52 protein-coding genes and 1 other RNA gene (2 of these 53 cut by a window edge) are annotated in these 57,671 nt (G+C 43.4%); 11 read left to right on the top strand and 42 right to left on the bottom strand.

Features of this window, described 5'->3' with window-relative positions; genetic code table 11:
- From G633_RS0100520 to pheS, 6 genes are all read right to left on the bottom strand, one after another.
- On the bottom strand, nt 1–140 hold the 5' end (the start) of the coding sequence (locus tag G633_RS0100520; protein ID WP_026518772.1) for a nucleotide sugar dehydrogenase. It extends 1,045 nt beyond the left edge of the window; only the first 140 of its 1,185 coding nucleotides appear in the window; it begins with the start codon at nt 138–140; its stop codon lies beyond the left edge, outside the window.
- Nucleotides 137–493 carry a PilZ domain-containing protein gene (locus tag G633_RS16880; protein ID WP_022767339.1) on the bottom strand — a complete coding sequence of 119 codons (357 nt, stop codon included), beginning with the start codon at nt 491–493 and terminating at the stop codon, nt 137–139. Before G633_RS16880 ends, G633_RS0100520 begins: the two co-directional genes overlap by 4 nt.
- Before the next feature lie 67 nt (nt 494–560).
- The gene (gene queA / locus G633_RS0100510; protein ID WP_196804206.1) at nt 561–1,622 is read right to left on the bottom strand and encodes a tRNA preQ1(34) S-adenosylmethionine ribosyltransferase-isomerase QueA; all 1,062 of its coding nucleotides are present in this window, start codon (nt 1,620–1,622) and stop codon (nt 561–563) included.
- Between the two features lie 11 nt (nt 1,623–1,633).
- Entirely contained in the window at nt 1,634–3,133 is a 1,500-nt protein-coding gene (locus G633_RS0100505) for an aminopeptidase (RefSeq protein WP_022767341.1), read from the bottom strand.
- Nucleotides 3,134–3,213: 80 nt separating this feature from the next.
- Nucleotides 3,214–5,634 (bottom strand): phenylalanine--tRNA ligase subunit beta, encoded by a 2,421-nt coding sequence (gene pheT / locus G633_RS0100500; protein ID WP_026518770.1) that lies wholly within the window; start codon nt 5,632–5,634, stop codon nt 3,214–3,216.
- A gap of 18 nt (nt 5,635–5,652) precedes the next feature.
- Entirely contained in the window at nt 5,653–6,699 is a 1,047-nt protein-coding gene (gene pheS, locus G633_RS0100495) for a phenylalanine--tRNA ligase subunit alpha (protein WP_026518769.1), read from the bottom strand.
- A 389-nt stretch (nt 6,700–7,088) separates the two neighbouring features.
- Between pheS and G633_RS0100490 the strand changes: the two genes are divergently transcribed.
- Nucleotides 7,089–7,973 (top strand): DegV family protein, encoded by an 885-nt coding sequence (locus G633_RS0100490; RefSeq protein ID WP_022767344.1) that lies wholly within the window; start codon nt 7,089–7,091, stop codon nt 7,971–7,973.
- A gap of 49 nt (nt 7,974–8,022) precedes the next feature.
- Here G633_RS0100490 and G633_RS0100485 read toward each other — a convergent pair whose 3' ends face one another.
- The 9 genes from G633_RS0100485 to G633_RS0100450 all read right to left on the bottom strand — a co-directional run bounded on the left by G633_RS0100485 (nt 8,023) and on the right by G633_RS0100450 (nt 17,182).
- Nucleotides 8,023–9,684 (bottom strand): putative bifunctional diguanylate cyclase/phosphodiesterase, encoded by a 1,662-nt coding sequence (locus G633_RS0100485; protein WP_022767345.1) that lies wholly within the window; start codon nt 9,682–9,684, stop codon nt 8,023–8,025.
- A 93-nt stretch (nt 9,685–9,777) separates the two neighbouring features.
- Nucleotides 9,778–10,056 carry an HU family DNA-binding protein gene (locus tag G633_RS0100480; RefSeq protein ID WP_013280467.1) on the bottom strand — a complete coding sequence of 93 codons (279 nt, stop codon included), beginning with the start codon at nt 10,054–10,056 and terminating at the stop codon, nt 9,778–9,780.
- A 111-nt stretch (nt 10,057–10,167) separates the two neighbouring features.
- Complete coding sequence (locus G633_RS0100475; protein ID WP_022767346.1) at nt 10,168–11,427, bottom strand: 6-phosphofructokinase; 1,260 nt, start codon at nt 11,425–11,427, stop codon at nt 10,168–10,170.
- An 84-nt stretch (nt 11,428–11,511) separates the two neighbouring features.
- Nucleotides 11,512–12,594: an endonuclease/exonuclease/phosphatase family protein gene (locus G633_RS0100470; RefSeq protein WP_242826699.1), complete on the bottom strand. Its 1,083-nt coding sequence runs from the start codon at nt 12,592–12,594 to the stop codon at nt 11,512–11,514.
- Nucleotides 12,595–12,654: 60 nt separating this feature from the next.
- On the bottom strand, nt 12,655–12,873 hold the full coding sequence (locus tag G633_RS0100465) for a hypothetical protein (RefSeq protein WP_022767348.1): 219 nt from the start codon (nt 12,871–12,873) through the stop codon (nt 12,655–12,657).
- A gap of 49 nt (nt 12,874–12,922) precedes the next feature.
- Nucleotides 12,923–14,065, bottom strand: a complete 1,143-nt coding sequence (locus tag G633_RS0100460; protein WP_026518768.1) for an AI-2E family transporter — start codon at nt 14,063–14,065, stop codon at nt 12,923–12,925.
- 16 nt (nt 14,066–14,081) lie between these two features.
- Complete coding sequence (locus tag G633_RS0100455) at nt 14,082–14,999, bottom strand: YihY/virulence factor BrkB family protein (protein WP_022767350.1); 918 nt, start codon at nt 14,997–14,999, stop codon at nt 14,082–14,084.
- Between the two features lie 68 nt (nt 15,000–15,067).
- A non-coding RNA gene (ssrS, locus tag G633_RS19635) (6S RNA) lies at nt 15,068–15,276 on the bottom strand.
- Between the two features lie 82 nt (nt 15,277–15,358).
- Nucleotides 15,359–17,182, bottom strand: coding sequence for an aminopeptidase P family protein (locus G633_RS0100450; protein WP_035770352.1), 1,824 nt, complete (start codon nt 17,180–17,182; stop codon nt 15,359–15,361).
- Nucleotides 17,183–17,283: 101 nt separating this feature from the next.
- Between G633_RS0100450 and deoC the strand changes: the two genes are divergently transcribed.
- A complete protein-coding gene (gene deoC / locus G633_RS0100445) occupies nt 17,284–17,943 on the top strand; it encodes a deoxyribose-phosphate aldolase (protein ID WP_022767352.1) in 660 nt (219 codons plus the stop codon).
- Nucleotides 17,944–18,008: 65 nt separating this feature from the next.
- Here the strand turns inward: deoC and G633_RS0100440 are convergent, their stop codons facing one another.
- Together G633_RS0100440 and thrC are read right to left on the bottom strand one after the other, a co-directional pair.
- The gene (locus G633_RS0100440; RefSeq protein ID WP_022767353.1) at nt 18,009–19,379 is read right to left on the bottom strand and encodes a citrate/2-methylcitrate synthase; all 1,371 of its coding nucleotides are present in this window, start codon (nt 19,377–19,379) and stop codon (nt 18,009–18,011) included.
- A gap of 23 nt (nt 19,380–19,402) precedes the next feature.
- Nucleotides 19,403–20,896 (bottom strand): threonine synthase, encoded by a 1,494-nt coding sequence (thrC, locus tag G633_RS0100435; RefSeq protein WP_026518766.1) that lies wholly within the window; start codon nt 20,894–20,896, stop codon nt 19,403–19,405.
- 107 nt (nt 20,897–21,003) lie between these two features.
- On the opposite strand from thrC, the gene G633_RS0100430 reads away from it, so the two are divergent.
- On the top strand, nt 21,004–21,801 hold the full coding sequence (locus G633_RS0100430; protein ID WP_022767355.1) for a hypothetical protein: 798 nt from the start codon (nt 21,004–21,006) through the stop codon (nt 21,799–21,801).
- Between the two features lie 26 nt (nt 21,802–21,827).
- Nucleotides 21,828–22,712, top strand: a complete 885-nt coding sequence (locus G633_RS0100425; protein WP_026518765.1) for a YitT family protein — start codon at nt 21,828–21,830, stop codon at nt 22,710–22,712.
- 46 nt (nt 22,713–22,758) lie between these two features.
- Here the strand turns inward: G633_RS0100425 and G633_RS0100420 are convergent, their stop codons facing one another.
- The 4 genes from G633_RS0100420 to glyA form a co-directional block, all read right to left on the bottom strand.
- Nucleotides 22,759–25,512, bottom strand: coding sequence for a hypothetical protein (locus G633_RS0100420; RefSeq protein WP_026518764.1), 2,754 nt, complete (start codon nt 25,510–25,512; stop codon nt 22,759–22,761).
- A 28-nt stretch (nt 25,513–25,540) separates the two neighbouring features.
- Nucleotides 25,541–25,867 carry a hypothetical protein gene (locus G633_RS0100415; RefSeq protein WP_022767358.1) on the bottom strand — a complete coding sequence of 109 codons (327 nt, stop codon included), beginning with the start codon at nt 25,865–25,867 and terminating at the stop codon, nt 25,541–25,543.
- An 87-nt stretch (nt 25,868–25,954) separates the two neighbouring features.
- Nucleotides 25,955–27,241: a glycoside hydrolase family 3 N-terminal domain-containing protein gene (locus tag G633_RS16875; RefSeq protein WP_051199830.1), complete on the bottom strand. Its 1,287-nt coding sequence runs from the start codon at nt 27,239–27,241 to the stop codon at nt 25,955–25,957.
- Nucleotides 27,242–27,971: 730 nt separating this feature from the next.
- A complete protein-coding gene (gene glyA, locus G633_RS0100405) occupies nt 27,972–29,210 on the bottom strand; it encodes a serine hydroxymethyltransferase (protein WP_022767360.1) in 1,239 nt (412 codons plus the stop codon).
- Between the two features lie 155 nt (nt 29,211–29,365).
- Between glyA and G633_RS0100400 the strand changes: the two genes are divergently transcribed.
- Nucleotides 29,366–30,343, top strand: a complete 978-nt coding sequence (locus G633_RS0100400) for a diacylglycerol/lipid kinase family protein (RefSeq protein WP_026518763.1) — start codon at nt 29,366–29,368, stop codon at nt 30,341–30,343.
- 41 nt (nt 30,344–30,384) lie between these two features.
- On the opposite strand, the gene G633_RS0100395 is transcribed toward G633_RS0100400, so the two are convergent.
- The 4 genes from G633_RS0100395 to holA all read right to left on the bottom strand — a co-directional run bounded on the left by G633_RS0100395 (nt 30,385) and on the right by holA (nt 33,976).
- The gene (locus tag G633_RS0100395) at nt 30,385–31,101 is read right to left on the bottom strand and encodes a serine/threonine protein phosphatase (protein ID WP_026518762.1); all 717 of its coding nucleotides are present in this window, start codon (nt 31,099–31,101) and stop codon (nt 30,385–30,387) included.
- A 130-nt stretch (nt 31,102–31,231) separates the two neighbouring features.
- Complete coding sequence (locus G633_RS0100390; protein ID WP_026518761.1) at nt 31,232–32,257, bottom strand: glycosyltransferase family 2 protein; 1,026 nt, start codon at nt 32,255–32,257, stop codon at nt 31,232–31,234.
- A gap of 3 nt (nt 32,258–32,260) precedes the next feature.
- A complete protein-coding gene (locus G633_RS0100385; RefSeq protein WP_026518760.1) occupies nt 32,261–32,875 on the bottom strand; it encodes a DUF1653 domain-containing protein in 615 nt (204 codons plus the stop codon).
- A 75-nt stretch (nt 32,876–32,950) separates the two neighbouring features.
- Nucleotides 32,951–33,976 carry a DNA polymerase III subunit delta gene (gene holA, locus G633_RS0100380; protein WP_051199829.1) on the bottom strand — a complete coding sequence of 342 codons (1,026 nt, stop codon included), beginning with the start codon at nt 33,974–33,976 and terminating at the stop codon, nt 32,951–32,953.
- Nucleotides 33,977–34,075: 99 nt separating this feature from the next.
- Here holA and G633_RS0100375 point away from each other — a divergent pair, with 99 nt between their 5' ends.
- Together G633_RS0100375 and G633_RS0100370 are read left to right on the top strand one after the other, a co-directional pair.
- Nucleotides 34,076–34,765 carry an anaerobic ribonucleoside-triphosphate reductase activating protein gene (locus tag G633_RS0100375; protein ID WP_026518758.1) on the top strand — a complete coding sequence of 230 codons (690 nt, stop codon included), beginning with the start codon at nt 34,076–34,078 and terminating at the stop codon, nt 34,763–34,765.
- 165 nt (nt 34,766–34,930) lie between these two features.
- Nucleotides 34,931–37,339, top strand: coding sequence for a ribonucleoside triphosphate reductase (locus G633_RS0100370; protein ID WP_026518757.1), 2,409 nt, complete (start codon nt 34,931–34,933; stop codon nt 37,337–37,339).
- Between the two features lie 71 nt (nt 37,340–37,410).
- Here the strand turns inward: G633_RS0100370 and surE are convergent, their stop codons facing one another.
- From surE to argC, 13 genes are all read right to left on the bottom strand, one after another.
- Nucleotides 37,411–38,133, bottom strand: a complete 723-nt coding sequence (gene surE, locus G633_RS0100365; RefSeq protein WP_026518756.1) for a 5'/3'-nucleotidase SurE — start codon at nt 38,131–38,133, stop codon at nt 37,411–37,413.
- Nucleotides 38,134–38,165: 32 nt separating this feature from the next.
- Complete coding sequence (locus G633_RS0100360; RefSeq protein WP_051154846.1) at nt 38,166–39,554, bottom strand: sodium-dependent transporter; 1,389 nt, start codon at nt 39,552–39,554, stop codon at nt 38,166–38,168.
- Between the two features lie 41 nt (nt 39,555–39,595).
- Nucleotides 39,596–41,881, bottom strand: coding sequence for a DNA internalization-related competence protein ComEC/Rec2 (locus G633_RS0100355; RefSeq protein ID WP_081664645.1), 2,286 nt, complete (start codon nt 41,879–41,881; stop codon nt 39,596–39,598).
- Nucleotides 41,882–41,907: 26 nt separating this feature from the next.
- On the bottom strand, nt 41,908–42,786 hold the full coding sequence (locus G633_RS0100350; protein WP_196804205.1) for a GerMN domain-containing protein: 879 nt from the start codon (nt 42,784–42,786) through the stop codon (nt 41,908–41,910).
- Nucleotides 42,787–42,858: 72 nt separating this feature from the next.
- The gene (locus G633_RS0100345) at nt 42,859–44,358 is read right to left on the bottom strand and encodes a sensor histidine kinase (RefSeq protein WP_022767372.1); all 1,500 of its coding nucleotides are present in this window, start codon (nt 44,356–44,358) and stop codon (nt 42,859–42,861) included.
- 3 nt (nt 44,359–44,361) lie between these two features.
- Nucleotides 44,362–45,042 (bottom strand): response regulator transcription factor, encoded by a 681-nt coding sequence (locus G633_RS0100340; RefSeq protein ID WP_026518754.1) that lies wholly within the window; start codon nt 45,040–45,042, stop codon nt 44,362–44,364.
- A 20-nt stretch (nt 45,043–45,062) separates the two neighbouring features.
- Nucleotides 45,063–45,713, bottom strand: a complete 651-nt coding sequence (locus G633_RS0100335) for a helix-hairpin-helix domain-containing protein (protein WP_026512332.1) — start codon at nt 45,711–45,713, stop codon at nt 45,063–45,065.
- 63 nt (nt 45,714–45,776) lie between these two features.
- Nucleotides 45,777–47,288: a sugar ABC transporter substrate-binding protein gene (locus tag G633_RS0100330; RefSeq protein ID WP_026518753.1), complete on the bottom strand. Its 1,512-nt coding sequence runs from the start codon at nt 47,286–47,288 to the stop codon at nt 45,777–45,779.
- Entirely contained in the window at nt 47,285–48,484 is a 1,200-nt protein-coding gene (locus tag G633_RS0100325; protein ID WP_330363311.1) for an aspartate aminotransferase family protein, read from the bottom strand. The genes G633_RS0100330 and G633_RS0100325 overlap by 4 nt, the downstream gene beginning before the upstream one ends.
- Before the next feature lie 17 nt (nt 48,485–48,501).
- Entirely contained in the window at nt 48,502–49,398 is an 897-nt protein-coding gene (argB, locus tag G633_RS0100320; protein WP_022767377.1) for an acetylglutamate kinase, read from the bottom strand.
- Between the two features lie 11 nt (nt 49,399–49,409).
- Complete coding sequence (argJ, locus tag G633_RS0100315; protein WP_026518751.1) at nt 49,410–50,633, bottom strand: bifunctional glutamate N-acetyltransferase/amino-acid acetyltransferase ArgJ; 1,224 nt, start codon at nt 50,631–50,633, stop codon at nt 49,410–49,412.
- A gap of 9 nt (nt 50,634–50,642) precedes the next feature.
- On the bottom strand, nt 50,643–51,086 hold the full coding sequence (locus G633_RS0100310) for a GNAT family N-acetyltransferase (RefSeq protein ID WP_026518750.1): 444 nt from the start codon (nt 51,084–51,086) through the stop codon (nt 50,643–50,645).
- 29 nt (nt 51,087–51,115) lie between these two features.
- A complete protein-coding gene (gene argC, locus G633_RS0100305) occupies nt 51,116–52,168 on the bottom strand; it encodes an N-acetyl-gamma-glutamyl-phosphate reductase (protein ID WP_026518749.1) in 1,053 nt (350 codons plus the stop codon).
- 212 nt (nt 52,169–52,380) lie between these two features.
- Between argC and G633_RS0100300 the strand changes: the two genes are divergently transcribed.
- From G633_RS0100300 to G633_RS0100285, 4 genes are read left to right on the top strand one after another with little or no spacing between them, the layout of a single operon-like run.
- Complete coding sequence (locus G633_RS0100300; RefSeq protein ID WP_026518748.1) at nt 52,381–53,604, top strand: argininosuccinate synthase; 1,224 nt, start codon at nt 52,381–52,383, stop codon at nt 53,602–53,604.
- 3 nt (nt 53,605–53,607) lie between these two features.
- The gene (locus tag G633_RS0100295) at nt 53,608–53,901 is read left to right on the top strand and encodes a DUF1294 domain-containing protein (RefSeq protein ID WP_022767382.1); all 294 of its coding nucleotides are present in this window, start codon (nt 53,608–53,610) and stop codon (nt 53,899–53,901) included.
- A gap of 12 nt (nt 53,902–53,913) precedes the next feature.
- Complete coding sequence (locus G633_RS0100290) at nt 53,914–54,654, top strand: LytR/AlgR family response regulator transcription factor (protein WP_026518747.1); 741 nt, start codon at nt 53,914–53,916, stop codon at nt 54,652–54,654.
- Between the two features lie 24 nt (nt 54,655–54,678).
- Complete coding sequence (locus G633_RS0100285; RefSeq protein ID WP_026518746.1) at nt 54,679–55,176, top strand: DUF5721 family protein; 498 nt, start codon at nt 54,679–54,681, stop codon at nt 55,174–55,176.
- Between the two features lie 10 nt (nt 55,177–55,186).
- Here G633_RS0100285 and G633_RS16870 read toward each other — a convergent pair whose 3' ends face one another.
- The 4 genes from G633_RS16870 to G633_RS0100265 all read right to left on the bottom strand — a co-directional run.
- Nucleotides 55,187–55,546 carry an Hpt domain-containing protein gene (locus G633_RS16870; protein WP_022767385.1) on the bottom strand — a complete coding sequence of 120 codons (360 nt, stop codon included), beginning with the start codon at nt 55,544–55,546 and terminating at the stop codon, nt 55,187–55,189.
- Between the two features lie 110 nt (nt 55,547–55,656).
- The gene (gene prfA, locus G633_RS0100275) at nt 55,657–56,727 is read right to left on the bottom strand and encodes a peptide chain release factor 1 (protein WP_026518745.1); all 1,071 of its coding nucleotides are present in this window, start codon (nt 56,725–56,727) and stop codon (nt 55,657–55,659) included.
- A 51-nt stretch (nt 56,728–56,778) separates the two neighbouring features.
- Entirely contained in the window at nt 56,779–57,618 is an 840-nt protein-coding gene (prmC, locus tag G633_RS0100270; protein WP_026518744.1) for a peptide chain release factor N(5)-glutamine methyltransferase, read from the bottom strand.
- Nucleotides 57,619–57,624: 6 nt separating this feature from the next.
- Nucleotides 57,625–57,671, bottom strand: partial view of a DUF1385 domain-containing protein gene (locus G633_RS0100265; protein WP_026518743.1) — the 3' portion only. 961 nt of this gene lie beyond the right edge of the window; 47 of the gene's 1,008 nt are visible here — the last part of the coding sequence; its start codon lies beyond the right edge, outside the window — the gene reads right to left on this strand; its stop codon occupies nt 57,625–57,627.

Below are 57,671 nucleotides of genomic sequence, written 5' to 3'. Positions count from 1 at the left end.
TCTACGATCGGAGAAATCCTTTTGTTGATCATGTCGACCTTCTCAGGTATGACATCTACTGCAGTTACATCATTAAACTGCGATAAAAGAACTGAATTGGACATTCCTACATATCCGGTTCCCACTACTGCTATTTTCATGAATTATTTTCCTGTTCCTTTAACTGGTCTTCTACGGTCTCATAGACCTCAATTCTCATCTTGTCTGAGTCAGGCATTCCGATAAATATTCCGCCGTACTGGAAAACGTCGTCAACCTTGGCAGCTCTGACAATCTGGACAAACACATGAAGAACTTCCTTAGTCCAAAGAGTAAGGTTAGCCTCATAGTTATTGCCAATAGTAAGCTGGGCATCAGTCGAAAATCCCAGACCGTCTCTCGAACAGTCATGGATCTCAATCTGCGCTGTCTGTGCCTCGTCGTTACCTCCGAGTTTTTTTAGAATGATCTCACCTGTAAGCTGACGTCTTCTGTGTTTTCTCTTTTCTTCCATTGTGCACCCCCGTGGTTTGAAGAATTGATAGTAACCTAGCTTCTTTTATTTTATCACAATTATGGCTCTAATGCTCTTTATCATAGAAAAAGCAAGCGTCACCAAAGGAAAAGAATCTGTATCTCTCCTTTATTGCTTCCTCATATGCTGAAAGTACGTGCTCTCTGCCTGCCAGTGCTGAAACCAGCATAACAAGCGTAGACTCGGGAAGATGGAAATTGGTGATAAGGCAGTCTGTAACCTTAAACTTATATCCGGGGTAGATAAAGATTGAGGTATCATCGGACTTTTCTGTAAGTTTTCCGTTTTCATCCGCAGCACTCTCAATGGTTCTGCAGCTGGTGGTGCCAACACAGATAACTCTGTGGCCGGACTCTTTTGCCCTGTTGATCTTCTCTGCTGCCTCAGCTGTAACCTGATACCACTCTGAATGCATTATGTGTTCTTTGACGTTGGTAACCTTAACGGGTCTGAAGGTACCAAGACCAACGTGAAGGGTTACAAAAGCAAGGTCAATGCCCTTATCTTCTATCTTCTTAAGGAGCTCATTGGTAAAGTGAAGTCCTGCTGTAGGAGCTGCTGCCGAGCCGTCATACTTGGCATAGACAGTCTGGTACATGTTCTTGTCCTGAAGCTTGTGTGTGATATATGGAGGAAGTGGCATCTCGCCAAGTTTATCCAAGACCTCTTCCCATATTCCTTCGTAAAAGAACTTTACCAGTCTGTTACCGTCTTCCACAACCTCAGTTATCTCAGCTGTGAGGATACCGTCACCAAAAGAAACTCTTGCTCCCGGGCGGAGCTTCTTACCAGGCTTAACAAGGCACTCCCAGAGATCTGCTCCCCTTCTCTTAAGAAGCAGTATCTCCACTGCAGCACCTGTCTCTTCCTTTACACCAAGGAGCCTTGCAGGGATAACCTTGGTGTTATTAAGTACAAGGCAGTCCCCGGGCTCTAAATAGTTTATTATCTCACTGAACACATGGTGCTCTACTTCTCCGGTCTTTTTGTCCACTGTAAGAAGCCTGCACTCATCTCTTCTTAAAAGAGGATCCTGTGCTATAAGCTCCTGTGGAAGGTCGAAGTAGTAGTCCGCTGTGCTCAGTCCAATTTCTTTGTTTTCACTCATTATTTTCTATATTACTCGTTTCTAAAATCAATGTTCTGAAGGAATGATACATATCCTCTGTATGCTTCGTAAAGGTCAGCCTTGCTGATAGCCTCCCATGGTGCGTGCATATTAAGAACTGCAACACCGGCATCAATAACGTTCATGCCATAGAGAGCAAGGATGTAAGCGATGGTTCCGCCGCCGCCGACATCAACCTTACCAAGCTCAGCTGTCTGATAAACAATCTTATCCTTCTCGTAAGCCTTTCTGATCTCTGCGATGAACTCAGCGTTTGCATCGTTAGAACCTGACTTGCCGCGGGATCCTGTGAACTTGCTAAATACCAGTCCGCCTCCGAGGTAAGAAGCATTCTTTTTCTCAAAGCATGATGCGTAGCTTGGGTCAAAGCCTGCGTTAACATCAGATGAAAGCATGCATGAGTTTGCAAGACATCTTCTGAGTGCAAGGTCATTGTAACCTTCTTTTGTAAGGTTCATAAGCTCAGCAACAGCGTTCTCAAAGAATCTTGATCTCATACCTGTTGCGCCGACAGATCCGATCTCCTCCTTGTCAACAAGGATACAGCAGGATGTTCTCTTTACATTCTTTACATCAAGGATGGCTCTCATTGAAGGATAAGCACATACTCTGTCATCATGGCCATAGCCAAGGATCATTGATCTGTCAAATCCCGCATCTCTAGCCTTTCCTGCAGGAACGATCTCGAGCTCTGCTGAGATGAAATCATCCTCTGTGATTCCGTAAAGGTCATTGAGGATTGCTACGATTCCGCGCTTAACTGCACCTGAAACCTTACCGCTCTCTTCTTTTTCAGCCTTCTCTGCATCGATCGCATACTGCTCGCCTGCTGAGAGCTTGGTGTTCTTCTTGGCTGCCTTTTCCTTCTCGTCCTTCTCGATAACAAATGGTCTGTTACCTACGATAAGGTCAAGAGCTTCTCCCTCGATAACATTGGAAGCCTTCTTAGCCATCTGATCCTGTGCAAGGTGAATAAGAAGATCTGAAACGAAAAATACAGGATCATCCTCATCCTCACCGACATTAAGCTGAACAGTTGTACCGTCAGTCTTAACGATAACGCCGTGGATTGCGAGAGGCATTGCAACATACTGATATTTCTTGATGCCACCATAGTAGTGTGTATCAAGGTAAGCAATACTGCTGTCCTCATAAAGAGGATTCTGTTTAACATCAAGTCTTGGTGAATCGATGTGAGCGCCAAGAATGTTCATACCTGCTTCCATTGGATCTGATCCGATCTGGAACATGGCGATTGACTTGTTCATCCATACGGAGTAAACCTTATCGCCTTTCTTAAGTTTGGTCTTTCCACCGATGAGAGTATTCAGTTCTCTGTAGCCTGCTGCCTCGATCTCGTTAACGATAGTATCGATAGCTTCTCTCTCAGTCTTGGAATTATCAAGGAATACCTTGTACTGGTCGGCAAACTTATCAACAGCCTTGAGCTGAGTAGCATTGTAAGTTGTCCATGCGTTTATTCTATTCATAAAAACTCCTTTCGAATTAAAAATAGTCATTGCTAACTAGAGCAATGACTATTTTAACACCTGTTTTAGTTTCAATCAAATCAGGTACGGATTTCAATTCCCATGGTGAATGAAAGCTTTCTGAGCATCTTATCAACATAGCCGTTAATAGCCTCATCTGTAAGCTCTTCATCCTTAGGAGTGAAGGTAATTGTGAAGGCCATACTCTTCTTGGTAGGAGGAATTGGAAGTCCCTCATATACATCGAAGAGCTTAACGTCTGTCACATACTTGCATGAGCCGTAGATAGCATCCTCGACCTCTCCGCAGGTAACTGTCTTATCCATGATAAGAGCAAGGTCACGCTTAACGGTAGCAAACTTTGAAAGTGGCTCAAATACAGGAGTCTTGCCATAATACTTATCAAGGAGTGAAAGATCAATCTCACAGATATAAGCAGGAATTCTCATATCAGTCTCATCCTGGATCTCGTAAGTAATCTGTCCAAGGTATCCAACCTCTTCTCCTTCGCAAAGGATCCTGGCAGTTCTGTATGGGTGAAGGAATGTCTTTGTAGCCTGCTCATACTTAAAGCTAATGTGAAGAGTATCAGCAACATTCTCAGCAAGGCCCTTTAATGTGAAGATATCCTCTCCCTCACCGAAAATGCCAATGCAAAGTGTGGCCTTCTCATCAGGATATTCTGTAAGTGGAAGTGACTTTGGAACAAATTTGTTACCAAGCTCAAACAGTCTTCCTTCAAGAGTACCCTTCTTCTGGTTTCTTGCAATAGCGTGGATCATCTGAGCTGCAAGAGTTGTTCTCATGATTGAGAGATCTTCATTTATAGGATTAAGGATCCTGATGGCATTTCTCTCAGGTGCATTCTCTTCGAATCCAAGAAGATCAAGGTCGCTTGGTGAGAAGAATGAGTAGTGCATGCATTCATATGCACCCTGAGCGCAAAGAGCTCTCTTGATCCTGAGCTCAGTCTTCTGTCTTAAGTTTCTGCCACCTACTGTAACGTTACAATCCTTAAGGAATGTAGCCTTAACGTGGTCATATCCATACATACGGATAAGCTCTTCTGCGATATCAGGATAATCTTCCATATCCTCACGATATGCAGGAATCTTGATGGTGAGCTCGTCTCCGTTAATAACAGGCTCAAAGCTTAAGTTTGTAAGGATTCTCTTGATCTCATCTGTAGGAACTTCAATACCAAGAACTCCGTTTACTTTTGCTATGGAAGCCTTCATCTCTTTCTTCTCAAGGCTGTTTCCGGTATTGATATCAACATGAGTCTTGGATACCTTACCTGCGCCAAGCTGTTCAATAAGATGAAGAGCTCTCTTCATGGCGATAACAGTTGTATATTCGTAAACACCCTTTGCGAAAGCAGCTGATGAGTCAGAAGACTGTCCCAGTGCTCTTGAGCTCTTACGGATATTGTCACGCATGAACTTGGCAGCTTCGAAAGTAACTGTAGTTGTTGTATCACGGATCTCTGAGTTAAGGCCTCCCATGATACCTGCAAGAGCTACAGGTTTAACGCCGTCGCAGATCACAAGATTGTCAGTTGTGAGCTCAAACTCGTTCTCATCAAGAGTTACAATCTTCTCACCCTGCTTAGCACGTCTTACAACGATCTTATTTCCCTCAAGGAAGTTACCGTCAAAAGCATGCATAGGCTGTCCAAGCTCTCTCATAATATAGTTTGTGATATCAACGATATTATTGATTGCGTTATTGCCTACCATAGCAAGTCTTCTCTTCATCCAAAGAGGGCTCTCGCCAAGTTTTACATCATATACATAGTGTCCGATATATCTTGGGCAAAGATCGGGATCTTCTACTGTTACACTAAATCCCTCATTTTCAACGTCTGTCTCTGTGTATGATAAGTCAATCTCTTTTAATGGCTTATCAAGTGCAGCAGCAACTTCTCTTGCAAGACCGTAGATACTCTGACAGTCAGGTCTGTTTGCTGTGATTGAAACATCAAAGATCCAGTCATCAAGGCCGAGGATAGGCTTAACATCAGCGCCAACCTCTGTGTCCTCAGGGAAAACAAGAAGTCCGTTGTAGCCGGCTCCGGGATACATATCCTCGTTAACACCGAGCTCAACGCCCGAGCAGAGCATACCCTCTGAATCGTAACCGCGAAGTTTACCCTTCTTGATTGTAGCAACACCGATTACTGTCACATGGTCTCTCTCGGTCTCAATAACTGTAGCTCCAACAAGAGCCAGAGGATACTTTCCTCCTGCCTGAACGTTGTCTGCTCCGCAGCATACCTGGAAAGTTCCATGCTCACCAGCATTTACGGTACATACATGAAGATGGGTCTCGGGAATAGGTTCACAGGTCTCTACCTGTCCAACTACAACCTTGGATATGTCTTTTCCCACTTCCCAGCACTCTTCAACCTCGAATCCACAGTCGAAAAGCTTCTTCTCAAGTTCTTTTGGTTCAATATCTATATCAACAAAATCTTTAAGCCAACTTAAAGGTACTAACATTTTCGGTTTCCTCCTAAATTATTCGTAGTGATCAATCTGCTTAAGAACATCAAGATCTGACTCATATAAAAGCTTGATGTTGTTGATGCCGTATTTGAGCATTGTTGCACGCTCGATACCGATACCAAAAGCAAATCCGCTGTACTCTTCTGAATCAATTCCGCAGTTCTCCAAAACCTTCTTGTTAACTACGCCGGCTCCGAGAACCTCGATCCAGCCTGTACCCTTACAGAGGTTACATCCCTTACCGCCACATGCGAAGCAGCTGCAGTCAACCTCAACTGAAGGCTCTGTAAATGGGAAGTATGAAGGACGAAGTCTTGTTGTTGTTCCCTCACCGAAGATCTTCTGAGCAAAGGTTTCCAAAGCACCCTTAAGGTCGCAGAGAGTAACATTCTTGTCAACTACAAGGCCTTCCATCTGTGAGAACATAGGTGAATGAGTTGCATCATCATCTGAACGGAAAACCTTACCGGGAGATAATATCTTGATCGGAGGCTTCTTGTTCTCCATAACATGGATCTGACCTGATGAAGTCTGTGTTCTTAAGAGGAACTCAGGGCTTAAGTAGAATGTATCCTGCATATCTCTTGCAGGGTGATCGGCGGGTGTATTAAGAGCTGTGAAATTGTAATAGTCATTCTCAATCTCAGTACCCTCATAAATTTCAAACCCCATTCCTGCAAATATGTCGATGAGAGTCTCTCTCATCTGTGTTACAGGATGAAGATTGCCCTGATAACGCATCTTGGCAGGCATTGTTACGTCCTGCTTCTCTCTCTCATATCTTGCCTTAAGCTCTTTCTCTTTCATCTTCTTGTCAAGCTCATCGAACTGAGCAAGAGCCCACTGCTTAAGTTCATTAACGTTTTTGCCGTATTCTGCACGATCCTCTGCGGCAATATTCTTCATCTCCTTCATAAGAGCTGAGATCTTACCGGTCTTGTTGTCCAAAAAGCTCTTTCTAAGCTCATATACAAGCTTGGAGCTGTCAAGCTTTTCGGAATTAGCCTTGATTTCTTCACGAATCGCTTCAATTTGCTGATGTAATGCGCTGTTTTCCAAATTTCCTTCCTCCTGAAAAAATAATTGTACACTCTACACAAAAGAAAATCCCTTGTGTAGCGTAAATCTACACAAGGGACGAATTGATCGCGGTACCACCCTTATTCCTGACTAAAAGTCAGACACTCATTTTAAAGGTATGCTCCGGTGCGAAATTTCCAATATATCCTGATCTTATGGAGCTTCCAGCCGATGACTCCAATTCTCTGTAAGAAGAATATATCTTCTCGGGCTATCGCCCACACCTTCATTGCATATAAATATTTAACTTAAATTATTTTATTTTGCAAAAGAGTTTTTGTCAATCCTTCTTACTTTTCTTGCTAGATATCCCACAATAATGTTATTATAAGCTAGATGTTAACATTCATTCGGAGGAGTAACTTACTATGGATTACGTTTTAAGCTGTTGTTCTACTGCTGATCTTACAGCAGAGCATTTTAAAGAAAGAGATATCAGCTACGTCTGCTTCCATTTCAATATCGACGGAAAAGATTATCCTGATGACCTGGGCGTATCTTATCCCTTCAAGGATTTCTATGATGCCATGGCCAAGGGTGCAATGACCAAGACTTCACAGGTTAGTGTCGGCGAGTATGTAGACTACTTCGAGGAAATCCTCAAGCAGGGAAAAGACATACTTCACCTTACCTTAAGCTCCGGAATATCCGGAACTCTTAACTCAGCAACCATTGCAAGAGATCAGCTCAGAGAAAAATATCCCGACAGAAAGCTCTATGTTGTGGATTCTCTCGCAGCATCAGCTGGATACGGACTTGTAATGAACAAGCTCGCAGACCTTCGTGATAGCGGAATGAACATTGATGAACTCTATGAGTGGATCATCGAGCATAGGCTTGAATGCCAGCACTGGTTCTTTGTTACAGATCTTACCTACCTAGTAAGAGGCGGTCGTGTTTCCAAGGCAGCCGGCCTTATCGGCGGAGCCCTTAAGATATGTCCTCTTCTCAACGTTGATTATCAGGGAAGACTTATCGTTCGTTCCAAACTTCGTGGAATCAACGCAGTCATGAAGGCTCAGGTAGCCAAGATGGAAGAACTTGCCGAGAACGGCCTTGACTACGATGGTGACTGCTACATTTCAAACTCAGATTGCTACGAAGAAGCAAGAGCTGTTGCAGACCTTATTGAGTCCAAGTTCCACAACTTAAAGGGCAAGGTTAAGATTGTGAGCATCGGAACCACAATCGGAAGCCATACAGGTCCCGGAACAGTTGCACTGTTCTTCTGGGGCAGCAAGAGAGTCGACTGACGAATAGCAAAATAAAACGCTGACTGATATTTTTCAGTCAGCGTTATTTTTATTCATCATATACGCCCTTTTGAAGTCTCTTTTCAAAGTCCTTTTTGGGCATAGGGTTGTCATATAAGAATCCCTGAACCACATGGCAGCCTATATTCTTAAGGAGCTGAGTCTGATCAGGTCTCTCCACTCCCTCCGTCACCACATCTATTCCAAGTTCATTGGCCATGGTAACAATATTCCTAAGGACTATCTCATCACTGGAATTAAGCTCTTCATTGTTGATAAAAGACCTGTCGATCTTAATCACAGATACAGGGAAATCCCTTAGAGTCGACAGAGATGAATAGCCTGTTCCGAAATCATCGATAGCTGTTGCTATTTCACCTTCTTTGAGCCTTGAAAGGAAGTTCGTCATAAGAACTCGCTCATCCTCACTGGCAGTCTCTGTGACCTCAATTTCGATATATTTCCTGTCTATACCATAGCTGTCAATGGTATCCATGATCTCTTTTGCCAGATCCTTAAAGCCAAGGTCTCTTCTGGAAAAATTAACAGAGATAGGCACCGGTGATATTCCATTGTCCTGCCACTCTTTAATGTACTCACAAGTCTTTTTCAGAACGTAGAGGTCAAGAGATGCTACCATGCCCTCCTGTTCCAAAATAGGCACAAATTCTGTCGGATAAAGAACTATTCCGTTGCAGAACCATCTTGCCAAAGACTCGGCTCCCACAATCCTGCCGGTCTCTGTATCAACCTTGGGCTGAAGATAGATTCTGAACTCATCGTTGGCAAGAGCTTCCTCATATCTGTCCTCAATCTGCTTCTGACGGTATATTCTGGTACTCATTGCCTTATTTACAAATACATAGGGTTTATTAGCCACATTCTTGGCATAATTGCAAGCCATGCTGGCTCTTGATATTACCTGGCCGGGGCCCTTCATTGATTCATCAATGGCATATACTCCGGTGACTGCAGAGATGTTAATCTCATCTTCTCTGTCGTTTTTAATTCCAATAACCGGAATTGATGAAACATACTTCAAAAAGCTCTTGGTTCTATCTTTCTTGATAAGAGCAGTAAAATTATCTCCTCCGAAATGAGCGATTATCTCGCCGGGCTCTATAAACTCATTGAGCTTCTTCGCATAGCGCTTCATGATTTCATCGCCCTCTTGTATTCCGTATCTCCTGCTTATAAGGCCAAAGCTCTTGAGATTGAGGAAAAATGCGTCATACTGAAGGATCTCTCCTGAGGCAAACTTTTCTCCGACAAAGGCAAGAAAGCCTCCGGAATTGGGAAGCCCTGTAAGATACTGAGTAAATGCGCTGTTCTTAACAATGCTTATTAAAAGAAATCTCTCCATGTGGAAAGACAAGACGTCCATTATCAGCGAAAAATTCTTGTATTCCGCGTCATTAAGTCTCCTGCCGCCTGAAAGATAGACATAATAAGTAACTGTCCTATCTCCTGCCATACTGCTCTTGAACATATAGTCAGGCTCTTCTTTTTCAATTGTAGGGCCAAATAACGGGATGACGGTGTCAGGCTCTCCGGCCTTATCCGAAGTGGGCTTAAAAGAAACAACGGAAACAATAGAACGAAGTGAGTATTCCTTAGACAAATCAGCCAGCGCGCTGGGAGTTATTTCAGGAGTCACTTCTTCCTCAGATAGTATTTGAACAAAATTTTCAAAGCTTTTTTCAAATGACATCAGATTGTCCCGCCCAATAGAGAATATATACACATAATAACACAAAAAAAAAAGACTGTGCAATAATGCACAGCCTTTTTCGTATAGTAAAAATTATTTCTTGTTAACAAGATCCTTAAGAGCCTTACCAGCCTTGAACTTAGGTGCTACAGAAGCAGGAATCTTGATAGCAGCGCCAGTCTGAGGATTCTTACCTGTTCTAGCAGCTCTCTTAGTTGTCTCGAATGTACCGAAGCCAACAAGCTGAACCTTACCCTTTTTCTTGAGCTCCTTTGTTACAGTGTCTGTGAAAGCGTTCAGTGCTGCAGCCGCATCCTTCTTAGAAAGTCCAGCTTCCTTTGCGATTGCATCGATAAGTTCTGTCTTATTCATTTGGTTTCCCTCCAAAAAAGAAATTATTTACTACATTGCCTATTCTACTATAGTTTTGTGCACATAACAAGTTTTTATGTGATTTTGTTCAGAAAAATCAAGTGATTCAGCTTACAGAATGTCCTGGAAGCCAGGTCTGTAGAGGTGTCTCGGGATACCATCAACCATGATAGGTCCTACATCACCCTGAATAAGCGGTCTTACATAGGTAATAAACTCGTTAGTTACATATGTGCCGTCCTTGTTGATCCAATCTCTCGGAACTGTTCTCTCGTCGTTAGCGATCTTGTGAACATCCTTAACCTCTGTTCCTGCCTGATAAGGATCATCTGAAAGTCTCTCGATAACAACCATCTTGCCGCTGTCGCCTTCGTCAGCTGCCTTCATAGCTGCACCACCGACCTCATAAGCCTCAAGGATATCTACACGTGAAGCACAGTGGCTTGCTGCTCTCTGAAGTGTTGAAAGCTCGATAGGACGAGTCTTGCATCCGCACTCCTTGGAAACAACTTCGCAGAGGTATCTTGCTGTACCTGTAAGCTGCTTGTGTCCGAAAGCATCAACATAATCAATGCTGTTTCCGAGCTCACTTACATACTTGCCGTCCTTAGTTCTGATACCCTCAGATACTGCTACAACAACAGATGCCTTGCTCTTTAAGAGACCTTTGATCTTCTTGATGAACGCATCCATATCAAATGGCAGCTCAGGAAGATAGATTGCATCAGGTCCGTCACAGTCCTCGCCCTTTGCAAGAGCTGTAGCGCCTGTAAGCCATCCTGCGTTTCTTCCCATAACCTCAACGATGATAACCTGTCCACTGGTTGTCTCAAGTGACCAGCTGTCTCTGATGATCTCTTTTACAGAAGTACCGATGTACTTAGCTGCTGAGCCGTATCCAGGTGTGTGGTCTGTAAGAGCCAGATCGTTATCAATTGTCTTAGGGCAGCCTACAAATCTGATGTTAGATCCTGAAATGATGGCATAATCTGAAAGCTTCTTGATGGTATCCATTGAATCGTTACCACCGATGTAGATGAAGCAGTCAATCTGAAGCTTATCGAGAATCTCAAATATCTTCTCGTAGATCTCTTTGCTCTCAAAAATCTCAGGAAGCTTAAATCTGCATGATCCAAGATATGCTGAAGGTGTTCTCTTCAAAAGCTCAATATCAAGACCTGACTGAATATGATCAGAAAGATCAACATATCTGCCTTCCATAAGCCCCTGAACACCGTGGATCATTCCATATACCTTCTTGTATCCACGGTCAATCGCAGTCCTGTATACTCCTGCCAGCGATGAATTGATTGCCGCTGTAGGGCCTCCCGACTGTCCAACGATTACGTTACGTTTTGCCTTGTGTACCATTAACTCCTGTCCCCTTTCAAAATATAGTTGCTAAAAAACCTTATCTAATATTATATTCGATTAAACGTTTACTGTCACGAAAAATCAGCGAAGTTTGAAGTCCATTACCACAGGATTATGATCACTGCATACAAATCCGAGATCATCTGTGTAAACCTGCTCTACTTCAATGTTTTTCGAGACGATATAACCGTCAATCACATAATATTGGAATTCACTGTAATCCTTGCTCGGTGCATCAGCAAGTACCTTGTCCAGCGATCTGCATGTAGGCACGCCGGAATCGGTCAGAAACTTAAAATCATCCCCATACTCTGAAACATCTATAGATCCGGCCTGCCAGACTCCATCAAGAGCAGCATACTTGCTTATATCCACATTTGAAAAAGTCTGATTAAAGTCACCGCCGGCTATAACGTAGTTACCCTTCTCCACTTCATCCATAAGGACCTGTTTAAGACGCTTTGTCTGGGCAATCTTACCTTCTCCTGAATCATAGGCCTCCAGATGAAGATTTATCAAAACCAGCTCCTTGTCACTTCCCTCCACCGGGAATCTCATAACTTCAAGGCCTCTCTTTAAATTAAAGGTCCTGAGCGGCCATTTGAACGGACAAGGAAGTGCAAGACGATCAGCCTCAGCCATCTGGAACTTACTAAATGCCACAAGTCCGCTGTGGACCTTGCCTATAGGCGGCATTGGAAGTGGAACAAAACTAACCTTAAAGTTATAGGCAAAAATATTATTCCCGCCAAACACATCTGCTGATGAATGTTCCATCAGATACTGTGGCTCATTTATAAAATACGATCTTGCTGCACTGAGGTCAGTTTCCTGGGTTATTAAGATATCGGGTGCTATCTTATCCACTTCAGCTGCGATATCATCCAGATTCTTTTTTACCCTCTCCTCGTCGGCAGAATATACCATCTTACCGCCATCCATAAAAAAGTCTGCATTGTCACCAAGAGCTCCGTACCCCACATTCCAGCTCATAACACGAATGCTCTTTCCCTTTGTAGGATGCGCTGTAGCCTCTCCGGCTACTTCCAGAGGCTCTACCTCACCCGGCCTGTACTCATCAACGGTAAGATAAGCCACCACTGTAACTGCAACAAGCGCTACCAGCAAAAGAATAATTCCAATGGCCTTTAATACCTTCTTCATAATTTTCTCCATACATAAAAGGAGCTTCTTATCGAAGCTCCCGGTTCTTTAGTGGTTTTTTTAGAAATCCTCTTCTTCGATAGCAAGTTTCCTGCCCTGGGACTTACCAATGCTGTATGCGATTGAAGCTATTACTATCACTGATACTGTAGCTACAACGCAGCCAATAAAGAGTTTTCTCTTTCCATCATCAAGGCCTTCCCAGAAGTCCATCACTTTGTCTATCTTTTCCTTGGCAAATTCAATTGCACCATCGATAAAATTCATTACATAGTCCATAATATACCCCCTTTATTGATTCAATATGTAGTAATCCCATATACGTTCTCTACAATTTATTGTACCGCTTTGCCTGTCTCTGCTCAAGTTTTTTTATAACAAAATCTTTCCAGGTAAAATCAATAATTGCCGCAAAAGGAATAGCTAAAAGAATACCGCCAACACCAAAGAGTCTTCCGCCTAGTACGATGGCTATCAGTATCATAAGAGCCGATACGCCGAGACTTCCGCCAAAGAGCTTGGGCTTTATTATGTATCCGTCCAGAGTCTGAAGTATTACGGTAAATATCAAAAACCACAGCGCATACCATGGTTCTACCAGTACCAGAACAAAGGCGCCGATAAGAGCTCCGACGATAGGACCAAAAGTTGGTGCCAGGTTAGTAACTCCTACAATCACAGAAATAAGAGCTGCATAAGGCATTCTCATTATCACCATAAACAGGAAGTTTACTACTCCAACGATGAGACCGTCTATAACATCAACACTGATATATCTGATAAGGATGACATTGCATCTGTCCAAAAACTCCGTTGCCTTGGTAAAGGATTCCGGCTTCATGATCAGAGCCATAAACCTTCCAACCCCGCCTGTGATTCTGCGCTTATCCAAAAGGAAATAAACCGCAAGAATGAAGGCAATCACCAGATCAAATACACCTCTTCCGACATTTGCCGTACCACCTACAAAGGATTCCATGTTGTCCGAGAAGTATGAGCTTATCTTTTCAAGGATGCGATCACCAAAATTAGCCAAAGATGCAAAATCGAGGCCGAAAAATCCCTTGGATCCTGACTCAAACCTTCTTAGGAACTCCTGAAGTGTACTTACATAGGTATCCATATTTGAAACCAGCGTTGCAACGCTGTCCACAAGCTGAGGAATAAGTGCCACAAACAATAGAACGATGCAGAGCACAAGCACTATCAGTGCACAGATACAGGACAGCGACCATCTTGTCTTCTCACTCTTTAATTTATGGAAAACCTTCCTGTCAAAAAAGTTCGCCAGTGGATTGATGACATACGCAACTATAATTCCGGAGATAATAGGTCTGAGGAAAGAAAAGAAAGACCCCAGTGCGCTGAACAGATCTCCCAGATGTGCGAGTATCATAAACAGAATTACCGCACTACAGGTAGCAACCGTGTATGCAAACCACTTTTTCTTTTTCCACTTTCCAAACTTCATTATGCTGTCTCCTTTTTTAGCCAAACTCGTTGTATTTTCTTGGTTTACGAAGCTGTCTTGTGCTCTTTTTCTTAGCCTTCTCCCTGACTTTCCTCTGGTGATGATCATCATATAAAACCTTCACCGCCGGATGGAAGAATCTGTTTATAAAAGCCCCTATAAGAAAGATCGAGATACAGAAGTACAGCCAGATCATCATGATCAGCGGAGTTGCAATGCTTCCGTAAACCGAGAAGTATCCGGACATATTTACATATATTGAGAAGAGCCATGAAAAGAGATACCACACCACAGCGGAAAATATAGCTCCCGGAAGCTGATAGACAAAAGTCATCTTGGCACTGGGAACAAAGGTGTAGATCAGGGCAAAGAAAAAGGTCGACACTGCGATCACCACTAAAAACTTGAGATACGACGATAATGAAATAACAAACATTATGCTTGGGAAGTGGCTTACTGCAATGTTTCTCACAACTCTCTCAAATACCATTATAAGCAGCATAACAAGCATGATCGCTATCATTGCCAGTGTATAAAGTGCTGCGATAAATCTGAGGTGGAAATAGTTTCTGCGCTCCTCTACATCGTAGATACAGTTAAGTCCTCTTATGATGGAGAGCATACCAAGGGCACCTGACCAGATGGTAGCAAGAGCTGATATAGAAAAAACTGCCACTGACTGTTCATAGGCTTCATCAATGAGCTTAAGAATAATACCATCCGCAAAATCAGGAGTTATGTCTGTAAGCGCCTTGACAAGATCCGCCTCAGTAACAGCGGTATATGGCAGTGTGGAAGAAATCAGAATGAGCAGGGGAACGATGGAGATGATAAAGAAATACGCACAGCTTCCGGCGAAGGCAGCGATATTCTTTTTTTGCATCTTGTACGCAAAATCTTTTCCCAAAGATATAAGCGCAGCCTTTACATCCATACACTTTTCCTCACGATAGTAGCCACATTGAAAAAGCAGCCACCGAAATGACTGCTTTTATAGTCTAAAGCATTCCCAAAATGCCGTTTCCTGTTATTTGACTCCTAGCTAACGCCAGGTGGGTTACCGCAACCTGAATTCCTGCCTTCCTCTCCCGTAGCTTGTCTGCGTATACGCAGGGCCGAAGGCGTGGCAATCAAACAGGTAATGTAGGAGTCCCGTTTAAAGTAACTGTAGGTTCAAATTACACAGGAGGTGTCGGACATCCCAGGAGAGCTTATAGCTTTGCTCTAACTTTATTATACGCCCAAGGCGCTTATTTTCAAGGGATTTGGCGTTTTTTTACACTCTTTTTACAATTAAATTTCCCTTGTTGCTTCCCTGAGCCAGTTGAGGATTTTAGGGTCTTTTATAAGGGGACTAACCCTTCTGTAAACCTCTGCATGATAGTCATTAAGAGCCTTTACATCTCTGGGCTCCATGTACTTTTTATCAATTGCTTCAAGGTCGATAGGTGCATAGGTCAAATGAGCAAAATGAAGGAACTGTCCGTACTCATTTGCTTCTCCCTTAACAACTTCAAGGATATTCTCAATTCTGATACCGTACTTGCCCTCGATATAAACACCGGGCTCGTCGGATACGATCATTCCGGGAAGAAGTGGAGCTTCGTTCTGTCCCGGTGTAAATCTCCATCTGATGTTCTGAGGTCCTTCATGGACATTTAAGATATAGCCGATTCCATGGCCTGTGCCATGCTTGTAATCAATTCCCATATCCCAGAGGCACTGACGGGCAAGAATATCCACGTTCTTACCTGAGCATCCTTCCAGGAAGTTGGCATTTGCAAGACGGAGCATTCCTACTACTGTTGCAGTGTAAGTGCGCTTTATCTCATCGCTGATCTCTCCTACAACAATGGTTCTTGTTACATCGGTTGTTCCTCCCATGTAGGTTCCGCCTGAATCAACAAGGAGCATTCCCTCAGGATTAACTACGGCATAATTGTCCTCGGTAGCCTCATAATGAGCCATTGCTGCATTTGCATTGTACGCACTGATAGTAGGGAAAGAGAGCTCAATAAAGCCCGGAAGCTCTGCTCTCATGGAATCGAGCTTCATAGCTGCTGAGTACTCAGTGATCTCTGTTTTGCCTACATTTGCCTTTACCCAGTAGATGAATTCAGTGAGTTTAGCGCTATCGCGAACATATACCTCTCTGATATTCTTTATCTCTGTATCGTTCTTGCAAGCCTTTAAAAGCTCTGTGGGATCCTTTTCGTTTTTCAGGGCAACCTTTGCTTCTTCTGCCTTTTTTACCAGTGTCTTGTATGTAAGGAAGTTGGTATTTCTTTTATCAAATAATACGTTTCCCGGCATGGAAGTCTTGTCAACTTCGTCGATAAGGCTGTGGTAGTCCTTGAGGATAATACCTTCCTTGTCGCAGTATGCCTTTGCGCTGTCCGTGATCTCTTTTTCCTGAACAAAAAGAGTAAACTCATTCTCTGTGATTATTGCGTAGGAAAGAGCTACCGGATTGCACTCAACGTCATTGCCGCGAAGATTTGTAAGCCACATGATATCATCGAGCTTACTGAGCAGATAGAACTTACAGCCTTTCTCTGCCATCTTCTCTCTTACAACAGAGAGTTTCTCCTTAAAGCTCATTCCGCAGAGGTCATCGGGAAGCACGTACATATCATGGCAGGGAAGAGCCGGCCTTTCGGTCCATACATCCTCAGCCAGATCTTTATCAAACTTAAGGGTCACGTTCTTTTCAGAGAGCTTTTTCTCAAGACTCTCACCGATGCTTGTTGATACTACTCTTCCGTCAAAGCCAAGTACCTGTCCCTCTTTCATATTCTCCATGAGATACTCTGTAATGGTTGGCACGCCGGGCTCAAGCATCTTAAAAAGAACTACTCCTGTTCCCTTCATCTGATTCTCAGCCTGGATAAAATATCTTCCGTCGGTCCACATTCCTGCTTCATCCTGACTCACAACCAGAGTTCCGTTTGATCCGTCAAATCCGCAGAAATACTCTCTCACCTTGAAAAAGTCTGCGCTGTACTCTGAGTTGTGAAAGTCAGAGGTCGGCATCATGTAGTAGTCGATTTCCTCTGCTTTCATTTTATTTCGAAGGCGAAGGAGCCTGTCTTTTATCACTGTATTCTCAGCTGGCATTGTTGTTTCCTCCTACATGTTTCTTTTTAACACAGTATAGTTTATAATATTTGTGCTACAAAAAGCAATTTTCATTTTATTGACAAGGAGATAATTCTAACATGGAAGAAAAGGATATTCTTAAACTCATTGATCACACACAGCTTCAGCCCAACGCAACATGGGAAGATATTGTTTCACTTTGTGACGAGGCAGTTAAGTACGGTACTGCAACTGTTTGCATCCCTGCCACATATCTTAAGAGAGTACATGATAAGTATGGTGATAACTTAAAGCTCTGCACAGTTATCGGATTTCCTCTCGGATACAACAGCGCAAACTCCAAGGTTACAGAAGCCAAGGACGCTATAGCTGATGGCGCATCAGAGATTGATACTGTTGTTAACATCAGTGATGTTAAGAATCACAGATATGACGAAGTTAAGAAAGAGCTTGAGATGATCAGAGAAGCTTGCGGAGATAAGCTCCTTAAGGTTATCATCGAGACCTGCTACCTCACAGAGGATGAGAAGGTAGAGCTCTGCAAGATCGTTACAGATGTTAAGGCTGATTACATCAAGACATCTACAGGCTTTGGAACAGCAGGTGCTACTCTTGCTGACATCGAGCTCTTCAAGAAGAACATCGGTCCTGACGTTAAGATCAAGGCAGCCGGTGGAATCCGCACAATCGAGGATGCTCTTGCTTATGCTGAGGCAGGATGCAGCCGTATTGGTTCATCTAAGGTTGCTCCTCTTATCGCAGCCAAGTACGGACTTTAATCCGTAAATAAAGCATTTAAAAGCCCCCGACCACATGGCCGGGGGCTTATTCTGACTAAAATGAATTATCTGTCATCCATCTTTACATATTCTTTTCTGGGTTCTATTGCCATGTATGCAGGACGGATGATCTTACCGTTGTTGGCAAGCTCTTCCATTCTGTGAGCACTCCATCCGACTATCCTTGCGATGGCAAAGATTGTAGGATAAAGCTCTTCCGGAAGGTCAAGCATTCTGTAAACAAAGCCCGAATAGAAGTCGACGTTGGCCGATACACCCTTGTACATGGTGCGCTCGCCTGCAATAAGCTCCGGTGCAAGTCTCTCTACCAGCTCGTAAAGAGCAAGTTCATCTTCCATTCCCTTCTCAGCTGCAAGCTTCTGTACAAAGCTCTTAAGGATAACAGCTCTCGGGTCAGACTTCGAATAGATAGCATGTCCGATACCATAGATAAGTCCCGCCTTATCAAAGGCCTGCTTGTTCAGGATCTTATCAAGGTATGCCTTAACCTCTTCCTCATCCTTCCAGTCCTTAACATTGGCCTCAATGTCATCAAACATATGAACAACCTTGATGTTGGCACCACCGTGTCTTGGTCCCTTTAAAGATCCGATGGCAGCAGCGATTACCGAGTAAGTGTCGGTCATACTCGAGCTCACAACATGAGTTGTGAAGGATGAATTGTTACCACCACCATGCTCCATGTGAAGAACAAGGCAAATATCAAGAAGCTTGGCTTCAAGCTCAGTGTACTGGCTGTCAGGACGCAGCAGATAAAGGATAGTCTCTGCTGTAGAGAGTTCTTCCTTGGGCGGATGAATAATAAGAGAATTTCCCTCATGGTAGTGATTGTATGCATGATACCCGTAAATAGCCAGAAGCGGGAACATACTTATAAGCTGCAGTGACTGTCTCAGAACATTGGGAAGTGAAACGTCATCTGCAAGATCATCGTAGGAATAAAGAGTCAGTACACTCCTTGCCAGAGTGTTCATCATGTCACGGCTCGGAGCCTTCATGATAACATCTCTTACAAAGCTGGGCGGAAGTGACTTATAGATTCCAAGGAGCTTCTCGAACTCAAAAAGCTCTTTTCCCGTAGGAAGCTTATCAAACAGGAGAAGGTAAGCACATTCCTCGAAGGCAAATCTATTCTCCGTAACTGCCGATTCTACCAGCTTGTGTACATCATATCCTCTGAAATATATCTCACCGTCTGCAGGAACTTCCTTGCCATCTACTGTCTTTTTGGCAATGATCTCTGAAATTCTGGTGAGTCCGGTAAGTACGCCCTTACCGTTAAGGTCTCTTAAACCTCTTTTAACATCGTATTTAACAAATAGCTCATTTTCAATGAGATCTGCTTCCCTTGAAAGCTTGGAAAGCTCAATAATCTCGGGTGTGTTTTCTGAGTAATACCCCTTGCCTAGATCCATACGCACCTCCGTTATTTATTAAATCAGATTCCAAGAAAGGCCTTAACTGCTCCCTCCATTTCTGTTCTGTCGACAACAGTCTTGTGTCTTATATCTGCATTTCTGATGCTTGATACTGCTGCAGGAATTTCAACTCCTGAAACTTCAGAAAGCTCATCAGCAAGTTCAAAATCATCCTTGCTCTCATCGTTTCTTCCAAGAGCGCTCATTACGCTTCTTGTAAACTTGTAAGGGCTTGCTGTTGAAGCAATGACTGTAACAGTCTTATCGCCTGTTTCGCTCTTATACTTATTATACACCGAAGCAGCTACTGCTGTGTGTGTATCGATGAGATATCCTGATTTTTCAAAAAGATCTTTTATTGTAGCGAAGGTCTCTTCTTCTGTTGCAAATCCGCCGTAAAAGTCAGAGAGCTTTTCTTTCATAGCATCTGTTATCTCATACTTGCCTTCTTTGGTGAGTTTCTCCATGTATGCAGCGTCTGCTTCAGAGTTATCACCTGCGATGTGGTAGATAAGTCTCTCAAGGTTTGATGAGATAAGAATATCCATTGAAGGTGAGCTTGTAAGTACAAACTCACGGTTTCTGTCGTACTCACCTGTCTGGAAGAAGTCGAACAGTACCTTGTTTGAGTTTGATGCGCAGATCAGCTTGGCGATCGGCACACCCATCTTGCTCGCATAGTAAGCAGCAAGAATGTTACCGAAGTTACCTGTTGGAACAACTACATTTATAGCGTCATCGTCTGCAATTCTGCCCTCCTTAAGAAGTCTTGAATATGCATATACGTAGTAAACGATCTGAGGAACCAGTCTTCCGATGTTGATGGAATTGGCTGATGAGAACTGGAAGCCCTTGGAATCCATAACGCTTCTGAGTTCTGCGTCTGTAAAGATCTTCTTAACACCGTTCTGGGCATCGTCGAAGTTACCTTCAATACCGATTACACAGGTGTTGTCACCCTTCTGAGTAACCATCTGCTGTTCCTGGATGGGGCTTACACCGTGTTTAGGGTAAAAGACAATGATCCTTGTGCCGGGTACATCTGCAAAGCCTGCAAGTGCAGCCTTTCCTGTATCTCCACTGGTCGCTGTCAAAATAACAATCTCATTCTTAACTGCATTCTTCTTGGCAGCTGTTGTCATGAGATATGGAAGGATTGAAAGAGCCATATCCTTGAAAGCGATTGTTGATCCGTGGTAGAGCTCTAAGAAGTATGCTCCGCCAGCCTCTGATAAAGGAGCGATCTCCTCTGTATCAAACTTAGAATCATAGGCGTGAGAAATGCAGTACTTAAGCTCTTCTTCAGTGTAATCAGTAAGAAGCAGTTTCATTACTTCATAAGCTGTTTCCTGATATGAAAGGGATGCAATCTCCCTGAGTGATTTCTCAAGATGTGGGATGTGATTTGGAACGTAGAGTCCACCGTCAGGCGCAAGACCGCGCAGAATAGCTTCTGATGCCTTTATACTCCACTTATCTCCTCTGGTGCTTGAATACAAAACTTCCTTGGGCATTGGTTCTCCTCCATTTTGACACGTAGATATAAATTCATATAAAATGAATGTATAAAAACAAATTTTCACTAAAGTATACCATAATACTGCATCATTTGGGGAGTAAAATGAGCAAAAAAAATTATATTGGTGTATATTCGACTTTTCTAAAAGACGGAACTCCTTCCTACAGAGCTTCCATAACCTATTTCGGCAAGCATATCTCCCTCGGAAGCTACAGCAAGATCACAAAAGCTTCAAGAGCTTATAAGGAGGCTGCTGCCGTTCTTGAAAACAGCGCCTTAGGTATTTCCTCCTACAAAAAAGATATGGCACTAAGCTTCGACAAATTCGTATCCCTTATAAACTACAGAGATAAGGGTATGTATATATCAAATCCCATTTACCTTGAAAAGAAATATTTCCTGTATTACTTATCACCAACTCAGGTTCTTAAGTTCGATATCGACGACCTCTTCTACTACTCATCCCACAAGATCATGCAAAGAGGGACTCATCTGTTTGTGGCAGATTACGGAAGCCAGTTGTCAATCCGTGAGCGCTACGGCATAAAGAGCTATGCAGTGGAAGGCAGAGACTACCGCTTTGCCAACGACGATCCCTGTGATTTTCGTTACGAGAACATCATCATCCTGAACAGGTATCGTGGAGTCAGACAGTTTGCGGAAAAAGGCTTTATAAAGTACAAAGCGGTAATTCACGTCAAGAGCAACTACGTTGTCGGCAAGTACAACACTGAATCAGAAGCTGCAATTGCCTATAATAAAGCCGCTGATATCCTGATAAAAAACGGCGTAAAAAAAGCCTTCCAGCTAAACTACGTGGAAGACTTATCCCCCTCACAGTACGCCGATATTTATATGAACACTAAGATTTCTCCAAAAATATATGAAATAAAGCGTTAATTACGCAAAAGTTGTATACTTATACTATGAAAAAAACAGATACCAGAAAACTTAAAATGATGCTCAGAAAAGATGCTGTAAGGCTCGTTGTAGTCCTTTTGGCTGCTTTTCTCATGGCCATGAATATCAATTCCTTTGTAAATGCCGGAGGACTTTACCCCGGAGGAGCAACGGGAATTGCTATTATCATTCAGCGTATCGCTCTTAAATACTGGGGCTTATCTATTCCTTACACCCCTGTAACAGTTCTTTTAAACGCAATTCCCGTGTACATTGGTTTTAAGTATATCGGAAAGAGGTTCACCCTCTTCTCCCTGGTCATGGTAGTAGCAAACGGTTTCTTCGTCGATTTACTACCGGACTACGCTGTAACTCAGGATCCGCTTCTTGTCGCTGTATTCGGAGGCCTTTTAAATGCCATCGCAATAACCATGTGCCTCGAAGTTGATGCAACCAGCGGCGGAACAGATTTCATTTCCATATTCCTGTCCCAGAAAAAGGGTGTCGACGCCTTTCCCTATATCCTGGCCGGAAACGTCGTGATCCTCAGTATCGCAGGTATTTTGTTTGGTCTTGATAAAGCTCTTTATTCAATGATATTCCAGTATGTTACAACCACAGCTCTCCATGCGCTGTACAGAACATATCAGCAAAGGACCCTTTTTATCATCACCGATATGCCCGACAGAGTCTGTTCAATGATCTATTCCGTCTGCGGACACGGAGCAACGCTAATCGACGGCGAAGGCTCTTTTGCCCACAAGAATAAAAAGATCGTGTACTCCATCGTAAGTGCAGCGGACACCAGAAAAATAATCCCAAAGATACGCGAAATTGATCCGAATGCTTTTATCAATTCCATACGAACTGAGGAGATCACCGGTAACTTCTATATGAGACCAAGAGACTAATAAAAAAGAGATGCTTCCATCACGGAAACATCTCTTTTATTATGGATTATTTGTTTACTTTTTCTTCCTGTTTCTTTTTATGCTTAGCATACATCTCCCTTCCGGCTTCACCAAAGAGTGCTATGAGAAGCAGCCACCACAGTCCCATCTTTTCTTCCTTGATATTATCTTCCAGAATACCCTTGGCTGATGCTTCATCCTCGATATTTACATATGCCTGATTCTCATCCTCTGTGAATTCTCCGGTCTCTGTTTCCACTGTCTCTGCAAGAGCAGTTGCGCCATCTTCGATAGTAGTCGTCTCACCGGTTGCAGCTTCTTCTCCGGCTCCTTCTGCAACATCTCCGGTTACTGTCTCTTCTGTGCCTGCTGCCAATGCATTCTCGGAAGCCTGACGGGCTGCACGTCTCTGATCAACTGCCGCAGGTGCTGCTTCCTGTACAGGGGTTTCTGCCGCAGCTTCTGCTACAGTGGCTGCAGGTGCTACAGGTGCTATTGGTGTTCTGCTTGCCGCTTCGCTTGTTATCACAGCCTCAGCTACCGCTCCGGCTACTCCGTCTGAAATCGTGACAGACACAGGGCGTCTCGGGTTAAGACGAAGAAGTGTGTTATCAAGATCCGTCTTAGCCTGGCCAAAGCCTTCTTTAATCTTATCAAGATTCTTCTGCGCTGTCTCAACCTTCGCATTGGACTCTTCAAGCATGCCATCCAGCTCGGTAAGTACCTCTCTCACGGTCATCTTGTTGAGCTCATCTGCCTTCTCCGCGCTGACTTCAATTCCAAAGTATGATGCTACATCATCAACTCCAAGAGCCTTAGTCGCAAGTACAGACCTCTTCTTCTGGCTCTTTAGATCATTTATTGCTTCGCTCAAGGTATCAGCCTCATACTGAGCTATCTGCACAGCCTGCTGTGCTTTTGCTGTCGCATTCTCAAATCCCGCATACTTACCGGCAAGTTCTGCTGCATTGCCGGCAGCTGTGGCATTTCCATTGATAAATGCATTTAGAGCCTGACTTTCCTTGACAAGCTGTTCCACCTTATCAATTCCGAGTCGATTCATTGTTGCCTTTGCATAATTGTTCTTGTCATTGGTTGTATAGTTAATGACATTATGATCAGCACCAACAACCAGACAGTCAGCATTGTGAAACAGATTGTTCTGGTTCTGAGAAATCTTATCCACTGCTGCACCGGAATCCTTCAGAGTCATGGTTCCGTCGGCATTTACTACAACTTCGCCGGATGCGATCATCTCATTTATTTCAGCTGTAACCTTATAGACTCGCTCACCGTCCAGATTAAATGCATAGACATCAAGGATGCCATCTTTGGTTTTCTCTTTTATTTCACTTGTTTTGCCTATCAAACCAGGATATTTTTGTGTGAGATACTTGTTGGCCGCAATCTCATCTTCGGTCTTTTCATATACAACGATTACATTTCCGTTACTAGCTCTTGCTCCATCTTGCCAGTTATCATTAACAAATGATTTCTCGGCGCTATCCCAGTTGAAGTACTTTTTACCCTGAACTATCTCACCGTCATCGTTTCTGTAGTAGAATGTAACCTTAGCTGCATTACACTCCTGTTTATCAAAGGACTTGATCTTCTCATCATTGTCATTTCCGTCCTTCATGTACTGCCACTTGATCTCGTATCCTTCGCCCCTTACCACATCAATTCCAAGTCTCTTTGTAAGGTAATAGTTCTCAACAACCTGCTCCATTACAGAACGGTTCTTCTTGATGTCACCACCTATCTTGCCTGCCCAGTTATCGCCACTTGCCTGTTTAAGAGCATCAGCATCAATTGCATCATCAAGCTTATCCCCCACAAGTTCAAGAGCTCCTGCCAGATTATCGACTTTCTGCTGCGCAGCATCGATATCCTTCTGAGCCTCAGCAGTCTTATCTTCGGCGCTCTTAATCTTATCGCCAAATTCCTTCTCGGCCTGCTCCATTTTCTCTTCAGCAGCCTTAAGGTTTGCTGAAGCAGCTTCGTACTGCTTGGTGAGGTTATCATAGAACTCTTTCATTGCATCAAGAGTTGACTTTGTATCCTGTACAAGCTTATCGAGATCTTCATATGCCTTATTTGCTTCTTCAGGTGTCTGAGCTTCTTTTATGGATTCAATGAGAACATCAGCTTTTTCCTGTGTCTCGATGGAATCCTGAACCATATGCTCAGCCTTCTCTGTAGCATACTTAACATCTTCGAATGCAGCCTTAGCTTCATTCTCCATATCCTGTTCATAAACAGAAGCCTGCTTGTCAGCTGCACCGGCGTCGTTAAGATCCTGCTTAACCTCTGTAGCTTTTTCAGATGCAGCATCAAGAGAAGACAGTGCTGAAGGATCATTTTCACCGTCGTTAACTACTGCATTTGCAGCTTCTATAACCTTGTCTATTGCTTTATCTGCTTCCGTTTTCTTTGTTGCATCTATTCCGGCTGCTTCTCCGGCAACAGCTGCGTTTTCAGAAGAAAGAATCTCTTCTACTGCAGCACCGGCTTCTATCTTAGCACTCTGAAGTTCGTCTTCGGATGCTTCTGTAGCTTCTCCTGCAGCTGCATCCGCAACTACCTGAGCCTGTTCTTCTGCTTCCTGCGTAACTGCAGGAGCTTCCGCCTCAGTAGAAGCGACGTCACTCTCAGTTGTTGTATCCGGAAATTCTTCAGGTGGAGCTGTAGCCTCGCCGTTTGCATACGCAGTAACCGGCGTTGCAAGAGCCATCATCGCCGAGATTCCGACCGTAAGAGCAGAAACCAACTTTTTGTTTTTGAGATCTTTCTTCATCATAGTAATTTACCTCACCCCTAAAAAACTGTTATTCCTCTGAATCTGCATCAACTCCGATTTGCTCGAACAAATACTCAAGTACATCAGATGTGAACTTTTTAGCCTTGAAGGCAACAGACTTCTTGCTTCCTACTTCCTGATCTTCTCTGACTGCCTCTGAGTACATGATCATTGTCTCTGTAACTACGATCATGTCTCTTCCTACAAGATTAGGTACTCGCTTATCGATCGTGATAGCGATTCCCAGAGGACTGACGTTCTTAACCTGTCCGTAAAACTTCTCCAGAGTCTGCCTGTCAACGATAACACTGTTTGCCAAAAATTCAATTCTGTTGATACTTCTGCGTTCTTCCATGTTTTCCCCCTGTTATCCAGTATTATTTTTATTTGTCTTTAGTGAAATAAAAAAGGGACGCATATGCATCCCTTAATTTTAGAATTATCAGCCCCCCGAAGATATGCGCCCTACTTTGTCGGCGTATTTGATACTGTAAATTCTTCTGAGGGATTCATTGATTCTCTCTTCGCTGATGTTACCGTCCTGAACCTCTGCCAGTAAGCCAGCGTATGCCTCTTCAAAATTTTCAGGAATGTATATCATATCTGCTCCAGCCTTAACGGCTGCTATAGCAGCATCTTTCGATGTGTAATACTCAGTAACTGCTTTTTCATTCAAAGGAGCTGTTATAACTATTCCGTTAAAACCAAGTGCTCCTCTAAGTTCATCCTCCACGATCTTATCTGAAAGACAAGCCGGTGTATTGTCTCCGGTAAGTTCCGGGAGTGAAATGTTTGATACCATTATTGCTCCGATTCCGGAATCAATGGCGTTTTTGAAGACCTCATACTCGCCTATGACAAGATCTTCTCTTGTAGCTTCACTTGTCGCCATGCCCGAAGCCGTATCGCCTTTTAGCGGGAACAGATATCCGCAGGAAGTAACTCCTGCATCCTGTATACCTGTCATATAAGCGCTTGTCAGCTCTTTTACCGTATCTATGTCAGCTCCGAACAACGCTTCTTCAGATACTTCCATATCAGGCGTTATTGCGAAATTGAAACCGTTCTTAAATAGTTCAGAACCCGCTTTATTACCTGCATTTATCGATGTTTCCGTATCGGTTATCTCTGCATCGGGTCCTGTTCCCAAAGTGGTCTTAACCGAATCCGCCGCAGCCGATTGCTCCGAAAGGATGGTGAATATCGGATACTTACTCATCGTAGCTGTGGTCTCCAGCATCTCTTTTATCTGATCTGTAGACTTGATATTCTTGGGAGCATATATTACTCCGCCAACAGCGTAAGATGCAAGTGCTTCCTGCGTACCGGTTCCTGCCTTGACGGCTGTATCAACTCCTGTCAGCTGTTCGGGCGTAACCAGGAAAAGGCCTGCCACCTTATCCTCTAAAGTCATCTCCGAGAGAATATTTCCGAGTACCTCATCCATCAGTTCTTCTTCGGTGTATTCCTGTACTTCTTCCGTTTCCTCAGGAGTTTCTATTACAGCAGGCTCAGAAGATACCTCTTCTGTTGCCTCCACTGTAGCCTCTTCTGCAGCAGGCTTGCTGCCCAAAGCTTTCCTCAGCATGTGAATACCGAATATCAGGAGTCCTAATACTACTACAACAATCACACCCAAGGTTATATATGCAGCCATCTGGCTCTTTTTTCTACGCGCTCTGCGAGCCAGTCGCTTCTCATCAAAGTCCTGTTCGTCAAATCGTGCCATCTGTTTCCCCATTCAAACTTTTTTCTAGTATATATGATAGCACAAATTTAGCACTGCGCATATATAAAGCAAGCACGACGCTTTTTTTGACTTTTGATCCCTATATGCGCACAAAAATCGAGGGCAGAAGCTTCATCCATATTACCTGCTTCTGCCCTTATGCCGAGTACTCATCAAATTCAATTGTTATTACGTCCAACGGACTAATCCTCCAATTCTCAGCCTCATCGTTCCATTAACTTTTGCATTCATATGCTGTGGTTGCAAGGTGGAGATATTGTCATAACCACTAATCATGTACTTGAAGTGCTGTAGTTCTGATACTTACTTTCTTTCTAACTAAATACTTCTAAAAACTATTTTATAAAACTAACTTAGTATGCTGGTGGAGTGTACCATCCTTTCCTTGAATATTTTAATTACCTATCCCTTTGGAGTGTACCTGCCTTTCTTTCTCCCCGGCTCTGTTTGTTCTATATACCTGGGGCGAAGTATTTTCGATATCTTATAAGTATCTCTTGATGGTTTTATTATATTCACCGCCTACTAATTTGTCAATACATTTTTTAATTTTCCGTTGATTATTTAGAAACTATCGTTCTAATTGTAGTATTTTCTGTTATTTATTCTAATTGTATATTCATTTTATACAATTCTGCAAATAAAAGAACTGCTACATCAAAGCCTTGATATAGCAGTTCAAATATTATGTCAATTCAGATTTGATAAATTAGTCAAGGGGATATTTGTCAGTCAATTTTTTAATAATTGCTCTTGCTTCGTCGTTCTTCTCACCCTTGTTCTTGATAACAATTGAGATAGCCTCTGCGATCTGATCCATATCCTCAGTGTTCATGCCTCTTGTTGTTACAGCAGGTGTTCCGAGTCTTATACCGCTTGTAACAAATGGAGACTGCTGCTCATTAGGAATTGTGTTCTTGTTGGCTGTGATATGTGCATCGTCGAGCCATGCTTCAACTTCTTTTCCTGTAAGGCCGAAGTTTGTGAGGTCGATGAGCATAAGGTGGTTATCTGTTCCGCCTGATACGATCTTGATTCCACGGCTCATAAGTCCGTTGCAAAGGGCCTTTGCATTGTCAATGATGTTCTGTGCGTACTGCTTGAATTCAGGTGAAAGAGCCTCTTTGAAGCAGATAGCCTTAGCTGCTACTACATGCTCAAGTGGTCCGCCCTGGATGCCCGGGAATACAGCCTTGTTGAACTTGTACTTATCCTGAGCTTCCTGATTCCAAAGAATAAGTCCTCCTCTTGGTCCACGAAGAGTCTTGTGAGTTGTTGTAGTTACAACATCTGCGTATGGGAATGGGCTTGGATGAAGTCCTGCAGCAACAAGTCCTGCAATGTGAGCCATATCTACCATGAGAACTGCTCCGCAGGCATCTGCTGCTTCTCTGAATTTCTTAAAGTCAATGGTTCTGCAGTAAGCTGAAGCACCTGCGATGATGAGCTTGGGCTTATGCTCTACTGCGAGCTTGTACATATTGTCGTAATCAAGGATTCCGTTGTCATCTACACCATAAGGAACAATATTGTAGTATGTTCCGGAAATATTGGCGCTGCTTCCGTGGGTAAGATGTCCGCCCTGCTCAAGGTCCATACCCATGATGGTGTCACCGGGCTTAAGGAGTGCAAACTGAACAGCCAGATTTGCCTGAGCTCCTGAGTGAGGCTGAACGTTAACATAGTCGCAGTGGAACAGCTCTTTTGCTCTTTCTCTTGCTATGTTCTCAACCTTATCTACAACATAGCAACCGCCGTAGTATCTTTTCCCCGGGAGACCCTCGGCGTATTTGTTTGTAAGCGGACTTCCCATAGCTGACATAACAGCCTTGCTGGTCCAGTTCTCTGATGCGATCAGCTCGATGTGGTCATTCTGGCGAGCTACTTCTTCCTCGATCAGGGAAGCAATTTCCGGGTCAACCTTCCTAACTTCTTCCAATGAATACATTTACCAAATCCTCCTGAATCTTTACATAAGACTTTACGCATTTACAGTTTAATGCGTTAAAGCAACATCCCCGTTATAGTATCATACTCTCTCTAAAAATTCTATAGTTTTTATGCTACAATTTAATACGAAAATATTTTGATTGGGGGATGAGCATGTATTACTGCGTAGTTAACCCTTCTGCCAGATCAGGCAAAGGAAAAGATATCTGGGAATTACTTGAAAAGAAATTCATAGAAAAAGGTCTTGAGTACAGAGCTGTATTTACCAAGGGGCCGGGACATGCAACAAAACTCGCAAGCAGCCTTACCGAACCCAAGTCATCAGACAGTGATGCAGATTCACCGATCAAACTCATTGTCCTTGGCGGAGATGGAACTCTAAACGAAGTCATAAACGGGATACAGAATTTCGAGAAAACTCTCGTAGGCTATATTCCCATCGGCTCCAGCAATGATTTTGCAAGAGATCTGTCTTTTCCCAAAAAACTTGATGACCTGATCGCACAGATCCTCAAGGCTGAAAACATAAGAACGCTGGATCTTGGAAAGCTCACCTATAACTCAATGTCCAGGGAGACTTCCCGCCTTCATGAGGATTGCATAGCAGTCACAAGGCTCTTTGACGTCAGTGCAGGAATCGGGTTCGATGCTGCAGTATGCGAACAGGCTCTCTCATCAAATACCAAGAATTTCCTAAACAAGATAGGTCTTGGAAAACTCACCTACGGCTCCATCGCTTTAAGACAGCTCTTTGGCGCAGAGAAAGTAGCCTGTGAGATAACTCTTGATGATAAAAAGACAATTCGCTTAAACCGCTTTATCTTTATAGCAGCCATGGTGCATCACTACGAGGGCGGAGGCTTTAAGTTTGCTCCGGGTGCGGATCTCACCGACGGAAAGTTTGACCTCGTCTATGCAGGTGATATGCCATCAGCCAAGATGCTCCTTGCGCTTCCTTTATCCTTTATCGGTCACTACTTCTGGATAAAAGGCATCGGACATCACGTTGTTCAGAAGGTATCAATAAAGACACAAAAGCCACTGTGGGTTCACACAGACGGTGAAGTCTCAGTTAAGTCAGACCATATAACTTTCGAGTGCCTTAAGCAAAAACTCAGAATGATGAATTAATAAAAAAGCTCCCTGCTTTTTCTTAAGCAGGGAGTTTTAATTTAATCCAGGTTATATCGAACTGCCACTCTCTCTTCCTGCCTTGAGCAGAAGTTCTCGAGAAATGGTGAGTGGTAAAATACCATATAAAATATTGTTGCCATGATGAAAGCAGTGATCACATCATATACAGAATGCTGTTTGATAAACATTGTAGAGAGAATAATTGAAACGCCAATAAAATCACTTACTATCTTGGCTGTCTTATTACATCTCTTGCAGTGGTGAACAGCAATCATCGTTCCGATTGAGTTATATACATGGATGCTGGGCCAAAGATTAGCCGATGAATCCGTGCTGTATATTATCTGCACAAGGTGTGTAAATACATTGTCCCTTGGCATCACTACAGGTCTTAAGTGATGCATATTCGGAAACAGTGTTGATACAACAAGGAACACTGTCATTCCGGTAGCCAGGAAAATGAAGTTCTTGTAATAGTCCTCAACTTCAAACGAGAACAGGAAAAACAAGAGTGTCAATGATACATACAAAAACCATGTATAGTAGGGTAAAACAAAAACCTCCACAAATGGGATCACGTCATCGACAGCTGTATGTATGATTGAATAGTGTGTAAATGTATGCTTCTCGATGGCAATAAACCAGATCATATAGATGGGCGCATAAATCAGGATAGGCAGGGCAAGATGTAAAATATCGGCCATCCATGCCTTATCTACCGTCCTTCCGGTCCACTTTTCATATTTTTTTTTCATAATATTCCTCAATAACAATTCAAGCTAAACACAATGATGAAGTTTATTCTAGCACTTTATATGGTGATGTAAATCATCAGAATCACCATAAAATATGCTAAATAACGTTAAGTTTTAGGAAAATTATCCATTAGTTGAAATGGAAAATCTTCTGTAATAACTTATATCCGGCCAGTGTGATCTTTCTTCCTCCCTTGCCGGGCAGATAGATGTAAGTACCCTCAATACTGTATCTGATCTTGGTATAGAGCAGGAAATTCTTCTCTTTAATGTAGTCAAGGAGCTCCTGTCTCTTGGCCAGATTCTCTTTTGTGTCCTCTGTGATCAAAAGAACTGACGAAATAGCTGTTATTATCTCGAGATAATTAAACATATACTTATGGCGCTCTTTCTGTGAACGAATCATGCCATAGTTCTCTACATAATAATCAACCATGAGCTTGTTGACCTTGAGCTGCTGATCTATACGGGAGAGCATGATCTGCTGATTAACCGACTGATCTTCTCTACCGATGTAGTAATAGTAGAAATTCACATCAAGGTAGTACATGTTCTTAACAAAAGGAAGCGGATTGAACACGTAAATATTATCTACATAGAAGGTATGCTCAGGGAGCATAAGTCCACACTGTCTGAGGAGCTTGGTCCTGTAAATAACAGAGTGCATAAGAAGGTAATGTCCCTTTGGAGTTCTCTTTACATCCTTCCAGGTAAAGAGCTGTTCAATGGGGAACATTGACTTGTAGCGCATAACCTTGTGGCGCTTCTCCCCTACTTTGTTATATACAAAGTTACTGATAAGAAGATCAAGCTGCTTATCACCACCTGCAAGCTCAGCAAGGGTGCTGAGTATCTTTCTGTACGCAATCTCTTTTACCCAGTCATCTGAGTCCACAACCTTAAAGAAAAGTCCTGTGGCATTCTCAATACCGGTATTAACGGCTGAACCGTGTCCGCCGTTGGGTTTGTGGATAGCTCTGCAGATTGTAGGATACTTAGCTTCATACTGGTCTGCTATCTCTGCTGTTCTGTCCTTGGAGCCGTCATCAACAATGAGGATCTCAACCTCTTCTCCGCCAACAAGCAGTGAATCGATGCACTTCTCCATATAATCCTGTGAATTGTAACAAGGTACTGCAATTGATAATAACTTCATTGATTAACTCCTTAATCTGGTACTCTCAAATTTCTCCATGGTTGTAAGGCAGGTGCGAAGGTCATTGTATCTGTCATACACATCTCCCTCATTGACCACAACTCCGACTGACATGGCCATGATATCAATCATATCATTTGTTATTATTGGCCTTAATTTGGATAAAATGTCGTTCTTCTCAGATGCCAGATCCGCATCCATAAACTGGATGACCAGCGGATCAATATTCAGCTCCTGAGCTTCCTCGTCCACACTCTTTTCCATGATAACGGATTTCTCGGTGGGTTTGAAGTTGAACATAGGCTTTTTAGCCGGTTCTTTCTCAGGTTCTTTTTCCGGTTCTTCTAAAGGCTTTGGAGTAACCACCCTCTCTGATCTGTCATCCGTGGGAGTTACCTTTTCAAACCTCATCTTCTGTTTGACATCCGGATACTTGTCTCTGTCAACCTCCGACATGAACATATCAAGAGGTCTTACATAAACCTTGTAATCTCCGTACAAAGCCTGATACACTACCATCTCTTCTCTTGTCTCGGAATGAATCGCGATGGTAAGCACCTGGTACATATTGCCCTTAAAATGTCTGTAAATCTCTTGTGGTCTTGGTCTGTCTGCCATAAACACCCCTCTTTGTGGCCCCCGGCCACACGTTTATATAGTATAATTCAACATTTGCACATTTTCAAATATCTTTTATCCGGCACTTCTCTTGGACGTGGAACCAATGATCACCATTTCCACGCTGATTATGTAATCCAGTTTGCCGGTCTTTACCGCTTCATCGTTGGATGCACATAATTCAAGCGCATCCTTAAGCTGCTTGTATGAATAGTTCCTGGCCCAGTTCTGATACTTGCCAACAAGGAATGGTGCCAGCTTAAGTGCTGATGCAATCTGTCCTTTATCCCTTCGGTTGTCCGTCATCTCTTTTACCTGAAGCATCAGATTAAACTGCCTTGTGATAAGGGAAAGTATCTTGGCCGGTGGTTCCTTGAGGGCCAGAAGATCATAGTAGAGTTCCATGGCTCTCTTCTGGTCCTGAGCAGAAATAGCATCTGTCATGGCAAAAATCCTGCTGGTCAGATAGTTTGCGCATACACTCTCGATGTCAGCTTCGGTTATCTCATTTCTGTCTATACAGTAGCAAACAAGTTTTTCAATTTCAGTTGCTATGTTTGACATGTCAGTACCTACACGGTCTATAAACACTGCCTGAGCTCTAGGAGATATGGTCTTTCCATCCTGTGCGAACTTGGACTTTATCCATCTCATCAGCGTCTCATCGCTCTGTACATCACAGTCTATCTCAAATCCGAGTTTGCTTACTGCCTTGTAGATGTCTTTTCTCTTATCTACTTCCTTCTCTACAAAGATAAATAGCGTGGTATCGGACGGTTCCTTAAGATACTCAGCAAGCTCCGGACATCCGTTTTTAAAAAAGCCGCTGTCCTGGACGAGAATGACTCTCTTATCAGCAAGAAACGGCATAGTCTGCGCCATATCTATGATCTGTCCCGGTACGTTGCCATCTCCTTCATACCTATTAAAGTTCATGGAAGACTCATCGCACCCAAGAGCGTTTAGGAGCTTGTCCCTGTTCTGAAGGCGAAGATATGCTTCTTCACCATATATAAGGTAGCAAGGTTTAAAATTCCCACTGGCAATATCATCATTTAATTGTTTTTGTTTAGCCGGAAAATCCGTAGTTTTTGCTGCCATCTAAAAACACACCTCGTTTTCTATGTTAACATAATTGGCCTTTTTTTGATATACTAGATGAGCGCATAATTTTCTTTTAATAAGTTGAGGAAACACTATATGTTGATACATGGTCTTCAAAAAATGACACTTCTTGATTATCCGGAGAATGTCGCCTGTACCGTATTTTTTGGCGGATGCGATCTAAGGTGTCCATATTGTCACAACTTTGAGCTTGTAGACGGCACAGCGGAGCCGATCATGGATGACGAAGAGTTCTTTTCCTTCCTAAAGAAAAGAGTTGGACTCCTTGACGGTGTTGCCATTACAGGAGGAGAGCCTCTTCTTCGCAAGGATTTGCCTGAGTTTATAAGAAGGATCAAGGAACTTGGCTTTAAGGTCAAACTTGATACCAACGGAAACCATCCGAATGAGCTTAAGGCTCTTTCAGACGAAGGGCTTATTGATTATGTGGCCATGGATATCAAGAATTCTCTTCCAAAATATGCCGTGACAATTGGTCTTCCTGATTTTGATACCTCAAATATCGAAAAGAGCATCGAAATAATTATGCACAGCGGCATTTCATATGAATTTAGAACCACTGTGGTAAAAGAGCTTCACGACGATTCTTCGTTTGAAGCTATCGGAAAAATGATTAGTGGTGCTACTCATTATTACCTACAAGCATTTGTGTCAAGAGAAACTGTTCCAAATAAAAATCTCTCTTCTCCCGATCCCGAAGATATGGACAGGTATCTGAAAATCGCCCAAAAATATGTGCCGGACGCACAGCTGCGCGGAATGTGATTTTCGACCATAAACCACAATATATTGTGTTTATGTTTTTTCGTTTATCTATATATTGACAGAAGGATTTCGTTGTGCTATCCTTGTTTTATCGAAAGTGCCAAGGCAATTGGCACTTTTAATTTCAGAAAATCTTATGGTTAGTTTTGTTTAAGGGGGTTTCTTATGTATCAGGTTGTAAAAAGAGACGGAACAGTTGCGGAATTTAATATATCCAAGATTTCAGCTGCTATAACCAAGGCCTTTGTGGCTCTTGAGAAGGATTATCACTCAAGCGTGATCGATCTTATCGCCCTCAGAGTTGCTTCAGACTTCGAGAGCAAGGTAAAAGACGGAAAGATCACCGTAGAAGAAATTCAGGACAGCGTTGAGAAAGTCCTTTCAGAGGCAGGCTATTCAGATGTATCCAAGGCATACATCCTCTATCGTAAGCAGCGTGAAAAGGTTCGTAACGTTAACTCTGCCCTCCTTAACTATAAAGATCTCGTTGATGATTATCTCAAGATCAACGACTGGAGAGTTAAAGAGAATTCAACAGTAACATATTCTGTAGGAGGACTTATCCTCTCTAATTCAGGTGCTATCACAGCTAACTACTGGCTTTCAGAAGTTTATGATGAAGAGATTGCAAACGCTCACAGAAGCGCTGCCATCCACATCCATGACCTCTCAATGCTCACAGGTTACTGCGCAGGCTGGAGTCTTAAGCAGCTCATTCAGGAAGGTCTCGGCGGAGTTCCCGGCAAGATCACATCTTCACCTGCAAGCCACCTCTCTACCCTCTGCAACCAGATGGTTAACTTCCTTGGAATCATGCAGAATGAATGGGCAGGTGCTCAGGCATTCTCATCATTTGATACATACCTTGCACCTTTTGTTAAGGTGGACAACCTCTCACAGAAAGAGGTTAAACAGTGCATCCAGTCCTTCGTATATGGTGTAAATACACCTTCACGTTGGGGAACACAGGCTCCTTTCTCAAATATCACACTTGACTGGACCGTTCCTAATGACCTTAAGAACCTCAACTGTATCGTAGGCGGAAAAGAGCTCGACTTCACATACGGTGATTGTCAGCACGAAATGGATATGGTAAACAAGGCATTCATCGAGATTATGATCGAGGGTGATGCCAACGGACGTGGATTCCAGTACCCTATCCCTACATATTCAATAACACGTGATTTTGATTGGAGCGAGACAGAGAACAACAAGCTCTTGTTTGAAATGACAGCCAAGTATGGTACTCCATACTTCTCAAATTACATCAACTCTGACATGGAGCCTTCAGATGTTCGTTCCATGTGCTGCAGACTTCGTCTCGACCTCAGAGAGCTTCGTAAGAAATCCGGCGGATTCTTCGGTTCAGGTGAGTCAACAGGTTCTATCGGCGTTGTTACCATCGATATGCCTCGTATTGCTTATCTTTCAAAGGATGCTGATGAGTTCTACAAGAGACTTGATCACCTTATGGATGTTGCAGCACGAAGCCTCCACACCAAGAGACAGGTTATCACCAAGCTCCTCGATCAGGGTCTTTACCCTTATACAAAGAGATACCTGGGATCCTTCTCAAACCACTTCTCAACCATCGGCCTTATCGGCATGAATGAAGTTGGTCTTAATGCAAAGTGGATCCAGGCAGATATGACAGACAAGAGAACTCAGGAATTCTCCAAGGATGTCCTCAACCACATGAGAGAGCGACTTGGTGAGTATCAGGTAATGTATGACGGAGAGCTCTTTAACTTAGAGGCTACTCCTGCAGAGTCAACAACTTACCGTTTTGCTAAGCATGACAAAGAGCTTTATCCTGACATCATCACAGCTAATATGAACGGAACTCCTTACTACACCAACTCATCTCACCTTCCTGTTGGTTACACCGAGGATATCTTCTCCGCTCTTGATATTCAGGATGAGCTTCAGACACTCTATACATCAGGAACCGTATTCCATGCATTCCTCGGTGAGAAGCTTCCTGACTGGAAAGCAGCTGCTACATTAGTAAGAAAGATTGCAGAGAACTACAAGCTTCCATACTACACAATGTCACCTACATATTCAGTATGTAAGGAGCATGGCTATCTTTCAGGTGAGCAGGCTGTATGTCCTCACTGCGGAGCCAAGACAGAAGTATACAGCCGTATCACAGGCTACTACCGCCCTGTTGCTAACTGGAACGATGGTAAGGCTCAGGAGTATAAAGATCGTAAGGTTTATAATATCGGTCACTCCAAGCTCACACATACAGGCCCTAAGCAGGCAAGCTTTGTAGAGGCTGCTGTTAAGAAGTCAAATACAGAATCAGGAAGCAGCGCAGCAAATCTCGATGAGCAGACAGTAATGCTCTTCAAGACACAGACCTGCCCTAACTGCAAGATCGCAGGTTCACTTCTTGATAAAGCAGGTATTAAGTACAGCACACTTGATGCAAACGAGCATCCTGATCTCGTTGAGAAATTCGGTATCATGCAGGCACCTACACTTGTAGTTAAGTCAGGTGATGATTTCCAGAAGGTTCTCGGAGTTTCAGACATTAAGAGCTGGATTGCAGACAGTCAGGTATCATAATATTAAAGCATAAATAATGGGACAGGCTAAAACAGCCTGTCCCGTTTTTATTGCAATATTTTGTTTATTTATCAGCACAGATTCTTGACCACGCCTACAGATACATAGTTATCTAAAACTGCTCCGTAATCCGTATCATCCTCATGTACAGGGCTGTAGATGCCGTCCACCATAAGGCTCACACCACCGTTTTCAAGATCAGCCGTCTTTTTATATCTGTCTGTATAGAACGGAGTTCTTGAAACCGTTCTGTCTCTTAATACTCCCTTGCACTCTGAAAGCTTGCATCCGGGGAAGTTTATACTGTCAACATATCCCGGCACATATTCTCTCTGTAGCATTTCCTCCATAAGCTCTTTTAAATAATGATCTGTTACCTCATGGATTCCATTGTTGGACTCTGAAAACGCTATTGAATGATAGCCCTGAAACTCACCCTCAAAGGCAGCTCCAAGTGTGGCTGAATACTGTATGTCTGAAGAGACATTATAGCCATAGTTAATTCCGGACATTACTACGTCAGGTTTCTCAGGCATCAGATAAAGGCTTCCTACTCGCACGCAGTCACTGGGTGTTCCTGAGCAGGTATAGGCTGTTACGCCCTCTATTCCAAAGTCAAACGGATAACAGTCCACGCTGTGACGAAGTGTCAGCGAATGGGAAGCTGCGCTTCTCTCACTCTCAGGCGCAACCACTGTGACCTCTCCAAACAAAAGGGCACACTCTACCAGCCTCCTAAGGCCGTCAGATTTTATTCCGTCATCGTTGGTTATCAGAATTTGTCTTTTCCCCAAAACATTCTCCTCGCATTCATAATAATCTGTTGTTACATGGATATGATACCAAGTACGTTAAGGATCGCGCTGACAAGAATTATCAATACAAACAGAGGGCACAAAAACCTGATCATAAATGAAAAGATGTGCTTTCTCTGGAATGGATGTCCATCCTGTTCTACCTCCATGGTAAGCTTCTCCATGCCCATGTATCTTGTGATAAGAAGGCATGTTGCAAGCGCTGCCATCGGCATCATTACCGAATTGGTAATAAAGTCAAAGAAATCCAAAAACTGCATTCCGATGATTGTCACACCGGAAAGCGGACCGTTGCCAAGAGATGAAAGACTTCCGAGAACTATCATCACAAAGGCCATTATAAGAGTTCCGTTTCTCCTGCTCCAGCCAAATTCATCAGAGAAGGTGGAAACAGCGCTCTCTGTCAGAGCAATCGCACTTGTAAGCGCTGCAAATAATACCAGCGCAAAGAACAAGAAACCGATGATCCTTCCAAATCCCATGCTGGCAAAGATCTTGGGCATAGTGATAAACATCAGTGAAGGTCCTGCCTTAAGCATTGACTGATCTCCGTTATAAAAAGAGAAAACCGCAGGAATTATCATAAGGCTCGCAAGAATGGCGATAGCTGTATCAAAGAACTCCACCTGTCTTGTGGACTCGTCGATGCTGACTTCCTTCTTAACATACGATCCGAAAGTGATCAGGATTCCCATGGCAATAGAGAGTGAGTAAAACATCTGTCCCATGGCTGTTACCAGCGTCATTATTGAGAAGTTCTGAACATTTGGGATAAAGAGGAATTTAACTCCCCCCAAAGCGCCGGGCCTTGTTACCGAATAGACGCAGATGATCAGCGCCAGTACCACAAGTACAGGCATCATGAGCTTGGACACACGCTCTATTCCGTTTTCAACGCCCATGAAAATAACACCAAGAACAAGGACTGCAAATACTATGAACCAAAACTCAGACTTTGAACCGTCTGAAATAAAATCCACAAAGAAACTATCCGACGCAACGGTAGCAGCATCACTTCTTATGTATTCAAACAGGTATTTGCATACCCAGCCACCTATAACTGAGTAGTAAGGTACGATCAGGATTGGGATGATAGCATTTATCCATCCACCTACAGACATAAACTTGTTGTTACTAAGAGTGTTAAATGCACCTACAGGGCTCTTTTTGGTGTTTCTTCCTATTGCTGTCTCAGCTACGATCATAGTGTAGCCAAAAGTAAGAGCCAATATGATATAAACAAATAAAAAGATTCCTCCGCCATACTTGGCACACAGATACGGGAATCTCCATATATTTCCAAGCCCTACCGATGCTCCGGCAGCTGAAAGTACAAAGCCGATCTTTCCGGAAAAAGACCCGCGGTTATCATTCTTCAAAACATTTTCCTCCGATATCATTTTTCGCACAGTGTTTAGTATAGCACAAAATCTTAAAAAGCTTAAAAATTTGCAGGGCAATATGCAGTTACTTTTCCGCCATTAACCTCCACTGTGACCATGCCACTTTCATCTGTGCGATATATCGCTGTGCCAATGCTTTCAAGTCTTTGAAGTACCTCTTCATGCGGATGGCCATAGCTGTTTCCTACTCCGCAGGAAATCAGGGAAATCCTCGGCTTTGTCATATCCAGTAATTCTTTATCCGTAGTGTATTTTGAACCGTGATGAGCAACCTTTAAAAGTGTTATGCCATCAGGATACTCATCCTCTGCGCTTAGCCATAGATTTTTCAGAGCCTCCTTCACATTCGTAAGTCCCTCATTTTCCACATCCCCTGTAAAAAGAGCTGTGAACTCCCCATACATCAAATAAAGCACCATTGAATAGGCATTGGGTTCCTCTGTTATCATGCCTCTTTCAGGATTAAGGCAGGTAAAAGTTGCGCCCGATAAAGAAAATGATTCACCGGTGTTTATGTAGTCGATAGGGATCCTGAGCTCATCAGCTCTTTTCTCTAAAAAATCATAGTTTTCTCCCTGAGAGGATGTGGAAACCTCCGGAAGAAGAAGCCTGTCGATCCATATTCCGCCCTTCTCCATATCATCCATTATGTCGAGGATCCCACTGACGTGGTCCTCATCTTCATGGGTCATCACCACCGCATCCAGCCTTCCTATTCCCTTGTATTTCAGAAACGGAATAATTCTGTACTTTCCGACATTTTTAGTCGAGGTACTTCCTCCATCGATGAGCATGTGCCTTCCTCCGCAAGAGATCACTATCCCGTCGCCCTGACCCACATCAACCATATCGATTTCAAGATCCGGCTTAACATGAAAAGTAAGGGCAAAAACCGCCATCGCAAGAATCAAGACTCGTGTCACGCTCATCTTAAGTGGCGGCAGATAATCCTTATCCGAAAGCCATACAAAGGCAGCAACCAGACCTAAATAGATCAGCACCTGCCACTTCTGAGAATGTCCCATATACCAGGTACTGCCCCTGATAATGCCCTCCGATGAGCCAAGAAACCTGTACAGAGACAAAATGATATGAACGAACATCCCGGGTATTACCCCAAATGCGCCTCCGAATATCGCAAGGAACATAGTTATGATCCCAAGCAGCATCAAGATGCCCATAAGCGGAATGACTGCAAGATTAAGCAAAATGGAATGCAGAGGGTATGTGTAATAAAAGCTTGCATAGACAGGAAGCGTTGCCAAGAAGATGCTTAGTCCACTTGTAAGACCGCTTGATAGCTTCATCAGGATCTCTTTTGCAAAAGAAATCTCGTCATCCGCAAACTTCATCTTCCCGGATGTCACACCTTCAAAAGCAGCATCAAAAGAGAGCGCCGGGCGGATCACAGTCATACCGATCACCGCGCCAAAAGAAAACAAGAATCCGCTATTATACATGTACAGAGGCTGATCCAGCAACAGAAGTATCTCAGCAAGAGAAAGTCCCGTTAAAACATCGTAGGTTCTTCCCACCACGGGTGCAAAGAGCCTTAGCGCAAACATGCAGATTGCCCTGAAGGAAGATGTTCCCATTCCGCACATGATCCCGTATGAATACATGAACGCTATCGAAAAAAGCGTTGTCACCACCTTATTAAAGCCCAGCTTTCTAAGGAGCTCATAAAGCCCCATTCCGATCAGGGAGATATGAAGACCACTTACCGCCAATATGTGCATGATTCCATTGTCCTTGTACATATCTTTGGTCTCTTCATCCATAAAAGCCTTATCTCCCAGAAGCATAGCCTTCATTATGGCTGAATCCTGCTCTGACAAAGCTCTGTCCAAAGAGCTCTCCAAAAAGCGCCTTATCTTATAAAGCGTTTCTCTGTACCTGTTCGGCTCTCCACCGGTCTTTAGAATTTTAACCCCTGTTAGCCTGTATGAAATTTTCAGTGTTGAATAATATAACCGGCTGTCGAATTCTCCGGGATTTGTAGGCGCAGAAAAGGTCTTTACCTTACCTGAAACCTGAATATATTCTCCAATTGCTGGAAGAGCCTCATCTCCCGACTCCAGATAACACTGGATCAGCTTTGAATGTTTGTTTATTTGCTCAGTTGGAACAATGTAGATTACCGGAAGAAATTCGCCCTGATAGCTTCTTCTGACCTCCTTGGACTGAACCCGTCCAATTACAGTCTGATAAGAGCCATCCGGGGCTGCGTTCATATTCCCGGTAATGTCAGACAAAAACACTTCAAGATAAATACAGACAGCCGCACTCAGCAGAATCGCCAAAAGACATAACGGCCGTTTCAAAGAAAAATACTCCTAACAAATAATCTTTATTCCATAAGATCAAGATTTCTCTCGTATGGTCCTGTAATTGAGAAATCCATAAATGTAAAATTAGCTTCTCCGTTTACAGAGAAAGCAACCTTATTTACGTTAGTAAGCTCTACGATGCTGTTTACCAGAGAATAAATAGCAACCTCAGCAGTTACGTTATAAGGCTCTGTCAAAAAAGAAGAATCAAAATCAACATAACAGACACCGTCTTTAACGTTAACGCTGTTGATCTTGGTGTCCTTGGATATGGTCGGATAACAGATATCAGTCTTGGGGCCTGTGATTATCTGCTCTACAGCCAGTCTCTCCATGGAAATATTACTGTTATAAACTACAGAGCGATAAACCGGAACCAGCCTATCTCCTGCTTCATTTGCAAAATAGAGCTTAAGCTCAACCCTCTCATAGGTGTTGATCTCATTTCCGACATTAAAGATAAATGTATCCGCTGACATATTGCCGATAATATTGCCATAGTGGTCAGCTAGAGGCGTTCCCTCTACCTGGAAGGATACATACTCAATCTCATCAAGCTGCGTAAAGGTTCTTACAATTGCCGCTCTGTCCAGGATCTCCACAGTTCTTCCGATATCTGCATACTTGATATCAAAATTAAGGGTCAGAACCTTATCGTTTAAAGAATACCCAAGAAGTGTTACTTCTCCCGTCAGCGGAGCTTCGTACTGAAGTCTTTCGGGCATTGTGCCAAGCTGTCCAATCAGTTCACGAATTACTGCATCCGTATCCTGCAGAGAGCTTTTAATATCATAGTTTACTGCTACAATACCGGTCTCACTGTTATTGACGTAAAAGAGCTTGAAGCTATCCGGATCGACTGCTTCTTTTCTGCCACATCCCGCCATTAAAACTGCCATACACACAATAAGGACAGCACATGTTATTCTGTTTTTCAAAAAAATAATTCTCTTCATATGACAATCCAATTGTTATTTTGCCGTAGTATTAACAGTCGCAGCTGTAAGCGGAATTGATATTGTAAAGGTTGTTCCTTCATCCAGTTTACTCTGCACATCGATACTTCCCCTGTGCATCAGAACCGCGTTCCTTGCTATTGACAGGCCAAGTCCGGTTCCGCCAATCTCACGTGATCTTGACTTATCGACCCTGTAAAATCTCTCATAAATATGGTCAAGGGATTCCTCGGGAATACCGTAGCCCGAATCCATAACTTTGACATAGAAATTCTGATGATCAGCATCAAGCTCAACCTTAACCCAACCCTCGTCCCTGTTGTATTTGATAGCATTTTCAACAAGATTCATGATAGCGAGTGATATCTTAACTTCGTCTATCTCCGCTACGATAGCTCTTTTACTCTCAAGTGTGAGTTCAATATTGTGTCTTCTGGCTATAGGTCTAAGTCTCTTAAGGATCACCTCTGTGAGGCTCACAACATCTACTGAGGTAATGGTAAGTCCCGATGCCTTCTTGTCCATCTTGACCAGGGACAAAAGGTCGTTGATGATCTTATCCTCTCTGTCGATCTCGGCACCGATATCTGTCATGAACTCCCTGTAAACCTCATTGGGAACATCCTCCTGGGCAAGAAGCGAATCTGCCAGAACCTTCATGGAGGTAATAGGAGTCTTAAGCTCATGAGAGACGTTGGACACAAACTCCTGCCTTGAGTCATCCAAAACCTTCATTCGCTTAAGGAGCGCATTGAAAGCCTTGATGATCTGTTCTGTCTCAAGGTAGTTAGGTCCGGTAATAGGCTCATCCGTATAACCTGCCTTAACATCATTGATGGCTGCGGTAATTCTATCGAAGGGTTTTAGCAGCGTATGCGATACCCAGGCAGCAAATGCAAGGATGAATAGGATTATAACAACCTCAAGACTCTGGGCTCTTCTGCTTAGGATATTAAGCGTAGTTGCTATCGTGTCGGTAGATACACTGGTCAAAAGAACTCCACGCACCACTTCACTGCTCTTACCAATCGCAGATACATCCTCCTCCTGAATGAGATCACTCTCAATGATGGGAGTAACAATTTCAATATATCCGTTGGCCTGGTCATACTTTGAAACCGTTCCCTTGGATCCGGTCTTTAGGCAGTTTACCACCTCTTCTGAGATGATGGTCTTGCCCTGACTTATGTTATAAGTGTCTTTTACCACCTTAAGATCATCGTTGATAACGATAACACGGCCATCATAAAGATTGGCAAGCATATCCAGCTCGGCATTAATTACTTCTGATGATGTATCAAGAAGGTAGTTGGAAACAATGAGGTGATTGGCGAGAATTCGCAGCTGTGTCTGTACCTCGGTCGATCTTACATTGACAGCACGGTCCTCATAACTGGTCAGAATGACAGAATGCATAACGAGGCATGAAACAAGCCCCGTTATAAATACAATTATGAAGAATCGCACTCTTAGACTCTTAAGAATGTCTCTGAATTTAAACTTACTTTTATCCATAAGTTATGCCTGGAAGTAATATCCTGCGCCCCACTTAGTTCTTACGTATCTAGGCTCGCTTGGGTTAGACTCAAGCTTCTCACGAAGTCTTCTGATATGAACATCCACTGTTCTCTCATCACCTGGATAATCTGTTCCCCAGATGGTCTCAAGAAGTTCTTCTCTGGTATAGGTCTTACCGGGAGTGGATGCCAAAAGCTCCAGCAGCTCATACTCTCTGCTGGTAACATTGATCTCTCTGTCTCCCACAAATACTCTTCTGTACTCTTCGTTGAGCTTAAGGTCGCCAAAGGTCATAACCTGATTGGTGTCGGCAGTTCTTCCTGTTCTGCGGATAATAGCTTTGATCCTGGCCTTAACCTCGAGGATGTTGAAAGGCTTTGTAATGTAATCGTCTGCGCCGTACTCAAGACCAAGGATCTTGTCCATGTCGTCGCCCTTGGCTGTGAGCATGATAATGGGAACATCAGAAAATTCCCTTATCTGCTGGCAAACCTCAAAACCTGTGAGCTTAGGAAGCATTACGTCGAGAAGGATAATATCATAATTGCCGGCCTTAGCCTTATCAAGGGCTTCCTGTCCGTCATATGCACAGTCAACAACAATGTCGTCCTGCTCCAGAGAGAACTTTATTCCCTTTACAATTGCCTTTTCGTCGTCTCCTACAAGCGCTTTCTTGCTCATTTCTTCACCATTCCTATAAATCAGACAGTTATTTGATCTTTTATCTTAGAGAACAGCTTATCCTTGATCCCTGATACCTTCATGATATCTTCGATACTTTTAAAAGAGCCGTTCTCGTCTCTGTATTTTATTATCTTGCCGGCTATTCCCTCTCCGATTCCAGGAAGCGTAGCCAGTTCCGTTTGCGAAGCGGTATTGATATTGATAAGGCCGCCTCCAGCTGATGCACCGGACTTAGAACCGTTATCTTCTATGTCAAAAGAATCTATGCCTTTTGCAACAGCTTCATCAGACGTCTCTGATATTGTCGGTATCTGCAGCTTAGAGCCGTCACTTATCCTGGCGGCCAGATTGACATAAGTCCTGTCGGCATCCTCAGAAAAACCGCCGGCAGCGGTAACTGCATCATCGATCCTGCTTCCTTCAGAAAGCTCATATACTCCGGGATTTACCACTGCTCCACAGACATATACCACAACACTAACAGGAATCTCTTCATCTAAAGTCTCCGGTGTTTCTATCTCTTTTCCGGAATCTTCCTGCGAGCTAAAAGCCTCAGCTTCCAAGGTATTATTAGCAGTGTTATCGGATAAGATTATCTCTTTGCTTGCAGATGTGCATCCGGTCAGAAACATCAGCATAAGTGCTGATATTGGTAATAATTTTCGCATGTTTCCTCCTAAATAAGAGGACCCCACCATGCTTATTTATTCTATGCGATTGAAAGAAATAATTCAATCATTATCTTCACTATCTTCTGTAAGTCCGGCAGTAATTGCATCATCATCGGGATCAGGAAGTGCCTCTGCAGTATAAGGAGTACCTGTAACCTGAGTCATAATGCTCTCGCTGACGTTTTTGAGCGTTGAATTACAGTCCTCTCCGTTCCAGATCTTGGTAAATGCGATCTCAAGCTCCATCCAGAGGTTGCTGGTCTCAATTGTCTTGGGCATTGGAACCGAATCGGCATAAACGCCTACAAAGGTTGCAAGATTGGGATTGTCATACTTAACGCCGTAATGAGCTGCAACCTTTCCTCCAAGTTTGTAGATATCTCCGGAATTGTCAGAGCATAAGAATCTTGCTACTTCATTGGCCTCTTCTGCATTTTCGGAAAGACCGTTCACAACGATACAGTCTGTCACTGACATGGTTCTTGACCCGAAATCTGCTGTAAGTCCCGGCATATCAGCTACTGCAAACTCAAAATTGCACTCACCTGATGCCTTGGCATCGTCAATCTTCTTGATGATATCTGTAGTAGCAATGGTAAATACAACCTTACCATCGATAAAGTCCTGAACCACCTTGTCATAGTCAATTGAATCGGCATCGATAGCAAAGAACTGATTAAGCTGCTGGTAAATCTTCATGCAGCTGATAGTGTCTGTATTATAAATATCGATCTGGCTGACATCATCTCCTGCCTGTCCGCCAACGTTCATGTAATTACCAACGAAGAAGTAATTGTAGAAAATATCGGTAACGTCCCACTGGAACACCGCCTCAACCTGCTCCGGAGCATTGTAACTCTCGGCAAACTTCAGGATATCAGAGATATTAAGAGGAAGGCTCTCAGCAACAACTTCATCGATCATGCCCTGAGTGATCTCAGGGTTTACATCCTCTGATGTAACCTCGTCTTCTTCTGAGAGTTCTCCTTCTTCCTCAGCTTTTTCAGTCTCTTCCTGGGCAGCCTCTCCCTCAGCAGTATCTATCTCTGTCTGCATGGTTTCAACAGCCATGTTCTCAAGATAGGTCTTGTTGTAGATAAGAGAGCTGGTCTCAAAGTAGAAGGGATATGCTATCTTTTTCCCTTTATAGGTAACGGAATCAATAGCAGCTTCAGGGAAAATTCCCTTTGAAAGGAATTCATCTCCACCTTCAATCTCTGTTGCAAGGCCTGCTAAATAGGCCTTCTCGAGAGAATCATTTGTTATTATATACAGATCCGGGTAATTGTCTTCATCCACGGAGGCCTTGTTGATGGCCTCCAGGTATTCAAGACCAGAAACAAGCACAGGCTCGATTCGAACCTTGCTGTTAGACTCAGAGTAGGCAACAGCCTTACTCTGGAGATATGGAGTCAGGGTATCATCCGTATACCACAGCCTCACGGTAGTTTTATTTCTTGCAAAAAGAGAATAATCCTCAAATATGCTCCTGTCAGAGCGGGCGTAAACGTAAGTGCCCAGCAGTGCGCAGGCAACAAGTATTATTGATATTATTCTAATTCTAATTCTCATAAAGACTCCAGACATGAATCCAATATCTCGATCATGTCATCTACATTCTCCTTAGTTATAACCAGCGGAGGAACAAATCTGATTATCTCTGCTCCCGCATTTATAAGGATAAGTCCCTTCTCAAGTGCCTTATTGATAACTTCACCGACAGGTCTGTTAAATACCAGTCCCTGCATAAGACCGGCTCCACGCCTGTCTGTAATAAAGTCATACTTATCCTTAAGCTCATCAAGGCGCTTCTCCAAATAAGGAGCCACCTCATTCACATTCTCTATTATATTGTCCTGCTTAAATAAATCAAGGACTTTGTTTATGGCAGCGCAGGCAAAAGGATTGCCACCATAAGTGGTTCCGTGGTCTCCTGCAACCAGTGAGTTCTGACCTACTTTTTCAGTCATGAGGAATGCTCCAACCGGTACTCCGCAGCCAAGGGCTTTGGCAGTTGTCATGATGTCAGGCTTTATTCCGTACTTCTGCCATGCAAACATATATCCTGTTCTTCCCATTCCGCACTGGATCTCGTCCAGGATAAGAAGGATGTCTTTTTCGTCGCAAAGAGCTCTTACCTTGGTCAAAAACTCTTCGGTTGCCGGATATATTCCGCCCTCTCCCTGAACGGTCTCAAGGATTATAGCGCAGGTCTTGTCACTTACGCACTTAAGAACTGAGTCAAAGTCATTCAGATCAGCGAACTTGATATTGCCGATCATAGGCTCAAAGGCCTCTCTGTAATGAGGATTTCCTGTTACTGAAAGAGCACCGAAGGTTCTTCCGTGGAAGGAATGATTCATGGCGATGATCTCATGATCATTTTTGCCATCCTTAAGGAAAGCATACTTCCTTGCAGCCTTCAAAGCACCCTCAATAGCCTCTGCTCCGCTGTTTGTAAAGAATACCCTGTCCATTCCGGATACTTCTTTTATCTTCTTGGCAGCCTCAATTGCCGGAACATTGTAATAGTAATTAGAGGTGTGCAGAAGCTTATCAATCTGGTTTTTGAGCGCATCATTGTACTCTTTGTTGTTATAGCCAAGGGCAAATACAGCAATACCCGACACGAAATCCAGATACTTCTTTCCATCTATGTCATAGAGATAAACTCCGTCACCTTTGTCCAAAACGATCTGATATCTGTTATATGTGTGTAAAAGAGCTTTCTCCGCCTCTTCAATGTACTTCTGCATCATCTCACTCATTTTAATATCTCCTGTTATTAAGCATTTGCTGCTGTTTTCTCGTGGTCTGGCATAAACATGGTTCCGATACCCTTGTTGGTAAAGATCTCAAGAAGAAGACAATGAGGAATTCTTCCATCAAGGATATGCACTCTGTTAACGCCGCCTCTAACTGCATCTGTACAGTTGCCAAGCTTTGGAAGCATGCCTCCGCCGATATTACCGCTGGCGATAAGAGCATCTGCCTCAGAGCAGGTAAGTCTTGAGATAAAGGACTCCGGATCCTTGATATCCTTATAAACTCCCTCAATATCTGTAAGGAATGCCAGCTTGTCAGCTCCCACTGCCTTGGCAATGGCACATGCAGCATCATCGGCATTTATATTGTAGGTATCGAAGTTATCATCAAGTCCGATAGGTGCAACGATAGGCAGATAGTCGTTGTCGAGAAGGTCATATAAAACCTTGGGATCTACGCTGTCAATTTCGCCCACATATCCGATGTCCTTGCCATCGGAATACTTCTTGGTAACGTGAAGGAGACCTGAATCCTTACCACTTATACCGATAGCCTTGACGCCCAGCTCCTGAACCATGGTCACAAGCTGCTTATTGACTCTTCCAAGAACCATCTCGGCAATCTCCATGGTCTCTGAATCTGTAACCCTGAGTCCGTTTACAAATTCAGCCTCTTTGCCGACCTTTGACACCCAGGAGCTGATGGCCTTTCCGCCGCCGTGAACGATGATTGGCTTAAATCCAACCAGTTTTAAAAGAGTAACATCTGTTATTACATTCTTTTGCAGCTCTTCGTTGCTCATGGCGCTTCCGCCGTATTTAACAACTATGATCTTCCTGTTGAATTTCTGAATATATGGAAGCGCTTCTACCAGCACCTCCGCTTTCTTAAGTACATCCTGCATCCCCTGATCCATGACTCTCTCCTTTAGCTTCTGTAATCTGCATTTATCTTGACATAGTCGTATGTGAGATCGCATCCCCAGGCTGTAGCCTCTTCGCTTCCCTCATGCATATCGACAAATACTGTTACTGCATCTGCCTTCATAATCTTAAGTGCTTCATCCTCATCAAATACAATAGGTGTTCCCTTATCAAATACCTTCAATCTTCCGTTTGTGCTCTCAAAGAACAGCTCCACATCATTCTGATCAAAGTCTGCTCCGGAATAACCCATGGCGCAAAGGAATCTTCCAAAGTTGGCATCGCATCCGAAAATAGCTGCCTTTGAAAGGTTTGATCCAACAATCGCTCTTGAAAGTGTTCTTGCATCCTCCTTGGACTTTGCATTTACTACCTTTGCTTCAAAGAGCTTACTTGCTCCCTCGCCGTCTGCTGCCATCTTCTTGGCAAGGAAAGTGCATACAAAGCTAAGCGCTTCCTTAAAGGTATTGTAGTTATCTGATTTATCCTTAATAGTCTCATTGCCTGCTTCGCCGTTAGCCATAACCAGAAGTGTATCGTTTGTTGAGGTATCTCCGTCAACGGTTATCATGTTAAAAGAGTCTTTTACCACCTCTGAAACTGCTTCCTGCAAAAGAGATTTCTCAATACTCAAATCTGTTGTAAGGAAAGCAAGCATAGTGCACATGTTGGGATGGATCATACCTGAGCCCTTGCTCATTCCACCAAGAGTTATCTCTTTCCCGTCAATTTCAAAAGTAACTGCCACCTCTTTGTTGACGGTATCTGTAGTCATGATAGCCTTGGAGGCTGCTGTTCCGGCGCTTATGCTATCATCTAAGGTCTTGCTCATAGCTTCAACTCCGGCCACTAATTTTTCAACCGGAAGCTGCATACCGATAACACCGGTAGATGCCACAGCAACTGATGAATATGGAACTCCTAAGGCCTTCTCTACAGCCTTTGCTGTTGCTTCGCAGGCATCAAAGCCCTCTTTTCCCGTGCAGGCATTTGCAATTCCTGAGTTGATGACAACTCCGTGCATTGGCTCACCGGAATATACAATCTTCTGATCCCACTGAACACAGGCTGCCTTTACCACGTTTGATGTAAATGTACCTGCGCTGGTACATGGCGTTTTGGAAAAGACAAAGGCCATATCCGTTCTGTTCTTATACTTGATACCGGCTTCGCAGCTTGTCGCACTAAAGCCCTTTGCTGCTGTTACTCCGCCTTCTGTTACCTTCATAATGCCTCCTCATTTATTAAATACTGTAAGATTGCTGTCATTAAGTACAAAGTCGTAATAGTTCATATCATCTCTAAGGGTCCAGCCCATCTTCTGCCAGAACTTGTTCCCTACTTCATTGGTGACAAAGGCGTTAAGGCAGACCTTGTTGATACCCTCTTTCCGCAGCTGCTCGCAGCAGAACTCAACCATTTTCCTTCCAATGCCGTGCTTTCTGTACTCCTCACTTACGCATACATGGTAAAAACATGCTCGTCTTCCGTCATTGCCACATAAAATAGCACCGACTATTTTTCCGTCCTTCTCATACACTGCGCTGGTATCGGGATTTCTTTTGATAAATTTCTCGATTCCCTCCCTGGAATCATCCATGGTCCTTATACCGAATCCATGAATGGACATCCACAGCGCATACACCTTGTCATAGTCTTCTATTGTCATCTTGCGAACCATATCAGTTTTCTCCCCAGATTTGTCAGTAATTACGGGAAACTGGGAACAAGCTCAAGGCCCTTTGCCTCATCAAGGCCGAACATGATGTTCATGTTCTGAACCGCCTGTCCTGCTGCTCCCTTTACCAGGTTATCAATTGCTCCCATCATGATAACTCTTCCGGTTCTCTCATCGATCTTAAAGCCGATATCTACAAAGTTGCTGCCCTCTACCCATCTGGTCTCGGGACATACACCATCATCTAAGAGCCTTATGAATTTCTCATCCTTATAATACTTCTCATATGCAGCTCTTATATCTGAAGCAGTAGGAAGCTTGCCGTCCTTCTTTATAAGAGTAGCGTATTCTGTAGCTAGGATTCCTCTGTTCATTGGAACAAGATGTGGTGTAAAGTTTATCACCATCTCTTTTCCCGCTGCGTAGCCAAGCTGCTCCTCGATCTCAGGAGTATGTCTGTGAGTTGCAACTCCGTAGGGCTTGGCAGATTCATTGACTTCACAGTAGAGGTTTGCAACCTTGGCTCCTCTTCCTGCTCCGGACACTCCAGAGAGAGCATCGACGATAAGTGTATCTACATCTATAAGACCTTCCTTGACAAGAGGATAAGCTGTAAGGATTGAGCAGGTGGTATAGCATCCGGGATTTGCAACAAGTCTTGCACTCTTTACCTTATCTCTGTTGATCTCACAGAGTCCGTAAACTGCTTCTTCTATATATTGAGGTGCCTTGTGTTCTATCTTGTACCACTTCTCATATACAGAAACATCTTTTAATCTGAAGTCTGCTGAGAGATCGATTATCTTTACTTTATTAAGAATATCTTCATTAACAAGTGATGCGCACAGTCCCTGTGGAGTCGCCGTGAAGATGACATCCACCTGTGATGCAAGCTCTTCCATGTTGTCGTCCATGCACTTTGCATCAACCAGTTTAAAGAAGTTTCCATATATATTACTGTACTTCTCATCGATAAAACTTCTGGATCCGTACCACACAACCTCTGCATCGGGATGCCCCTGGATAAGTCTTACGATTTCAGCTCCCGCGTAGCCTGTAGCACCGATAATTCCTACTTTGATCATAATGGTTTTCACCTCTCATATATGTATAAACTTTTTTAAGTATACGACCCATACATGAATAATGCAATAGAAATTTAAATATTTATGCAGAAAAGGAAAGATTTTTAAATATTTATGCAATTTAGTGTTGCATTTTATGCATCGAGGGTTTATATTTATATCCAACGAGCAACAATAATTATAACATACGAAGAAAGTTGAGGAGTGTTTCAATGGCAAAAGAAAAGGTTATTCTCGCATACTCAGGCGGACTTGATACTACTGCTATCATCCCGTGGCTTAAAGAGAACTTTGATTACGAAGTTGTTTGTGTCTGCATCGACTGCGGACAGGAAGAGGAACTTGACGGTCTTGAGGAAAGAGCTATCAGCTGTGGAGCCAGCAAACTCTACATCCTTGACGTTGTAGATGAATTCTGTGATGAATATATCGTTCCCTGCGTAATGGCTCACGCTGTTTACGAGAACAAGTACCTGCTTGGTACATCAATGGCTCGTCCACTGATCGCCAAGAAGCTTGTTGAGATTGCAAGAAAAGAAGGCGCTGTTGCAATCTGCCACGGTGCTACAGGTAAGGGTAACGACCAGATCCGTTTCGAGCTTGGTATCAAGGCTCTTGCTCCTGACATCAAGATAATCGCTGCATGGAGAAATGATAAGTGGACAATGGATTCACGTGAATCTGAGATTGCATACTGCAAGGCTCACGGCATCAATCTTCCATTCTCTGCAGACTCCAGCTACAGCCGTGACAGAAACCTCTGGCATATCTCTCACGAGGGGCTTGAGCTTGAGGATCCTTCACTCGAGCCTAACTACAAGCATCTCCTCGTTCTTGGTAAGACACCTGAGGATGCACCCGATACACCTACAACCGTTACCATGACTTTCGAGGGCGGAGTTCCCAAGTCAGTTAACGGAAAAGAGATGAAGGTCTCCGATATCATCCGCACCCTCAATAAGCTTGGCGGTGAGAACGGCATCGGTATCGTAGATATCGTTGAGAACCGTGTAGTTGGAATGAAGTCCCGCGGCGTATACGAGACACCCGGCGGAACCATTCTCTATGAGGCTCATCAGCAGCTTGAAGAGTTGATTTTGGACCGCGATACCTATACAATGAAGAAAGATATGGGCAACAAATTTGCCGATCTAGTATATGAAGGGAAATGGTTCACTCCTCTTCGCGAGGCCGAGCAGGCATTCATTGAGTCAACTCAGAAGTATGTAACCGGAGAAGTTACATTCAAGCTCTACAAGGGCAACATCATCAAGGCTGGTACAAAGTCACCTTACTCTCTCTACAACGAGAGCATTGCTTCCTTCAAGACAGGTGATCTTTACGACCACCACGATGCAGAGGGCTTCATCAATCTCTTTGGCTTATCATGCAAGGTTCGTGCTATGAAGATGCAGGAAGTTGAAAAGAACAAATAATTAATGAAGACCATCTTTATTCTTGGAATATATCTGCTAATACTTAACATCTTAGGGTTCGCTTTCATGGGAATCGACAAAAGGCGCGCAATACGCAGCGCCTTTCGTATCCCGGAAGCGACCCTTTTTGCTATCGCAATTCTTGGAGGAAGTATCGGAAGCATCCTAGGCATGCACCTTTTCAGGCACAAGACCAAGCATTGGTATTTTCTCTTTGGAATGCCTATAATACTTATATTACAGATTGCACTTGTAGTTCTTCTTTATTTTAGTCCGATAGAATTTAACTTTATGTAAAAGAGGTATCCTATGCATATAGCCGTTTGTGATGACAATATAGCTGACAGAAAGCAGACAGAGCGCCTTTTGGGGCGCCAGTCCGACAGATATTTTAAGGAGACCGGAGAGAGGATCTGGATTGATTCCTTTGGTAACGTTGAGGCCTTCATGCAGAATCCTCAGATGTATCAGGGTCTTTTTGTCGATATGCACGATGATGAGTGCAACGGCTTTAATATCCTGAAGATGCTTCTCTATGCAGGTATCGAGAGTCCCATCATAATGTGCTCTTCCACCATCGACTACAAAGCCCTTGTGGAAAAAGAAGGCATCACAGCTTCTAACATCATGTTTCTTGAAAAGCCTATCAAAGTGGCTGAGATCACTGCCATCGTTGATAAGATTGCAGAGCTTGCTGTAAACGGCGAGCCTTCCATAGAACTTCGTGGCAAGGATGAGACCATCTATGCCCATGGGGACGATATCATCTGTGTCAAAAGAGTCCGCTCCGAGCTTGAAGTTCATCTCACAGGAAACCGCGTAGCCTGCGTTCTCGATGACATAGTCAATTTCTATGATCAGTGCAATATCTTCCCGCAGATCTGCCCTGTAAATGACAACGGACTTGTAAATGTCAACCATGTAAAAAAGACGTCCTTTGGTAAGGTCACCATGGACAACGACATGACTCTTCCTGTTTCCTTTACTTACAGAAAAGCAATAAGCAAGGCAAGGCAATATGCCAAGGAAAGCGGGAACTTAAATAGTTAATTCTTTTGGGGGATTTAAAAAGATTTGATAGCACTAAAGATTAAGCAGCAGAAAAACTTCATGGCCAAACTTCTGACAACTGAGCTGTTTGACAGCTTTCTTGTGGAAGAAGTCACCATAGATACCTTTAATACCTTTACGATAGATGGAAGGATTCATAAGGAATTCTACAAAGACTCAGAAGAAGCTGAAGTAGCTCTGAATAATGAGTTTTCAAATTGGGCCAAGATCCGCCCCATCGCTCTTAGCCTTATAAAGGGCAAGCAGACGCCACTTGGTTTCAAGTTCATATTACACCTTAGCGATTCTGATAAACTCGCTCTCCTACAAAATGCTGATATGGATATCTCTCCGGATCAGATATCTCTTGGCATAAATCTGAGGTTCTCCCAGGGCGAGGTTATCATCACCACAGGCGTAAGCTACAACATTTTCACTCTGGATAAAAGCGCAGAAAAAGCCTGGGACGAATACATCCCAAGCTTTTTAGAATCAAACGGTATTGAGGCAGATCTTCTATGATCTGCTTTTTTTATGCCTGATACTTTTGCAAAATACCTATCAGTGCATCATACTTCGGCTTTATCTGGTCGTACTTTTCCTGATAACCATCCATGGAACCGGCTCTTAATATCTCCGTCAGCTCACATACCGGAGTCAGGAACCCTTTAAGTCCCAGGTTAGCTCCTACGCCCTTAAGGGTATGAACCGCTTTAAATGCCTCTGAAACGTTACCTTCATCTAAATACTTCGTAAGGTCATTCATGCTCTGGTCATTTAAAAACTTGAACATGAACTTGGCAATGAGGTCCTCATTGCCCATGAATCGGTCCAATATCTCGTTCCAGTCAACGCCCCATTCAATTAGTTCTGTCTTAAATCCAGCGTCCATATGCCTCCATACGTGTAGTCATAATGACAAACATACGATGTAACATATAATAATTTTACAACATTTGGTTTTTCACATCAACGAAAAGGCTCATTTTTATGTAATTTTAATTATTCTTCCACTGAGGCAAGCTTCTCTGCCTGATCCGCAGCGATAAGGCTGTCAATGATCTCGTCCAGATCTCCGTCCATGATCTGATCTATCTTGTAAAGAGTAAGTCCGATCCTGTGGTCAGTTACTCTTCCCTGGTGGAAGTTGTAGGTTCTTATCTTTTCTGACCTGTCTCCGCTTCCAACCTGGCTCTTACGCAGCTGCGCCTCATCATTGTGTTTTCTCTCCTGCTCCATCTCATAGAGCTTGGCCCTGAGCACCTTTAAGGCCTTGGCTTTATTCTGCTGCTGGCTCTTCTCATCCTGGCAGGAAATTACAATACCTGTAGGAAGGTGAGTAAGTCTAACAGCTGAATCCGTGGTATTTACACACTGTCCACCATTTCCTGAAGCCCTGAAGACATCGAACTTACAGTCATTCATATCGATCTCGACTTCAACGTCCTCAACTTCGGGCATGATTGCCACAGTTATAGCTGAGGTATGGATTCTTCCGCCTGACTCTGTCGTAGGAATTCTCTGAACTCTGTGAACACCGCTCTCAAACTTAAGTCTTGAGTATGCACCGTCACCCTTTATCATGAAGCTGACGGTCTTGATGCCACCGATACCTATATCTTCTACGCTCATGGTCTCGATCTTCCAGGCACGTCTCTCGGCGTATCTTGTATAGAGCCTAAACATATCGGCAGCAAACAGCGCAGCCTCATCTCCACCGACACCTGCTCTTATCTCAACGATAACGTTCTTCTCATCATTAGGATCCTTGGGAAGAAGAAGTATCTTAAGCTTCTCCTCAAGCTCAGGGATCTTGTCCTTGGCATCTGAGAGCTCCTCCCTCAGCATTTCCTTCATCTCAGGATCACTCTCTTCATCAAGAAGCATGAGTGAATCCTCGATGGTCTGCTTGGTGTCCTTATATTCTTTGTAACATTCAACCAGAGCCTCGAGGGACTTCTGTTCCTTCATAAGGCTTCTGAATTTCTCCTGATCTGAAACAACTGAAGGGTCGCCCAGCATCATGGTTATATCTTCATATCTTCTGATAATATCTTCTAATCTGTCAAACATATTCATCTCTCCCGATAACAATCATAGTCTCAGTTTCCAGAATATGCCCGGCTAATAAAAGCAAGCCTTCACAACTCTGTCGTTTCCGGAGAAATCCTTAACCACTTCTATATCGTGGTACTTACCGTTATCTTTCAAAAGACCTGTTACCGCCTCTGCCTGATCATAGCCTATCTCAAGTATAAGGTATCCGCTGGAGAAGAGATACTCTCCCGCCTTATCGGCAATCCTTCTGTAGAATAAAAGGCCGTCCTCATCTCCGTCCAGTGCAAGGCGCGGCTCATGGTCCTTAACTTCAGGTGCAAGGCTGTCAATAACTTTAGTTGCTATATATGGCGGATTTGATACCACAATATCAAATCTGTCATTCTTTTTAGGGAAAAGATCTGTCTGCTCAAATTCACACCTGTCGGATAACCCAAGGCTATCCGCATTTTCTTTTGCCACTAAAAGAGCAGCCTCTGAAATGTCAGTACAGTGCGCACTTGTTCCATTAGTGTAGTTAAGGATACTAAGACCGATACAGCCCGAACCCGTACACAGGTCAAGGACCTTCATACCGTCTTCGCAGTGCCTTAGAGCTTCCTCAACCAAAAACTCGCTGTCCTGCTCAGGGATAAGGACGTTATTGTTTACCGTAAACTCTAGTCCCATAAAATCCCATTTGCCAAGGATATAGGCAACAGGCTCTCTGTTTGCTCTTCTGTCTAAGTAAGAGGTATATAAAGACTCTTCTTCCTCCGTAAGCTCTTTATCCGGGTGGGCAAGGAGCGTACTGTGGTCAGTAGAACATACACATTCTAAAAGGAGCCGGGCATCAAGTGCATACTCGTCTACTCCGGCTCTCATAAGCTTTTCTTTTCCGTTTTCGAAAGCATTTAGATAGTTCATAATAATTTACTCAGCTGCCTGATCTGCCTTATCATCATCAGCAAGCCAGCTCT

The organism is Butyrivibrio sp. FCS006 (assembly GCF_000424525.1).
In the GTDB taxonomy this organism is placed as follows: Bacteria; Bacillota; Clostridia; order Lachnospirales; family Lachnospiraceae; genus Butyrivibrio.
The sequence above is the reverse complement of the archived record's forward strand: the minus strand, read 5'-3'. Positions and strand labels throughout refer to the sequence as shown.

Coding starts and splice junctions, on each gene's coding strand:
- thrC (WP_026518766.1), bottom strand. CDS start 20,896: ATGCCCAAGGAAGTTTTGTATTCAAGCACCAGAGGAGATAAGTGGAGT.
- G633_RS0100300 (WP_026518748.1), top strand. CDS start 52,381: ATGGCAAAAGAAAAGGTTATTCTCGCATACTCAGGCGGACTTGATACT.
- G633_RS0100360 (WP_051154846.1), bottom strand. CDS start 39,554: ATGATATCGGAGGAAAATGTTTTGAAGAATGATAACCGCGGGTCTTTT.
- G633_RS0100350 (WP_196804205.1), bottom strand. CDS start 42,786: ATGGCAGTTTTAATGGCGGGATGTGGCAGAAAAGAAGCAGTCGATCCG.
- deoC (WP_022767352.1), top strand. CDS start 17,284: ATGGAAGAAAAGGATATTCTTAAACTCATTGATCACACACAGCTTCAG.
- G633_RS0100440 (WP_022767353.1), bottom strand. CDS start 19,379: ATGGATCTAGGCAAGGGGTATTACTCAGAAAACACACCCGAGATTATT.
- glyA (WP_022767360.1), bottom strand. CDS start 29,210: ATGTATTCATTGGAAGAAGTTAGGAAGGTTGACCCGGAAATTGCTTCC.
- argB (WP_022767377.1), bottom strand. CDS start 49,398: ATGGATCAGGGGATGCAGGATGTACTTAAGAAAGCGGAGGTGCTGGTA.
- queA (WP_196804206.1), bottom strand. CDS start 1,622: ATGAGTGAAAACAAAGAAATTGGACTGAGCACAGCGGACTACTACTTC.
- G633_RS0100485 (WP_022767345.1), bottom strand. CDS start 9,684: ATGTCATTTGAAAAAAGCTTTGAAAATTTTGTTCAAATACTATCTGAG.
- G633_RS0100395 (WP_026518762.1), bottom strand. CDS start 31,101: ATGAAAAAAAAATATGAAAAGTGGACCGGAAGGACGGTAGATAAGGCA.
- G633_RS0100505 (WP_022767341.1), bottom strand. CDS start 3,133: ATGAATAGAATAAACGCATGGACAACTTACAATGCTACTCAGCTCAAG.
- G633_RS0100290 (WP_026518747.1), top strand. CDS start 53,914: ATGCATATAGCCGTTTGTGATGACAATATAGCTGACAGAAAGCAGACA.
- pheT (WP_026518770.1), bottom strand. CDS start 5,634: ATGTTAGTACCTTTAAGTTGGCTTAAAGATTTTGTTGATATAGATATT.
- prmC (WP_026518744.1), bottom strand. CDS start 57,618: ATGAACTATCTAAATGCTTTCGAAAACGGAAAAGAAAAGCTTATGAGA.
- G633_RS0100325 (WP_330363311.1), bottom strand. CDS start 48,484: ATGAGTGAGATGATGCAGAAGTACATTGAAGAGGCGGAGAAAGCTCTT.
- G633_RS0100335 (WP_026512332.1), bottom strand. CDS start 45,713: ATGCGAAAATTATTACCAATATCAGCACTTATGCTGATGTTTCTGACC.
- G633_RS0100475 (WP_022767346.1), bottom strand. CDS start 11,427: ATGGTACACAAGGCAAAACGTAACGTAATCGTTGGACAGTCGGGAGGC.
- G633_RS0100425 (WP_026518765.1), top strand. CDS start 21,828: ATGAAAAAAACAGATACCAGAAAACTTAAAATGATGCTCAGAAAAGAT.
- G633_RS0100470 (WP_242826699.1), bottom strand. CDS start 12,594: ATGAAGAAGGTATTAAAGGCCATTGGAATTATTCTTTTGCTGGTAGCG.
- G633_RS0100340 (WP_026518754.1), bottom strand. CDS start 45,042: ATGAGCAAGAAAGCGCTTGTAGGAGACGACGAAAAGGCAATTGTAAAG.
- G633_RS0100330 (WP_026518753.1), bottom strand. CDS start 47,288: ATGAGAATTAGAATTAGAATAATATCAATAATACTTGTTGCCTGCGCA.
- G633_RS0100430 (WP_022767355.1), top strand. CDS start 21,004: ATGAGCAAAAAAAATTATATTGGTGTATATTCGACTTTTCTAAAAGAC.
- argC (WP_026518749.1), bottom strand. CDS start 52,168: ATGATCAAAGTAGGAATTATCGGTGCTACAGGCTACGCGGGAGCTGAA.
- prfA (WP_026518745.1), bottom strand. CDS start 56,727: ATGTTTGACAGATTAGAAGATATTATCAGAAGATATGAAGATATAACC.
- G633_RS0100390 (WP_026518761.1), bottom strand. CDS start 32,257: ATGAAGTTATTATCAATTGCAGTACCTTGTTACAATTCACAGGATTAT.
- G633_RS0100375 (WP_026518758.1), top strand. CDS start 34,076: ATGTTGATACATGGTCTTCAAAAAATGACACTTCTTGATTATCCGGAG.
- G633_RS0100310 (WP_026518750.1), bottom strand. CDS start 51,086: ATGGTTCGCAAGATGACAATAGAAGACTATGACAAGGTGTATGCGCTG.
- G633_RS0100370 (WP_026518757.1), top strand. CDS start 34,931: ATGTATCAGGTTGTAAAAAGAGACGGAACAGTTGCGGAATTTAATATA.
- G633_RS0100455 (WP_022767350.1), bottom strand. CDS start 14,999: ATGGATGTAAAGGCTGCGCTTATATCTTTGGGAAAAGATTTTGCGTAC.
- G633_RS0100480 (WP_013280467.1), bottom strand. CDS start 10,056: ATGAATAAGACAGAACTTATCGATGCAATCGCAAAGGAAGCTGGACTT.
- G633_RS0100460 (WP_026518768.1), bottom strand. CDS start 14,065: ATGAAGTTTGGAAAGTGGAAAAAGAAAAAGTGGTTTGCATACACGGTT.
- G633_RS0100490 (WP_022767344.1), top strand. CDS start 7,089: ATGGATTACGTTTTAAGCTGTTGTTCTACTGCTGATCTTACAGCAGAG.
- G633_RS16880 (WP_022767339.1), bottom strand. CDS start 493: ATGGAAGAAAAGAGAAAACACAGAAGACGTCAGCTTACAGGTGAGATC.
- G633_RS0100385 (WP_026518760.1), bottom strand. CDS start 32,875: ATGGCAGACAGACCAAGACCACAAGAGATTTACAGACATTTTAAGGGC.
- G633_RS0100345 (WP_022767372.1), bottom strand. CDS start 44,358: ATGGATAAAAGTAAGTTTAAATTCAGAGACATTCTTAAGAGTCTAAGA.
- holA (WP_051199829.1), bottom strand. CDS start 33,976: ATGGCAGCAAAAACTACGGATTTTCCGGCTAAACAAAAACAATTAAAT.
- G633_RS0100420 (WP_026518764.1), bottom strand. CDS start 25,512: ATGATGAAGAAAGATCTCAAAAACAAAAAGTTGGTTTCTGCTCTTACG.
- G633_RS0100295 (WP_022767382.1), top strand. CDS start 53,608: ATGAAGACCATCTTTATTCTTGGAATATATCTGCTAATACTTAACATC.
- G633_RS0100415 (WP_022767358.1), bottom strand. CDS start 25,867: ATGGAAGAACGCAGAAGTATCAACAGAATTGAATTTTTGGCAAACAGT.
- argJ (WP_026518751.1), bottom strand. CDS start 50,633: ATGAAGGTAACAGAAGGCGGAGTAACAGCAGCAAAGGGCTTTAGTGCG.
- G633_RS0100450 (WP_035770352.1), bottom strand. CDS start 17,182: ATGCCAGCTGAGAATACAGTGATAAAAGACAGGCTCCTTCGCCTTCGA.
- G633_RS16875 (WP_051199830.1), bottom strand. CDS start 27,241: ATGGCACGATTTGACGAACAGGACTTTGATGAGAAGCGACTGGCTCGC.
- G633_RS0100400 (WP_026518763.1), top strand. CDS start 29,366: ATGTATTACTGCGTAGTTAACCCTTCTGCCAGATCAGGCAAAGGAAAA.
- G633_RS0100465 (WP_022767348.1), bottom strand. CDS start 12,873: ATGGACTATGTAATGAATTTTATCGATGGTGCAATTGAATTTGCCAAG.
- G633_RS16870 (WP_022767385.1), bottom strand. CDS start 55,546: ATGGACGCTGGATTTAAGACAGAACTAATTGAATGGGGCGTTGACTGG.